At 67.3% G+C, this 56053-nt stretch carries 53 protein-coding genes (2 of these 53 cut by a window edge); 20 read left to right on the top strand and 33 right to left on the bottom strand.

Annotation, left to right across the window (positions count from 1 at the left end):
• Positions 1–2141 carry the 5' portion of a pitrilysin family protein gene (locus FHW78_RS11395; RefSeq protein ID WP_183640298.1) on the bottom strand. The gene continues 739 nt to the left of window position 1, outside the view, so only the first 2141 of its 2880 coding nucleotides appear in the window; its start codon is at positions 2139–2141; the stop codon falls past the left edge of the window.
• A 114-nt stretch (positions 2142–2255) separates the two neighbouring features.
• Here FHW78_RS11395 and FHW78_RS11390 point away from each other — a divergent pair, with 114 nt between their 5' ends.
• The 3 genes from FHW78_RS11390 to trmL all read left to right on the top strand — a co-directional run bounded on the left by FHW78_RS11390 (position 2256) and on the right by trmL (position 4579).
• Positions 2256–2960 carry an SDR family oxidoreductase gene (locus tag FHW78_RS11390; RefSeq protein ID WP_183640296.1) on the top strand — a complete coding sequence of 235 codons (705 nt, stop codon included), beginning with the start codon at positions 2256–2258 and terminating at the stop codon, positions 2958–2960.
• 420 nt (positions 2961–3380) lie between these two features.
• Entirely contained in the window at positions 3381–3773 is a 393-nt protein-coding gene (locus FHW78_RS11385) for a hypothetical protein (protein ID WP_183640293.1), read from the top strand.
• A 329-nt stretch (positions 3774–4102) separates the two neighbouring features.
• Complete coding sequence (gene trmL / locus FHW78_RS11380; protein WP_183640291.1) at positions 4103–4579, top strand: tRNA (uridine(34)/cytosine(34)/5-carboxymethylaminomethyluridine(34)-2'-O)-methyltransferase TrmL; 477 nt, start codon at positions 4103–4105, stop codon at positions 4577–4579.
• A gap of 9 nt (positions 4580–4588) precedes the next feature.
• Here the strand turns inward: trmL and FHW78_RS11375 are convergent, their stop codons facing one another.
• From FHW78_RS11375 to FHW78_RS11355, 5 genes are read right to left on the bottom strand one after another with little or no spacing between them, the layout of a single operon-like run.
• On the bottom strand, positions 4589–5869 hold the full coding sequence (locus FHW78_RS11375; RefSeq protein WP_183640281.1) for an FAD-dependent oxidoreductase: 1281 nt from the start codon (positions 5867–5869) through the stop codon (positions 4589–4591).
• Positions 5866–6576 (bottom strand): M15 family metallopeptidase, encoded by a 711-nt coding sequence (locus tag FHW78_RS11370; RefSeq protein WP_183641369.1) that lies wholly within the window; start codon positions 6574–6576, stop codon positions 5866–5868. The genes FHW78_RS11375 and FHW78_RS11370 overlap by 4 nt, the downstream gene beginning before the upstream one ends.
• A 4-nt stretch (positions 6577–6580) precedes the next feature.
• Positions 6581–8155, bottom strand: a complete 1575-nt coding sequence (locus FHW78_RS11365; RefSeq protein ID WP_183640278.1) for a serine hydrolase — start codon at positions 8153–8155, stop codon at positions 6581–6583.
• Positions 8156–8199: 44 nt separating this feature from the next.
• Complete coding sequence (locus FHW78_RS11360; protein ID WP_183640276.1) at positions 8200–11181, bottom strand: TonB-dependent receptor; 2982 nt, start codon at positions 11179–11181, stop codon at positions 8200–8202.
• 42 nt (positions 11182–11223) lie between these two features.
• Positions 11224–12654: a transglutaminase-like domain-containing protein gene (locus FHW78_RS11355; protein WP_183640274.1), complete on the bottom strand. Its 1431-nt coding sequence runs from the start codon at positions 12652–12654 to the stop codon at positions 11224–11226.
• A gap of 376 nt (positions 12655–13030) precedes the next feature.
• Here FHW78_RS11355 and FHW78_RS11350 point away from each other — a divergent pair, with 376 nt between their 5' ends.
• The 5 genes from FHW78_RS11350 to FHW78_RS11330 are packed head-to-tail and all read left to right on the top strand — an operon-like array spanning position 13031 to position 18547.
• Positions 13031–14425 (top strand): SH3 domain-containing protein, encoded by a 1395-nt coding sequence (locus FHW78_RS11350; protein WP_255443200.1) that lies wholly within the window; start codon positions 13031–13033, stop codon positions 14423–14425.
• A gap of 7 nt (positions 14426–14432) precedes the next feature.
• Positions 14433–15530, top strand: coding sequence for a dipeptide epimerase (locus tag FHW78_RS11345; RefSeq protein ID WP_183640269.1), 1098 nt, complete (start codon positions 14433–14435; stop codon positions 15528–15530).
• Positions 15531–15571: 41 nt separating this feature from the next.
• Positions 15572–16435 carry a MurR/RpiR family transcriptional regulator gene (locus tag FHW78_RS11340; RefSeq protein ID WP_183640259.1) on the top strand — a complete coding sequence of 288 codons (864 nt, stop codon included), beginning with the start codon at positions 15572–15574 and terminating at the stop codon, positions 16433–16435.
• 19 nt (positions 16436–16454) lie between these two features.
• Positions 16455–17255, top strand: coding sequence for a hypothetical protein (locus tag FHW78_RS11335; RefSeq protein ID WP_255443199.1), 801 nt, complete (start codon positions 16455–16457; stop codon positions 17253–17255).
• Positions 17252–18547: an APC family permease gene (locus FHW78_RS11330; RefSeq protein ID WP_183640256.1), complete on the top strand. Its 1296-nt coding sequence runs from the start codon at positions 17252–17254 to the stop codon at positions 18545–18547. The genes FHW78_RS11335 and FHW78_RS11330 overlap by 4 nt, the downstream gene beginning before the upstream one ends.
• Positions 18548–18581: 34 nt before the next feature.
• Here the strand turns inward: FHW78_RS11330 and FHW78_RS11325 are convergent, their stop codons facing one another.
• The gene (locus tag FHW78_RS11325; RefSeq protein ID WP_203322248.1) at positions 18582–19067 is read right to left on the bottom strand and encodes a DUF305 domain-containing protein; all 486 of its coding nucleotides are present in this window, start codon (positions 19065–19067) and stop codon (positions 18582–18584) included.
• A 291-nt stretch (positions 19068–19358) separates the two neighbouring features.
• Here FHW78_RS11325 and FHW78_RS11320 point away from each other — a divergent pair, with 291 nt between their 5' ends.
• Complete coding sequence (locus FHW78_RS11320) at positions 19359–19946, top strand: Ax21 family protein (protein WP_183640254.1); 588 nt, start codon at positions 19359–19361, stop codon at positions 19944–19946.
• Positions 19947–20394: 448 nt separating this feature from the next.
• On the opposite strand, the gene FHW78_RS11315 is transcribed toward FHW78_RS11320, so the two are convergent.
• From FHW78_RS11315 to FHW78_RS11295, 5 genes are all read right to left on the bottom strand, one after another.
• Positions 20395–21417 carry an NAD(P)H-dependent glycerol-3-phosphate dehydrogenase gene (locus tag FHW78_RS11315; protein WP_183640251.1) on the bottom strand — a complete coding sequence of 341 codons (1023 nt, stop codon included), beginning with the start codon at positions 21415–21417 and terminating at the stop codon, positions 20395–20397.
• A gap of 52 nt (positions 21418–21469) precedes the next feature.
• A complete protein-coding gene (gene secB / locus FHW78_RS11310; RefSeq protein WP_183640248.1) occupies positions 21470–21985 on the bottom strand; it encodes a protein-export chaperone SecB in 516 nt (171 codons plus the stop codon).
• 90 nt (positions 21986–22075) lie between these two features.
• Positions 22076–22510 carry a rhodanese-like domain-containing protein gene (locus FHW78_RS11305; RefSeq protein WP_183640245.1) on the bottom strand — a complete coding sequence of 145 codons (435 nt, stop codon included), beginning with the start codon at positions 22508–22510 and terminating at the stop codon, positions 22076–22078.
• A 63-nt stretch (positions 22511–22573) separates the two neighbouring features.
• The gene (locus tag FHW78_RS11300; protein ID WP_183640242.1) at positions 22574–22990 is read right to left on the bottom strand and encodes a hypothetical protein; all 417 of its coding nucleotides are present in this window, start codon (positions 22988–22990) and stop codon (positions 22574–22576) included.
• A 36-nt stretch (positions 22991–23026) separates the two neighbouring features.
• Complete coding sequence (locus FHW78_RS11295) at positions 23027–23485, bottom strand: YiiD C-terminal domain-containing protein (protein ID WP_235996641.1); 459 nt, start codon at positions 23483–23485, stop codon at positions 23027–23029.
• Between the two features lie 16 nt (positions 23486–23501).
• On the opposite strand from FHW78_RS11295, the gene FHW78_RS11290 reads away from it, so the two are divergent.
• The 3 genes from FHW78_RS11290 to FHW78_RS11280 all read left to right on the top strand — a co-directional run bounded on the left by FHW78_RS11290 (position 23502) and on the right by FHW78_RS11280 (position 26626).
• Positions 23502–24278, top strand: coding sequence for a uroporphyrinogen-III synthase (locus tag FHW78_RS11290; protein WP_183640237.1), 777 nt, complete (start codon positions 23502–23504; stop codon positions 24276–24278).
• 108 nt (positions 24279–24386) lie between these two features.
• The gene (locus tag FHW78_RS11285) at positions 24387–25367 is read left to right on the top strand and encodes a uroporphyrinogen-III C-methyltransferase (RefSeq protein ID WP_183641363.1); all 981 of its coding nucleotides are present in this window, start codon (positions 24387–24389) and stop codon (positions 25365–25367) included.
• Positions 25364–26626, top strand: coding sequence for a heme biosynthesis HemY N-terminal domain-containing protein (locus tag FHW78_RS11280; RefSeq protein ID WP_183640235.1), 1263 nt, complete (start codon positions 25364–25366; stop codon positions 26624–26626). The genes FHW78_RS11285 and FHW78_RS11280 overlap by 4 nt, the downstream gene beginning before the upstream one ends.
• 142 nt (positions 26627–26768) lie before the next feature.
• Here FHW78_RS11280 and FHW78_RS11275 read toward each other — a convergent pair whose 3' ends face one another.
• The gene (locus tag FHW78_RS11275; RefSeq protein ID WP_183640232.1) at positions 26769–28049 is read right to left on the bottom strand and encodes an acetyl-CoA C-acetyltransferase; all 1281 of its coding nucleotides are present in this window, start codon (positions 28047–28049) and stop codon (positions 26769–26771) included.
• Between the two features lie 97 nt (positions 28050–28146).
• Between FHW78_RS11275 and FHW78_RS11270 the strand changes: the two genes are divergently transcribed.
• A complete protein-coding gene (locus FHW78_RS11270; protein WP_183640226.1) occupies positions 28147–29034 on the top strand; it encodes a hypothetical protein in 888 nt (295 codons plus the stop codon).
• A 47-nt stretch (positions 29035–29081) separates the two neighbouring features.
• Here the strand turns inward: FHW78_RS11270 and FHW78_RS11265 are convergent, their stop codons facing one another.
• The 6 genes from FHW78_RS11265 to glnA all read right to left on the bottom strand — a co-directional run bounded on the left by FHW78_RS11265 (position 29082) and on the right by glnA (position 35827).
• Positions 29082–29642, bottom strand: a complete 561-nt coding sequence (locus FHW78_RS11265) for a superoxide dismutase family protein (protein ID WP_183640224.1) — start codon at positions 29640–29642, stop codon at positions 29082–29084.
• A 62-nt stretch (positions 29643–29704) separates the two neighbouring features.
• Entirely contained in the window at positions 29705–31144 is a 1440-nt protein-coding gene (gene ntrC / locus FHW78_RS11260; protein WP_183640222.1) for a nitrogen regulation protein NR(I), read from the bottom strand.
• Positions 31134–32186: an ATP-binding protein gene (locus tag FHW78_RS11255; protein ID WP_183640219.1), complete on the bottom strand. Its 1053-nt coding sequence runs from the start codon at positions 32184–32186 to the stop codon at positions 31134–31136. The genes ntrC and FHW78_RS11255 overlap by 11 nt, the downstream gene beginning before the upstream one ends.
• 62 nt (positions 32187–32248) lie before the next feature.
• Complete coding sequence (locus FHW78_RS11250) at positions 32249–33727, bottom strand: ammonium transporter (RefSeq protein ID WP_183640217.1); 1479 nt, start codon at positions 33725–33727, stop codon at positions 32249–32251.
• Positions 33728–33742: 15 nt separating this feature from the next.
• Positions 33743–34081 (bottom strand): P-II family nitrogen regulator, encoded by a 339-nt coding sequence (locus FHW78_RS11245; RefSeq protein ID WP_055941078.1) that lies wholly within the window; start codon positions 34079–34081, stop codon positions 33743–33745.
• Between the two features lie 336 nt (positions 34082–34417).
• Positions 34418–35827, bottom strand: coding sequence for a type I glutamate--ammonia ligase (glnA, locus tag FHW78_RS11240; protein ID WP_141454571.1), 1410 nt, complete (start codon positions 35825–35827; stop codon positions 34418–34420).
• A 212-nt stretch (positions 35828–36039) separates the two neighbouring features.
• Between glnA and FHW78_RS11235 the strand changes: the two genes are divergently transcribed.
• Positions 36040–36834, top strand: a complete 795-nt coding sequence (locus tag FHW78_RS11235; protein WP_183640214.1) for an undecaprenyl-diphosphate phosphatase — start codon at positions 36040–36042, stop codon at positions 36832–36834.
• Between the two features lie 140 nt (positions 36835–36974).
• The gene (locus tag FHW78_RS11230; protein ID WP_183640211.1) at positions 36975–37802 is read left to right on the top strand and encodes an META and DUF4377 domain-containing protein; all 828 of its coding nucleotides are present in this window, start codon (positions 36975–36977) and stop codon (positions 37800–37802) included.
• 63 nt (positions 37803–37865) lie between these two features.
• Here FHW78_RS11230 and FHW78_RS11225 read toward each other — a convergent pair whose 3' ends face one another.
• The 11 genes from FHW78_RS11225 to FHW78_RS11175 all read right to left on the bottom strand — a co-directional run bounded on the left by FHW78_RS11225 (position 37866) and on the right by FHW78_RS11175 (position 48398).
• Positions 37866–38390, bottom strand: coding sequence for an RDD family protein (locus tag FHW78_RS11225; protein WP_183640209.1), 525 nt, complete (start codon positions 38388–38390; stop codon positions 37866–37868).
• Between the two features lie 12 nt (positions 38391–38402).
• Entirely contained in the window at positions 38403–39014 is a 612-nt protein-coding gene (locus FHW78_RS11220) for a YbhB/YbcL family Raf kinase inhibitor-like protein (protein WP_183640206.1), read from the bottom strand.
• A gap of 55 nt (positions 39015–39069) precedes the next feature.
• Positions 39070–40062 (bottom strand): alpha/beta fold hydrolase, encoded by a 993-nt coding sequence (locus FHW78_RS11215; RefSeq protein ID WP_183641361.1) that lies wholly within the window; start codon positions 40060–40062, stop codon positions 39070–39072.
• A gap of 96 nt (positions 40063–40158) precedes the next feature.
• Positions 40159–41049: a hypothetical protein gene (locus FHW78_RS11210; protein ID WP_183640203.1), complete on the bottom strand. Its 891-nt coding sequence runs from the start codon at positions 41047–41049 to the stop codon at positions 40159–40161.
• Positions 41046–43265, bottom strand: coding sequence for a M1 family metallopeptidase (locus tag FHW78_RS11205; protein ID WP_255443197.1), 2220 nt, complete (start codon positions 43263–43265; stop codon positions 41046–41048). The genes FHW78_RS11210 and FHW78_RS11205 overlap by 4 nt, the downstream gene beginning before the upstream one ends.
• 57 nt (positions 43266–43322) lie before the next feature.
• Positions 43323–44114 carry a lysophospholipid acyltransferase family protein gene (locus FHW78_RS11200; RefSeq protein ID WP_183640201.1) on the bottom strand — a complete coding sequence of 264 codons (792 nt, stop codon included), beginning with the start codon at positions 44112–44114 and terminating at the stop codon, positions 43323–43325.
• Positions 44115–44187: 73 nt separating this feature from the next.
• Positions 44188–44622 carry a hotdog fold thioesterase gene (locus FHW78_RS11195; RefSeq protein ID WP_183640198.1) on the bottom strand — a complete coding sequence of 145 codons (435 nt, stop codon included), beginning with the start codon at positions 44620–44622 and terminating at the stop codon, positions 44188–44190.
• Between the two features lie 100 nt (positions 44623–44722).
• On the bottom strand, positions 44723–46687 hold the full coding sequence (locus FHW78_RS11190) for a phospholipase D family protein (protein ID WP_235996647.1): 1965 nt from the start codon (positions 46685–46687) through the stop codon (positions 44723–44725).
• 2 nt (positions 46688–46689) lie between these two features.
• Positions 46690–47271, bottom strand: coding sequence for a YceI family protein (locus FHW78_RS11185; protein ID WP_183640196.1), 582 nt, complete (start codon positions 47269–47271; stop codon positions 46690–46692).
• Positions 47268–47744, bottom strand: a complete 477-nt coding sequence (locus tag FHW78_RS11180) for a histidine phosphatase family protein (protein WP_141454659.1) — start codon at positions 47742–47744, stop codon at positions 47268–47270. The genes FHW78_RS11185 and FHW78_RS11180 overlap by 4 nt, the downstream gene beginning before the upstream one ends.
• Positions 47745–47765: 21 nt before the next feature.
• Positions 47766–48398: a ParA family protein gene (locus FHW78_RS11175; RefSeq protein ID WP_183640194.1), complete on the bottom strand. Its 633-nt coding sequence runs from the start codon at positions 48396–48398 to the stop codon at positions 47766–47768.
• Positions 48399–48524: 126 nt separating this feature from the next.
• Between FHW78_RS11175 and FHW78_RS11170 the strand changes: the two genes are divergently transcribed.
• Positions 48525–50003, top strand: coding sequence for an AAA family ATPase (locus FHW78_RS11170; protein WP_183640191.1), 1479 nt, complete (start codon positions 48525–48527; stop codon positions 50001–50003).
• Positions 50004–50057: 54 nt separating this feature from the next.
• Here the strand turns inward: FHW78_RS11170 and FHW78_RS11165 are convergent, their stop codons facing one another.
• Entirely contained in the window at positions 50058–51248 is a 1191-nt protein-coding gene (locus FHW78_RS11165) for an MFS transporter (RefSeq protein WP_183640189.1), read from the bottom strand.
• 160 nt (positions 51249–51408) lie between these two features.
• Between FHW78_RS11165 and FHW78_RS11160 the strand changes: the two genes are divergently transcribed.
• Together FHW78_RS11160 and zapE are read left to right on the top strand one after the other, a co-directional pair.
• The gene (locus FHW78_RS11160) at positions 51409–52071 is read left to right on the top strand and encodes an alpha/beta fold hydrolase (RefSeq protein ID WP_183640186.1); all 663 of its coding nucleotides are present in this window, start codon (positions 51409–51411) and stop codon (positions 52069–52071) included.
• The gene (zapE, locus tag FHW78_RS11155) at positions 52071–53216 is read left to right on the top strand and encodes a cell division protein ZapE (RefSeq protein WP_183640184.1); all 1146 of its coding nucleotides are present in this window, start codon (positions 52071–52073) and stop codon (positions 53214–53216) included. Before FHW78_RS11160 ends, zapE begins: the two co-directional genes overlap by 1 nt.
• 19 nt (positions 53217–53235) lie before the next feature.
• On the opposite strand, the gene FHW78_RS11150 is transcribed toward zapE, so the two are convergent.
• Both FHW78_RS11150 and FHW78_RS11145 read right to left on the bottom strand, forming a co-directional pair.
• On the bottom strand, positions 53236–54126 hold the full coding sequence (locus tag FHW78_RS11150) for a BPSS1780 family membrane protein (protein WP_183640181.1): 891 nt from the start codon (positions 54124–54126) through the stop codon (positions 53236–53238).
• A gap of 22 nt (positions 54127–54148) precedes the next feature.
• Entirely contained in the window at positions 54149–54874 is a 726-nt protein-coding gene (locus FHW78_RS11145; protein WP_183641354.1) for a glutamine amidotransferase, read from the bottom strand.
• An 84-nt stretch (positions 54875–54958) separates the two neighbouring features.
• Between FHW78_RS11145 and glyQ the strand changes: the two genes are divergently transcribed.
• Together glyQ and glyS are read left to right on the top strand one after the other, a co-directional pair.
• Positions 54959–55873, top strand: coding sequence for a glycine--tRNA ligase subunit alpha (glyQ, locus tag FHW78_RS11140; RefSeq protein ID WP_183640179.1), 915 nt, complete (start codon positions 54959–54961; stop codon positions 55871–55873).
• A gap of 112 nt (positions 55874–55985) precedes the next feature.
• Positions 55986–56053: the beginning of a glycine--tRNA ligase subunit beta gene (gene glyS / locus FHW78_RS11135; protein WP_183640176.1), read on the top strand. Its footprint extends 2008 nt past the window's final position; 68 of the gene's 2076 nt are visible here — the first part of the coding sequence; its start codon is at positions 55986–55988; its stop codon lies beyond the right edge, outside the window.

The raw sequence follows: 56053 nt of genomic DNA, 5'->3' as shown, positions 1-56053 counted from the left end.
ACGATCTGGGCCAGGGTGGTGTCGCCCACCACGATCACGCGGGCCTTGTCCGGCTGCAGCCAGTCGCGCTGGAACGCGACCAGATCATCGCGGGTCAGCGACGCGATCGATGCCTCGGTGCCGCTGCCGGTGAACGGAATCGCGTACGGATGTCCCTGGCCGTACAGCAACGGCGGCATCACCCGCAGCGCGGCGGTCTGCGGACGCGCCTTCTCCTGCTTGATGCCGGCGATCCAGGTCGCGCGCACCCGCTCGAGTTCGCCCGCGTCGAAGGTCGGACGGCGCAGCACGTCGGCCAGCAGATCCAGCGATTCGGGCAGCTTGTCGCTCAGCGCCGACAGGCCGACCGAGGCGCTGTCCAGGCCGGCGCCGGTGGTCAACTCGGCGCCCAGCGCCTCCTTGCGTGCGGCGAACTGCAGCGCGCTGTAGTCGCCCGCCCCCTCGTCCAGCATCTGCATGGTGAAGCTGGCGGTGCCGAGCTTCTTGCCCACGTCCGCGGTGTAGCCGCCGGGGAACTGCACCGACAGTTGCACAACCGGTGTTTCATGGCGCTCGGCCAGCACGACTTCCATGCCGTTGGACAGCTTGGCGCGGTGCAGGGCCGGGAACTTCAGATCCGGGAACGAAGTGGTCTTGGGCACGCCCTGGCTGCGGTCGACGTCGGTCTTGACCGTCTTGAACTTCGGATCCACCGCCGGGATTTCCGCCGGCCGGGTCGCCGGTGCGGCCAGCACGGTTTCCGGCAGCGAGGACAGCGGCTTGTCGCTGGGCTGCACCACCAGCGTGTGCGAACCCGCGCCCAGCCACTTGCGCGCGGCGGCCTGGATGCTGGCCGGGGTGGCCTTCATCAATTCATCGAGTTCGTCGCGGTAGCAATCCGGCTTGCCCTGGTAGACCGTGCAGGAGGCCAGCACGTCGGACTTGCCGCCGAATCCGCCGATGCGCTCGATGCCGCGCACGAAACCGGCGCGGCTGTAGGTGCGCGCCTGCTCGACTTCGGCGGCGGTCGGGCCTTCGCTGATCAGGCGCTGGATTTCCTCGTCCAGCACCTTCTCGACCTTGGCCGGATCCACGCCATCCTTGACGGTGGCGCTGACGATGAAGGTACCGGCAATCTCGCTCATCCACGGCGAGGTGCTGACCTGGTCGGCGATCTTGTCGCCATGCACCAGCCGGGCGTCCAGGCGCGAGGAAGCGCTGCCGCCGAGGATCTGCGAGAACAGCTCCAGCTGGGTCGCGTCCGGCGTGCCCATTTCGGCGACCGGCCAGGCGCGATAGATGCGTACCTGCGGCACGCGATCGGGCACCGTCTCGCGGGTGTCCTGCGCGCGCTTGGGAATGTTGGACTTCATGTCGGCCAGCGTCGCGCTGGCCGGAATGTCGCCAAAGTAGCGGGTGACCTTTTCCTTGGCGGTCTTCAGGTCGATGTCGCCGGCCAGCACCAGCACCGCGTTGTTCGGGCCGTACCAGCTGCGGAACCAGGTCTTCACGTCGTCCAGGGTGGCGGCGTCCAGATCCGCCATCGAGCCGATGGTCTGCCAGCTGTAGGGATGGCCCGGCGGATACAGGGCCTCGAAGATCTTGGTGTAGATGCGGCGACCGTAGGGCTGGTTCTCGCCCTGGCGCTTCTCGTTCTGGACCACGCCCCGCTGCTCGTCCAGCGCCTTCTGGTCGATCGCGCCGAGCAGGTGGCCCATGCGGTCCGATTCCATCCACAGCGCCATGTCGAGCGCGGTGGTCGGCACGTTCTGGAAGTAGTTGGTGCGGTCCTGGTTGGTGGTGCCGTTCTGATCGGTGGCGCCGACCAGCTCGAAGGGCTCGAAGAACTCGCCCTTGTGGTTCTCGCTGCCCTGGAACATCAGGTGTTCGAACAGGTGGGCGAAGCCGGTGCGGCCGGGCTGCTCGTTCTTGCTGCCGACGTGGTACCAGACGTTGACCGCGACGATCGGCGCCTTGCGATCGGTGTGCACGATCACCCGCAGGCCGTTGGGCAGGGTGAACTCCTCGTAGGGGATGACGATGTCGGTGCCGGCCGGTTTGGCCTGGGCCAGGGCGGGGACCGGCGCGTAGGCCAGGCCGCCAAGAGCGGTGCCGAGGGCGACGGCAAGCAGCGCGGCGCGCGGCCGACGGGATGCGATCATCGTGTGACTCCTTGTATACAGGTACGGGATTCCCCAAGAACCCCGGATGCTAACCCGGTCGCGGGGGCCATACACTAGGCCTCATGGCACGTGCCCCTCAAAGCGAGGTGTCTCATGGATCGTCGCCACTGCCTGGTCACCGGCGCCAATCGCGGGCTGGGGCTGGAGTTCGTCCGCCAGTTGCTGGCCCGCGGCGACCATGTCATCGCCGCCTGCCGCCATCCCGGCAAGGCCAATGCGCTCAACCTGCTGGCCGGGGAGCACCCCGGCCGCCTGCAGGTACTGCCGCTGGATCTGGCCGAGCCGCGCACGCATGCCGCACTCGCCAACGAAATCGCCCTGGTGACCGACGAGCAGCCGCTGGATCTGCTGATCAACAATGCCGGCGTCCTGCGTGGCGGCGAGCGCTTCGGCCAGGTCCATGCTTCGGATCTGGAAACCAGCTTCCGCACCAATGCCGCCGGCCCGTTCCTGCTGACCCAGACGTTGGCCCCGCAATTGGCCGACGGCGCGATCGTGGCCAACATTTCCTCGGAAGTCGGTTCCATCGCGCTGCGGCAGGAATTCCGCACGCCCAGCTACGCGATGGGCAAGGCCGCGCAGAACATGGCGACCTCGCTGCTGGCCCAGGCGCTGGCGGCGCGGGGCATCACGGTGGTCGCGCTGCACCCGGGCTGGGTCCGCACCGACATGGGCGGTGCGCAGGCCGCGCTTTCCGCGCAGGAATCGGTCGCCGGCCTGCTGCACGTGATCCATCAACTGTCGCCCGGGCAATCCGGCGGCTTCTTCGACTGGCAGGGCCAGCCGCTGCCCTGGTGAAGGTGCCCTGATGAATGTGCCCGGGTGAACCTGTGCCAACGGAACCGGCCCCAGCGCAACCGTTTCCGCCTAAACGGCATCCAAACCAGCAAGTCCCGGAAATGACCGGATGACGGTGGGAAGGGCGTGTTGGAGGTCACATCCCGCCGCCAGGCACGTCCTGATAACCAGAAAACGGACGGCGCCACCCGGACACTGGCCGGACACGGACACGAAGAAAGAAACGGATTTCCTTTTGAATCAATAATTTGCAGTTGGCACGAGTCCTGCTTTACTTCAACTGCGAACAGCAGCAACCCAAGCAATCCTGACTAAACGCTGAACAAAGGAACGACAAACACAAGTTCCGCTTGATCTGTCTGATTAGGTGTACTACCTTACTACCACACCACCCCACAACATCACTACAGAGGCAAAACAATGAACACCAAGACCCTGCTCCCGCTGACCGCCGCCGCCGTGTTCGCGCTGTGTGCCGGTTCCATGGTCCTGTCGGCCAACAGCTACGCCGACAACAACCTCCAGGCGCAGTCCGCCACTCCGGCCAGCACCCACGTGGTCGACCTGCCGGCCGTGACCGTCAAGCCCGAAGCCGCCGACCTGGCGCACTACCTGACCTACAAGGATGCGAAGGTGGTGAACCTGCCGGCCGTGACCGTGACGCCTGATGCGCGCGACCTGGCGTACTACCTGGCCACCCAGACCGCCAGCATCGTCGACATGCCGACCATCACCGTGCGCCCGTCGGCGGAAGATCTGCAGCAGTTCGCCGTGCAGGCGGGTGTACTGGCCCAGCAGCTGGCCGCGCGCTGATTACCGGATTGATTCACGCAACCGCTTCAAGCTTCCACCTGCCTCATCGCTCCATCCTCCGGTAAAGCGCGTTCCAGCCGCTGCAGTACCCGCACTTCCGCCGCGCACCGTCCCGCGACGCGCGCGCAGGCCGCACCACCGAAGCCGTCGATTCCCGTTGAATCCGGCCACGAAGATTTCCGCGATCCACCGGTCGCCAGGACAAGGAAGCCGCATCCCGCGATGCGGCTTCCCTCCAAAGCATGACAGGCACCCACCGGATCGCGGCCGGCTCCCTTCCGCTCGCCGCATCCATGGGAACCTTCCGGTCCGGCCCGTAGAATCCGCGCATGACTGCGCTTTCCCTCGATGTTCTGCTCTACCAGCCGGAAATTCCTCCCAACACCGGCAATGTCATCCGCCTGTGCGCCAACACCGGTGCGCGACTGCACCTGATCCGGCCGCTGGGTTTCGATCTGGACGATCGGCAGTTGCGCCGCGCCGGCCTGGATTACCACGAATACGCCAACCTGCAGGTCCACGATTCGCTCGACGCCGCATTGGCCGCGCTCGCGCCGGCGCGACTGTTCGCATTGAGCACCCGCGGCACGGTCCGGTTCGACCAGCCCCGCTATCAGCCGGGCGACGCGTTCCTGTTCGGTCCGGAGACCCGCGGACTGCCGCAGGACGTGTTGGACGGGCTACCGGCCGAACACCGCCTGCGCCTGCCGATGCGTCCGGACAACCGCAGCCTGAATCTGTCCAACACGGTCGCGGTAATGGTGTTCGAAGCCTGGCGCCAGCAGGGATTTACGGGCGGTGCCTGATTCGGTGATTCAATGGCGCGCGTACGATCCGAAACGCGCCAGGCGGTAGGGCGCCAGCGCAATCGCATTCGCCTCGCCCGTCATCATCCGCGCCATCAATTGGCCGCTGATCGGTCCCTGGGTCAATCCCAGGTGGCCGTGTCCGGTGGCGATGAAGATGCGCTCGTCATCCACGCGGTCCAGGATGGGCAGCGAATCCGGCGTGCAGGGCCGCAGTCCGGACCAATCCGAGGTGGGTTCTCCGACCAATGCCGGAAACAACCGACGCGCCTGCGGCGCCAGGCCGTGGATCAGGGCCGGGCGAGACGGACGCCCCGGCGCGGTCATCTCCTTGAATCCGGTAACCCGCACGCCAGAGCGCATCGGCGACACCACCATGTAGCGTTCCGCCCACAGCGTGGGGCGGCGCACGCCCCCATCCTGTCGCGGATAGGTGGCGTGGTAACCGCGCGCGGCCGCCAATGGCAGGCGCAAGCCGAACGTCTGCAGCAGCGTCCCGCTCCACGCGCCGGCAGCGACCACGACCTGATCGGCATGGAGGTCACCGCCCGAGGTACGCACGCGGTAGCCCGCGCCTTCCCGCTCGATGGCCCGTGCGCTGGCGATCAGGATGTCGGCACCGCGGGCGCTCAGCCAGTTGAACAATCGGCGACAGAACTCGCCTGGCTCGCGCACGAACAGCGAATCGCGTTGCTGGACACCATGGCGCACGAAATCGGCCAGGCCCGGTTCGAGCGCACGCAGTTGCGCGGCGTCCAGCACATCGAACGCGACACCGTGCCGCTGCATGTGGGCACGCCCGCCGGCGGCGCGCTCGAACGTCGCATCCTCGCTGTAGACATGCAGGTAACCCGTATGGCCGACCAGATCCGTCGCACCGATGGCTTCGGCCAGATCCAGCCACGCGCCACGCGCGCCCTGGTTGAGTGCCTGGGTCGCGTCGATGATCGCCGGCAGTTGTTGCGCGCGGCCCGCCCGCAGGAACCGCCATAGCCAGCCGGCGTAGTGTGGCCACGCACCCGCGTCGAGCTTGAAGGGCGCCAGCGGATCGCCCAGCCCGCGCAGCGCCGGCCCAAGCATGCCGGGCATCGATTGCGGCATCAGGTTGCCGACCGATACCGCACCGGCGTTGCCGTGGGAGGCATCGCCCGCCGGTCCGCGCGGATCGATGAGCAGGCAGGACAGGCCGCGGCGCTGCAACTGGAATGCCACCGACAGGCCAACGATGCCGCACCCGATCACCGCGACGTCGATGACGCGCGGCGGGGGCCGCCAGGAATCGGAACTCATTGCACCGGTATGTCGTAGGCGGTGGTGGGCGTGGGTTCCGGCTGGAAGGTGTAGTGCCACCATTCCAGCGGGTAATTGCGGAAACCGCGCCGCTCCATTGCCGCACGCAGGCGCTGGCGGTTGGCTTTCTGCTCACCATCGATGCGCGGGTCGTCGGTGTTGGCCAGGGTATCGAAGCGATCGAATCCGGTCCCCATGTCCAGCAACTCGCAGCGCGCGCGCTCGCATCTTTCCAGGCCCAGATCCACCGTGGCGCCGCGGCTGTGGCCGGAACTCTCGGCGATGTAGCCATCCAGCAGCTTCGACTTGTCCAGGTTCGGATAGAAGCGCGCCTTGGTGCGCTGATCCGCCGGATCCCGCGCCCAGCGCACGAAATCCTTCACCGCGCGCACCGGCCTGTAGCAATCGAACAGGCGCAGGCGATAGCCGTCGGCGGCCAGATCCGTCGCCACCTGTTGCAGCGCTTCGGCCGCCGGCCGCAGCAGATAGCACTTCGGCGCCTGGTAACCGTCCACGGTCCGGCCAACGAAGTTGTCGTCACCTGCATAGCGGATTTCCAGGGTCGCCAGCGGGATCCGCTCGCCCACGTCGACCAGATCGACCTGGTCGAAGCGCGTCGCCGTCGACACCGTCACCTCGCCGGCCCGGGCGGAAGCCACGCCCGCGATCACCAGCAGGCCCACACACAACGACTTGCCGAGACGCATCATGTCAATCGCATCCGCCGGTCCGCTGGAAATCCAGGTCCGCATAGTCATAGCTGAAATCGGCGTCGGGATCGACGTGGGACAGGGTCATGCGTGGCGGCGTCCCCGCCGTGGCCGGATGAAACGCCAGCCAGGGCTCGGCGTCGACGCTGTCATCGTCCCAGTCCACCAGCCAACGGTCACCGACCTTCATCACCCGGCCCGCCAGCATCGGCGAACGCGCCGACTGGAATCTCACACCGTCGTCCTTCATGCACAGGGCTACTTCGCCGAACCACGGATCACGGTATCGCCCCGTCTGTCCCGCCAGTTCCGTTCCGGTCGCGGGTCGACGCGCGGAGGTGTCCGGTTTGCGTTTCTGCGCCGGTATCGCCGCGTCCTCGCGCGCGATGGCCTCGGCGTAGTGGGCCACCGACACCTTCTGCGTGGGTGCGGTGTAGTGCTTGGTCAATACTTCGCCCAACACGGAGCGGGCGTCCTCGCCTTCGCCATTGATCAGGATGACGATGCCGACTTTCCTGTCCGGCAGCAGGATGACCGAGGAATACATGCCGGCCAGCGTGCCGGTGTGCGCGACCTTCCAGACGCCGTCGACATCGGACAGGCGCCAGCCATAGCCGTAGGCGGAGAAGTGGCTGTTGTCCCACTCGCGCATCCGCGCGGAAACCGGCATCGGCATGTGCGCCGTCCACACCGCGCGGCGCTGTTCGGCGCTGAGCCAAGCCGGTTGTCGTTCCGGCGACAGCCACGTGCGCATCCAGGTCAGCATGTCGTTGAGGCTGCAGCGGATGCCGCCGGCGGCCATCGAGGTGATGTCGGGAACGATGGCGCCGTCTTCGCGAATCGGCACATTGCCCGCGGCGGTGCGCATATGCGGCTGGGCGACGTTGCCAACCTTTTCGCGGTTCCACTCGCCAACCTGGCAGCGGGTCATTCCCAGTGGTTCGAAAAGCTCCTTCCGCACCAGAACGTCATAAGGCGCACCGCCCGCGGCCGCCGCCACCTCGCCAGCGACCACGTACAGCAGGTTGTCGTAGGCATAATGCGAACGGAAGCCGTGGGTCGGCTTGAGATGTTGCAGCCCGGCGATGATGTCCTGGCGGGTGAAGTCATTGGGCTCCGGCCACAGCATCAAATCCCCGGCGCCAAGACCCAGGCCGCTGTTGTGGATCAGCAGATCCCGCACCTGCATGTTCCGCGTCACCCACGGATCGTTCATGCGGAACTGCGGCAGGTACTTGGTGACCGGATCGTTCCATTCCAGCTTTCCCTGATCGACCAGCCGGGCCAGCACGGCGGCGGTCATGGCCTTGCTGTTGGACGCGATCTTGAAGAGGGTGTCGGGGTTGACGTGCTGGCCAGTACCCACGGCCAGTTCGCCTTCGGTGCGCTGGTAGACGACCTCGCCGTCTTCGATTATCGCCACTGCCATGCCAGGCAACGCATAGCGCGCATAGGTGTCCGAAAAGGCATGCTCGAACAGGTCGGAAGCCTTCGTGGTCGAACACAAGAAAAGGCCCGCCAGCACCAGGTAGGGAAGCGAGCGAAGCTTCCGGTTGTGAGATGGGAATATGGCCATCGGGCTGCGGCCGGCCCGCGATCGCGGGCCGGCCGGCTCCTTCGTCAGTAGCTCAGCGAAACGGTCAACTGGCCATAGCGAGGAGATTGCAGGAAGCGTTCCTTGCCGAAGAAAGGATCCCGATCGCCAATGCCGGGTTCGAGCTCTTGGTAGACCCAAATCGGCTGCTGCTTGTTGAATACATTGAAAAACGCCAGCTTAGCCTTGAACTTGGCTGCTCCGAAAGATCGTTCGTAGGCTACGTTTGCTCCCACATCGAATGTCCACGGCATGCGGCCCGCTCCACCACGCGGCGAATACTGGTAGACCCGGTCCTGCGACACCTCCGAATCACAATTCGCCACACAGATGTAGTAGCTGTGATAGGGGGTGGCGTCATACGGATTTCCCACACCGAATGCGGTGATTGGACCACCGGAACGGGCATCCAGAGTAGCGCCTACCTGCCAGTAGTCATTCAATGCGTAGACACCACGCAGTTTGATCTGGTGGCGATGATCATTGGCCAATGGTCCGTAGCCTCCAAAGTTCACCCAGGGATCATCAAAGTTTTCGGTACGACCGGTATCACCGAAGTTGGTGTCTGTGTTGACCGGCCCTTCTGCATTGCCCTGGCTCCAGGACATGGTGTACGACGCATTGAACGCCCACTTGCCATCCCACGCCCGATCGAACTGCAGCTCGAGTGCCTTATAGGTGCGCTTGGGTTCCACCCAGCCGCGCTGGCCGAGGTAGTTGCCATCCGCATCGTACATGGCCCAGCCTTCACGCTTGGTATCCACCGTCACCCAACCATCGGCGTCGCCGTCACAGTTGGTATCTCCCCAGACGGTGACTTCCTTGCCGGGGTTCGCCATTACCCAACCGATGTAGCCATCTCCGCCGCACGCACCCGTCGCGGAGATCTCCATATCGTCGATGGCGTTGTTGAGGCGACGATACACACCGCGCAAGGCCCAGGACCAGGTTTCGCTGATCTGCTGCTGGAAACCCATGATCAGTTCGTCCTGGTACACCTGATCCATGTCACGGTCGACTTCTGCACGGAGATCGCCCACGGTGCCGTTGCCCTGTCCGTCATAGAAGCCAAACTGCGGGCCGAGGATCGGAACCGCGTACTGGCTGCCGCCCTGATCGCGGATTTCCCACCCATCGAAGCCATAATAAGTGCGCGCATCCAGCAATGCTCCCGCCTGCTTGATGTTGATCACATTGGCAACCGGCAGGAAGTAGCGTCCGACATTGCCGAACAACTTGGTCGTCCCATCCCCCTTGACGTCGAACGAGAAGCCGAACCGCGGCGCCCACATGTTGTCCATCTTAATGTAACTGCGCCCTTCCGCGTCCTTGTTGTCGAAGGCTTCATTGCGGATTCCGAGATTCAGCATCAGGCGATCAGTGACCTGCCAGTTGTCCTCCAGATAGAACGCGGTATTGATGGTCTCGAAATTACCGGACACCGAATACTGGCGCGTGCGGACGTAGGCTGTATAGCCTGGCGGAACGACACCACCACCAGAGTTCGGAATGGTTGCCCCCGGCGTGGTGGTGTAGACGTTGTATTGAAGCCCACCGGGGCCGGGATAGTACTGATCGAGTTCGGAAACATTCTCCTCCCGGTCATATCCGAAGCGCAGCAGGTGATCACCCAGTTGCCATTCGAAGTCGGCGCGCATCTGCTTGCGGGTATCTTCGCGGTCATAGACCGAGGAGTTGGTGGTACACCCCACCGGCACGCCTGGATTCGGCACCCCTCCCGCCCGGGTCACGTAATTGCACGAGGCATCCAATGGCGACCCCTGCTTGCTTTGCCGCTCATTGCGGCCATACATCAGCTTCATCGAGAGGTCGTCTGTCAGGGAGGAAGACCAGGTCGCGGCCCAGTTGCGGCCACCGGTCTCCTCATAGATCTCGTTTATCTTTTCTCCCTTTCCATTCCCGTCGAAGTCGTAGTCATAGACCTCGCTGTCGACCCGATTCTGGTTGGAGAATGCCATCAGACTCAGTCGGTTCCGGTCGGTGATCTGCCAGTCGATGGTCGTACCCCAGAAACCGTCGTTGCCATCGCCTTCCGTGAGAGTGGCGCCGGCATCATCCGTGTTGACGGGTTCCTGCTTGCGGCCCTCGTACATGGCGAAGAAGAACAGGCGATCTTGGATGATGGGTCCCGATGCCCACACGTTGAGCTTGGTGGAATCAGACTTGTCGCGGCTGCGTGTCAGGTAGCGTTCGCCGTCAAAGTAACTGTCGCGTGCCGACGCCTGCCACTGTTCCGGCGTCCATACCAATTCCGCTCCATAATGGAACTCGTTGCCGCCAGACTTGGCTACCGCATTGACGACACCACCGGTGGTCCGGCCGAACTCTACGGAATAGCCCCCCGTCTTGACCTCGAACTGGTCGTAGAACGAGAACGGCGCTTCGGAGAATCCCACGCGATTGTAGAAATCGGTGACGTTCAGGCCGTTGACGTAGAAGGCGTTCTCCGCGACCGAGGACCCGCCGAATGAAATACCGCCAAAACCGGCATTGCCCTTGCCCACGCCCGGCGCGAGCAATGCCACCGACGCAACATCGCGGTCCACTGGCAGGCGGGACAACTCCTCCGCGCTGATATTCAGTGCGGACTCGGTCGATCGGACGTCCACGGGCGTGATGATGCGCGATCCAACCACCTGCACGGCAGCCATGTCGATGGCGCCTTCGTTATTCAGGTTGATGGTCGTCGCACTGCCCAGGTTGACGGAGATTTGCACGGGCTCCCCAACCGGCCGCCCGCCGCGGACGACCTGCAGAGAGTAATTTCCCACCGGCAATTGGGCGAGGCGATATTCACCGTTTTCGCCTGCAGTGACCGTTCGTGTCAGGCCGGTCGCGGTGTTGGTCACCGTGATCTGATCCCCGGCCGTGGTGCGGCCCACCACCGAACCATTCACGGCCTGCGCCATCACCATCGGCGCCATCGACGCGATGCACGTGCCCAGCGCGATACACAGCGCTGCTTTCTTCAAGGTCTTGCCATTCATCCCCGCTCTCTCCTGCTAGGTGTTGAAGTGATCCCGCCCGGTTTACTGGTCACTGCCCGCGATGGGCAGCATGGTCCATTCGAACTGGTAGTCCCATTGATCGAAATAGAGGTTGCCTCCGCGCCACTCGGCCTCGCCACGCTGCGAATCCACCGTTTCCGAGCGGAAATGCTGCTTGGCTGGCACCAGCGGCTGCGAGAAGTCGTTGTTGAAGCTGATGCGGTAAGCGTCCAGGCCGCCGAAGTAGAAGTCGCGCAGACCCGCGTCGTCGCTCTGCAACGCGCCGGTGGTGACGTCCATCGGTACCCAGCCATAGGGCGCCAGGTACATCCAGCCCCAGTCATGCATGTTGTCGTAGCCGACCTCCTCGTCCGAGTAGGTCCAGCCCGACTGCCAGCGCGCGGGGATGCCGTTGTAGCGCAGCAGCGTCATCAGCAGCAGGGTCTGCTGGCCGCAGTCGGCGTGATCCGAATGCAGGGCGTAGTCGCTGATGTTGGAAATGGTCGAGTATTCGCGCGCGCCACCCCAGGGAATCCGGTCCACCGCGTCGAACAGCTTCCTGGCGATGCGGTAGGGGTTCTTCTCGTCGCCCACCACCTGCGCCGAGAAGCGCTTGATGTCGTCCGTGAATACGATGTGCGGCCCGCGCTCGCCCAGGTAGGGCGCGAGTTCCGGTGTCGCGGCGGTCGCCACGACCTTTTCCGGATCGAGATCGAAGTGGCGCGCGTGGATGGTCAGTTCATAGCTGATGGAGAACCGCGTCGGCTGCCCGGCCCGTGCGGTCTGCTCCATATAGACGGAACGTTGCGGCGTGCCTTCGGGCGCGATCCGCGATTTCTCCGGCGTGCTGCCGATGAAACGGATGTGTTCCTGCTGTCCCGCAATCGCCTGCGGATAAGGAATCCAGGCGCGCACCGTTTCGCCGGCCGGAACGGCATCCGGTTTCACCACCAGTGATTGGGTGACCCGCAAGCGGCGCGGCGCGATGCTGTTGGCACCGGTGGCGCGTGCCTGTTCCAGCGCCTCGCGATGATGCGGGTGCAGGCGTTCGAAGGGGCCCTCGGAGAACGGCTTGACCGGCGGCGCGCGACGCGCGGCGACGTCCGGATACAGGCGGAACAGGTTCGACACCGAGCGGCTGAAGTAGCGCTTCTCGCCGTCGATGGTGAGCCGCTCGATCCGGTTGGCCTGATCCCAGTTGGCGAATTCCTCCGGCTTCAGATCCGGAATCTGCTTGCGCAGCTGTGCCAGTACATCCGCTTCGGTGAGCCGGAAATCCAGCCGGATCCGGCGCATGCGCTCGCGTTCGTATTGCAGCGCGTCACGCTGTTCATCGTCCAGGCCGGGCTGGGCGAGCGCACGCGCGATGGCCTGTTCGGCCTCGGCGAAACGGCCCGCATCCACCTGGGCGACGATGGCCGGTGGCGCCGGCGGCGGCAATTCGCCGGCAACGCTGGACGCGACGAGGGCCATCAGGAGTAATATCGGCCATGCAGTCGCACGCACGCGCACGGAACGCCCGGCACTCCGGTGCTCCCTTCGAATGGAACGGTTTCGCTGGCCCCCGCTGGCGTCCACGTCGATCACTTGCCCCTCAGCCGACTGGTCACCGTTGTGTAACACGACCGGAGAACCCGGTCAATAATTTATTCTTGAATCTTTCAGAAAAAGAAGTAAATATTCCTCGGAATCGACCCGGTCGTTTGCCGTCCGTGCAACACCAGGCCGTCGCATCCGTTCCGAGGGGAGGCAAATGAAACAAGACACCGGTGGTCCGGCCCGGCGACATGCCGCGCCAACATTCGCCTCGCGGGTTGCGCACCCGGCCTCCGGAATGCGGGGCCGTCGCATGCCTGGCCTGCTCCTTTCCGCCCTGTTGGTCCTGCCGACGGGCGGATTGCTGGCCCGCGAACCGGCACCCGCGCTGCCGGTCCCCTCGCACGCCGTCATTGGAGTGGAGGACCGGCACCTGGATCCGGAGTACTGGATCGACAAGCTCGCGCAGCCGGATCGCGTCGTCCTGGAGCCGCGGGCGATCGCCGCCCAGAACGAGCGCCTGCACGAGCTGGACCGCTCGGTCCACGACATCGAGGGATTGCCGGCGCATCTCAGCGCCGAGGAATTGCGCGAATGGGTGGGCAAGCTGTCCAGCCCGCCCACCCGAACGCTGTATGACGCGAAGGGACAGCCGGTCGACAAGGCCGCGCTTGACGCCATCGTCGCCAATGCCGCGCTCGACTCGGTGCCGGCGCGGACCGACGTGCGCTACGCGCTGGTGGTCAGGCGCGCCGACCTGCGTACCTTCCCGACCCGGCTGCGGGTCTTCCGCGAGCCGGGCGACACGGACATCGATCGCTTCCAGGAAAGCGCGCTGTTCCCGGGCACGCCGGTGGTGGTCCTGCACGAAAGCCGCGATCGCCAGTGGTCGTTCGTGATCAGCCCGCTGTATGCGGCCTGGATTGAAAACGCCTACCTGGCCGAAGGCGCGCGCGAACAGGTGTTCGGCTACGCCCATCGCACGCCGACGCTGATCGTCACCGGTCCGACGGTGCATACGGTGCATACGCCGGAACAACCCGGCGTGTCCGAACTGCAACTGGACATGGGCGTGCGCGTGCCGCTGTTGAGCGACTGGCCGGCCGACAAGCCGGTGAATGGCCAGCATCCGTACACGTCCTGGGTCATCCAGCTGCCGGTGCGCGGCACGGACGGCAGACTGGAGCTGGTCCCGGCGCTGCTGCCGAAGAACGCCGACGTCGGCACCGAGTACCTTCCACTTACCCCGGCGCGACTGTTGCGGCAGGGTTTCAAGTTCCTCGGCGAACGCTACGGCTGGGGCCACTCCTACAACACCCGCGACTGCAGCGGCTTCGTGTCCGAGGTCTACCGCAGCTTCGGGGTGGAACTGCCGCGCAACACCAGCGACCAGGGCGTGAGCCCGGCGCTCAACCGCATCGCCTTCACCGACAAGGATGATCGCGAAGCACGCATGAAGGTCATCCGCGATCTGCAGGTGGGCGATCTGATCTACATCCCCGGCCACGTGATGATGGTGATCGGCAAGGAGAACGGCCAGACCTACCTGATCCACGACACCACCGGCATCACCTACAAGGATGGCCGCGGCCAGCTGGTCCGCGCCTCGCTCAACGCCGTGTCGGTGACTCCGCTGGAGCCACTGCTGGCCGGTGGTGACAAGACCTTCATCGATCGCATCTACAGCATCCAGAGAATCCGCCCCTAAGGCCCCCATGAAAATCACCGACATCCAGTTCGGCATGCTGCGCGTGCCGCTGAAAACCGCCTTCAAGACGGCCCTGCGCACGGTCGATACGGTGGAGGACATCGTGGTCATCGTGCGCACCGATACCGGCCATGTCGGCTACGGCGAAGCGCCGGCCACCGCGGTGATCACCGGCGATACCCATGGTTCGATCATCGAGGCCATCGCGCGTTTCATCAAACCGCGCCTGATCGGCCAGGAAATCGCCAACCTCAACCACATCACCCACCTCATCCAGACCGCGCTGGAGCGCAACACCAGCGCCAAGGCCGCGGTCGAAATCGCCGTCTACGATCTGTTCGGCCAGCTGTATGGCGCGCCGCTCTACAAGATACTCGGCGGTGGCGATCCGGTGATCACCACGGACATCACCATCAGCGTCGACTACATCGACAAGATGGTGGCCGACTCGATCAACGCGGTCGAGCGTGGTTTCGAATCGCTGAAGATCAAGGTGGGCAAGGACATCGGCCTGGACATCGAGCGGGTCAAGGCAATCTATTCGGCGGTGGAAGGACGCGCGCTGCTGCGTCTGGACGCCAACCAGGGCTGGACCGCCAAGCAGGCGGTCTTCGCCATGCACAACCTGGAAGACGCCGGCGTGGTGCTCGAACTGCTGGAACAGCCGGTCAAGGCGCAGGACATCGATGGCCTGAAGTACGTCACCGACCGGGTACATACACCGGTGATGGCCGACGAGAGCGTGTTCGGCCCCACCGAGGTCATCGACCTGATCAAGATGCGCGCGGCCGACATCATCAACATCAAGCTGATGAAGACCGGCGGCATTTCCAACGCGGTGCGCATCGCCGACATCGCCTCGCTGTACGGCGTGGAATGCATGATCGGCTGCATGCTGGAAACCAGCATCAGCGTTGCCGCGGCGGTGCACCTGGCGGTCGCCAAATCGCAATCGATCACCAAAGTGGACCTGGACGGCCCCTCGCTGTGCCAGTTCAACCCGGTGGAGGGCGGGGTCATCTTCAACGAATCGGAGATCTCCATCACCGACGCGCCGGGGCTGGGCATCCAGACCATCCATGGCCTGGAACTGATTTCGGTCTGACCCCTGGACCGACCCGACACAGGATGGGATAAAGAGCGCACATGCCGCCCCTGGTCAAAATCCGATCCGAACGCGACCACATGTCGGCGATCGAACGCCGCATCGCCGACTTCATCCTCGAGAACGCCCACCTGCTGCGCGACTACTCCTCGCAGCAACTGGCCAGCGCGCTGGGCATCAGCCAGTCCAGCGTGGTGAAGTTCGCGCAGAAGTTCGGCTTCAAGGGTTACCCGGATCTCAAGTTCTCCATCGGCGAGGCCGTGGCCCGCAATGGCGGCGCGCCGCAGCCGCGGCAGGCCGAAGACGCGGGCGACGCGGAAGGCGAAAACAGCGCCTACCAGCGCCTTGAGGCCGGCCTGCGCCGTGGCAAGGCCGCCGCCGAGGAAGAAACCCGGCTGCTCAATCCGCCAGCCAACATCGAACACATCGCCGGCCTGATCCATGGCGCGGGCAAGGTGTTCGTCTATGGCCTGGGCGACGATGGCCTGTTCGCGCGCGAGTTCGCGATGCGCCTGTCGCTGCTGGGCGTGCTGACCGTGCACCATGCCGATCCCATCCTGATGATGGCCAACCTGTCGGCGGCCCGTCCCGGCGATGTGCTGCTGGTGTTCTCCGAGTTCGGCAAACTGCCCACGCTCTCGCAGATCAGCCGGCAGTTCCAGGACGCCGAAGGCAAGGTGGTGTCGATCACCCGGCATACGTCCAACCCGCTGCGGGCGCATGCCGACACATCGCTGGTGGTATCGGCGCATGATTCCGCCCCGCACGTCGAAGCGCTGCTCTATCGTTCCTCGCTGCAGTACCTGCTGGACGTGTTGTTCGTCCTGCTGTGCCACAACCACGACGACCGCCATCGGCAGTTGAACATCAATCTGGAAAGGATCCAGCACCTGCTGGATTCCTGATCCCCGTCCCGGAGCCGCCATGGCCTCTGTGTTCCGCTTCGCGCTGTCGAACCTCGTGCTGGCCACCGCCCTGGCGGCCAGCCTTCCGGCCCATGCGGCGTCCTCCCCGGCGACGGCGCAGGTGGCATCGGCCTGGCGGCAGGCGCAACAACTGATCCTGGTCGTAACGCCAGGCTGGGACGCCAGTGGCGGGAGGATGCAGACGTTCGAACGCCTCGGCGAGGGCTGGCGTGCCACGGAATCGCCGGTACCGGTCACCATCGGCCGCAGCGGTGCCGCGTGGGGACGCGGCCTGCATCCCGCGCAGGCGGACGGTCCGCAGAAACGGGAAGGCGACGGCAGGGCGCCGGCCGGCGTGTTCACCCTGGGCGAAGCCTTCGGCTATGCCGCCCAGCGCGACACCGGATTGACCTACGCGCCGATGCAGGCGTCGCATTACTGCATCGACGTGCCCGCCTCCCCGCTCTACAACCGCATCGTCGACAGCGAGCGGGTCGGCGCGGCCGCGGTCGAAGGCTCGACCGAACCGATGCGCCGCGACCTGCATGCCGATGGCGATGTCCGCTACAAGGAAGGCTTCGTGATCCAGCACAATCCCGACAACGTCAGTGGCGCCGGCAGTTGCATCTTCGCCCATCTGTGGAAGGCGCCCGGCGAACCGACCGCGGGCTGCACCGCCATGGCCGAGCCGATGATGGATCGCCTGCTCGCCTGGCTGGATGACAAGCGGCATCCGGTGTTCGTGTTGCTGCCCGAGGCCGAGTACCGGCGCCTGCGCGCCGACTGGCAATTGCCCGCGATCACGGAGGCCGCCCCATGAGCGACGCCCCCCCCAATCCCGGCTTCGTGCGCGCGGTCAGCCGCTGGCAGATCGTCGGACTGTCCATCAATGACGTCATCGGCAGCGGCATCTATCTGCTGCCGGCCGCCACGGCGGTGCTGCTGGGTCCGGCCAGTGTATGGGCGGTGCTGCTGGCGGGCCTCGCGGTTGCCCTGCTCGTGCTGTGCTACGCGCAGGCAGCCAGCTATTTCGATCAGCCCGGCGGCAGCTATCTGTATGCGCGGGAAGCGTTCGGCCCGTTCGTCGGCTTCGAGATCGGCTGGATGGTCTGGCTGACCCGCATCGCCTCGGCCGCTGCGCTCAGCAACGGCCTGGCGGATGCGACCGCGCGTTTCTGGGCGCCAGCCGCGTCCGGTGGCGGACGCCTGGCGGTCGTGGTGGGCTCGCTGGGCCTGCTGACCCTGATCAACGTCATCGGCGTGAAGTCGGCCGCACGCACCGGCGTGGCGCTGGTCATCGGCAAGCTGCTCCCGCTGGCGCTGTTCATCCTCATCGGCGTGTTCTACGTCGATATCGATCTGCTTCGCAGCGGGGAACTGCCGCCGATGCGCAATCTGGGCGAGGCGGCATTGCTGTTGCTGTTCGCCTATGCCGGTTTCGAGAACATCCCCGCAGCGGCCGGCGAGTTCAAGAATCCGCGGCGCGATGTACCGTTCGCGCTGCTCACGATGATCGCCACCGTCACCCTGATCTATGCGGCGGTGCAACTGGTCGCGCAAGGCACCCTGGCGGGATTGGCCCTGTCGAAGACACCGCTGGCGGATGCCGCCGCCAGTTTCAGCGGCAAGGGCCTGGCCCTGATCCTGACCGTCGGTGCGACCATTTCCATCCTCGGCACGAACAGCAACACCATGCTGTTCGGTCCCCGCGTGCTGTACTCGCTGGCGGAAGACGGCTTCGGCCCGCGCGCGCTCGCCAGCATCCACCCACGCTTCCATACCCCCGCGGTGGCGATCGTGACCCAGGGCGTGCTCGCTCTGGCCCTGGCGCTGTCCGGCTCTTTCGTGCAGCTCGCGCTGCTGTCGGTGGTGGCACGCCTGTGTGCCTACATCGGCACCACCCTGTCGGTGCTCGTGCTGCAGCGCCGCTACGCCGACCATCCAGGCGCGCTGAAGTTGCCCGGTGGCCCGCTGATTCCGCTGGCCGCGCTGATCCTGTCGCTCGGCCTGCTCGCCAGCGCCAACATCGGCAACCTGCTTGCCGCCGCGGTCGCATTGGTGATCGGTGCGGTGCTGTATCTGTTCCGGCGCAGGATGCCGGCGAACGCCTGACGCGGTTCCGGCACAAGCAGGGTCGCCGACGCCCTCATTCCAGCCGGGATTTCATCTGCGTGATCTCGGCTTCCTGGCCGCGGATGATGCCGTCGCACAGGCGGCGCAGATCCGGCGCGTCCAGTTCCGCCTTCCGGCACATCAGGACGGCGCCCGCATGGTGGGGAATCATCGAGCGCAGGAACTGCTGGTCACCGATGGCCCACTGTCCGCGGATTCCCAGCCAGCACACCAGTGCGACGACAAGTGCGCAAAAAGCCAACAGCAGGTTGAGCCGGCGATCCGGATACATGCTCCGCATCAGCAGAACCTCGATCAGCAGCATCGGCGCCGCCATCAAGCCGGCCATGTAGATCTGGTTGAGATTGTGGAAGACGTTGCCGGGACGATCGACCATCGCATACATCAACAGGTACATGACCGCGAAGGACAGCGCGATCATCACCAGCAGGCGCCGGTAGTGCCCCGATGCCCGATGATTGCCGTCGTGCGCTTTTTCGTGCGGGGATGATGCGGCCATGACCTGCTCCTCGTTTCCTTTCCTCGACACCCGCAACGCTAGGTCGTCGCCGGTGTGGGATGCGTGCAGGAATCCCGCACGTGATGAAAGGCTGACTTTGCGCGTCGGCCTGCGTTTTTCGGCCGCCTGCTCATGTGCCGAAAGTTCCGCAAATCACTCTTCAATTTATGTACTGCTCAGTTTGATATTCAGGGCACATTGAGGGCGCTAACGGATAATTCACATCACCAGCAGCGAACGGATCACCTCCTCAGCGCTGGATACCAACTAAAAAAATAGAGGTTTGAGCGTATGAAGAAGTCCTTGCTTGCCCTGACCCTGCTGGCCGCCCTGCCGTTCGCCGCCTCCGCGGCCGATGGCGTCTCCTACAACTACGTGGAAGGCGGTTACACCAAGACGAACATCGATGGTCCGGATTCCGACGGCTGGGCGCTGAAGGGCTCGGTGGCCATCCACCCGAACTTCCACCTGTTCGCTGATTACAGCCAGCAGGAAGTGGACGACGTGAAGGTCGACTTCGACCAGTGGCGCGTCGGCGTCGGCTACAACCATGAGCTGTCCAAGCGCGTGGACCTGCTGACCCGCGTGGCCTACGAGAAGGTCAAGACCGATCGCTTCACCACCCCGTCCGGCATCCGCGTCCCCGGTTTCAGCGCCGATGGCTACAGCGTCGAAGTCGGCGTGAACAGCGCACTGACCAACCGCCTGAACGGCTATGCCCTGGCCGGTTACGAAGACGGCGACGACTATGACGGTGACTTCTACGGCCGCCTCGGCGCGCAGGTGAAGTTCACCCCGAACTGGAGCGCCTCGGCCGACGTGAAGGTCGTCGACGGTGGTGATACCCAATGGTTCGTCGGTCCGCGCTTCAGCTGGTAATCCAGGAAGCCACACCGCCTCCCGCGACGTGTCTCTCTCTCCCCGCGTCGCGACCCGAAGCCCGGCCACAAGCCGGGCTTCTCTTTTCTGGTCCAAGCGGCGCGAATGCCGTTTCTCCGGCCTCGAAGATGGAGATGGCCCGCCATCCGGTGGTTGAGGGGTGGCTACATTTCGCGCCAAGAGCAAATCCCCCTCGGTCCCCCTTCTTCGAAGGGGAGGCGAAGCGGGTTTCCCTACGCGGTCGAGTCGTTGATAGCCCCCTTGATCAGTCATTCGGCTGTTGAAAGCGAAAAAGGGGGCGGGCACCTGCGCAGCAGGTGAAGGAGGATTTGCTCTTGGTAGAAGAGCAAATGCTCCTCAACCACCGAATGGCGAGTCCACTTCCCGGCAACCATAAAAAAGCCCGGCCAATGACCGGGCTTTCTGCATCCTCGATCCGCTCGACGGCTTACTTGAACAGCGTCTCCGGATATTCCGGTTTCTGTTCGCGCGCCAGCAGTTGCTGCAGGCCCAGCGTGGGCGTTATCTCGCCATGCAACACGGCACGGACCGCGCTGGAGATCGGCAGGTCGATGCCGTGCCGCTCCGCCTGGCGCATCACTTCGTCGGCGGCCTGCATGGATTCGACCACCTGGCCGATTTCGCGGATCGCTTCCTGGATCGGCTGGCCACGCCCCAGCGCCAGGCCCAGCCGCCGGTTGCGCGAGAGATCGCCGGTGGCGGTGAGCACCAGATCGCCCAGGCCAGCCAGGCCCATCAGGGTTTCCGGCTTGCCGCCGATTGCCGCGGCCAGTCGCAACATCTCGTTGAGGCCGCGGGTAATCAGGCCGGCGCGCGCATTCAGTCCCAACTGCATGCCATCGGCGACGCCGGTGGCCACGGCCAGCACGTTCTTCATCGCGCCGCCCAGTTCGGCGCCGACCATGTCGTCGCCGGTGTAGGCGCGGAACGCCGGGCCATGCAGCACTTCGGCCATCAACTGGGCGAAGCCGGCGTCATGGCCATGCACGGTGACCGCGGTCGGCAGGCCGAGTGCGACTTCCTTGGCGAAGGACGGGCCGGTGACGACGGCCAGCGGCACGTCCGCGCCCAGGATTTCCTCGGCGACCTCATGCAGGAAGCGTCCCGAACCGGGCTCGAAGCCCTTGGTGGCCCAGGCGACGCCGGCGCCGGCCGGCCGCAGCGGGGCGACCAGCTTCAGCGTTTCGGTGAACGCATGCGACGGCACCACCACCAGCACCAGTTCGGCGCCTTGCATGGCGGTGGCGAGATCGGTGGTGGCGCGCAGGCTTTCCGGCAACGCGATGCCCGGCAGGTAGCGCGGGTTCTCGTGCTGCGCATCGATCGCGGCCGCGACTTTTTCGTCGCGGCCCCACAGCACGACCTGATGGCCGTTGCGGGCCATCAGGGTCGCCAGCGCGGTGCCCCAGGAGCCCGCGCCTAGGACGGCGATCCTCAACGAATCAGCCATGCGTCACCCCCATCGGCGCGGTTCGCGCCACGACGGGATTGTGCCTCATGAATCAGGCGTTGCCCGCCGGTTCCGTGTTGGCCAGTTCGCCGTCGCCACCCTGCTGCGCGGCGCGCTGGCGCAGGGTTTCGGCGTACAGGGCGTCGAAGTTGATCGGCTGCAGGAAGAACGGCGGGAAGCCGCCGGACTGGACCAGGTCGCTGACCAGCTGGCGCACGTACGGGAACAGGATGTTCGGGCACTGGGTGCCGAGCAGCACGTCGACCGCCTGCGGCTCCAGGCCGACCAGGCCGAAGATGCCGGCCTGCTGGACTTCGGCCACGTACGCGGTCTTGTCGCCGGCCTTGCAGGTCAGGGTGACGCCGAGCACGACTTCGAACGCGTTCTCGTTCAGGCGCTGCACGCGCTGGTTGAGGTTGAGCTGCAGGTCCGGCTGCACGTTCTCGGTGAAGATGGCCGGCGCACCCGGGACTTCGAACGAAACGTCCTTGACGTAGATCTTCTCGACGGTGAACGCGGCGCCAGCTTCGGCCGGCGCGACGGCGCCGTTGTTGGTTTCTTCGGACATTTCGAAACTCCGGGAATTCGGTTGAACGGAAAGTAAAGAGGGTGATTATGGCATGTCTTGGCGACGCGCCCGCCCGGAATCAAGGGCGGCTCAGCGGCCCTTGATCAGCGGCAGGTCGGCCTGCTGCCAGGCGGCGATACCGCCATCCAGCCAATACACCTGGGTGAAGCCGGCCTTCTTCAGGCGCTTGGCCGCGTCCGCGGACGCCTGGCCATTGCGGCACACCATCACCACCGGCAGCGCCTTGGCCGGGGACAGCAGCTTGCTCTCCGGGTCGAACTGGCTGGGCGCGACGTTGCGGCTGCCGGCGATGTGCCCCTTCTCGAAATCGCCGGTGGCCGACAGATCCACCACCAACGCGTTCTCACGGTTGATGAGACCAGTGAGCTCGGCCGGGCGCAGGGCCTTGTAGCCGCGGAACAGGCGGGCGATTTCGGTGTAGATGATCACCGCGGTCAGGCCGACGAGCAGCAGCGACAGGACCGGGCTATGGGCGACGAACGCCTGCAGTTTTTCGAAACTCACGGGAATACGCGGGTCTGGGCAAACCGCGATTGTCGCATAGCGGCGCGGACTGCGGCGGGGGCGCTATTCGCCTTCCCAGAAGTCCGGCAGGCCACCGACCAGCCACCAGCGCTTGCCCTCGGCGTCCCAGCGCCAGCGCTCGCGGTAGCGCAGGGTTCGCTCGGCCTGGGTATGGCGGTTGATCACCCGGACCTCGATCAGGCGCACGACCACCTCGTCCGGTTCCACCAGGCTGGACAGGTCGCGATAGCCGGATACCTGGACCTGCTCGTAGCGCCGCAGCTCGAATTCGCCCATCGGGTGCGCCGCGGCGTAGGCGGGCTCGACGAAGGTCCATGCGCCTTCGAAATCGCCCCAGCGAATCGCCGCCGCGTAGGCGTTCTGGGCCTGTTCCAGCTTGGCCCGCTGCCGCCCTCCCGCGGCCTGCACACCGAACGCGGCGATCGCCAGGACCACCAGCAGTACCCAGCGCAGGCTCATCGGCATCGGTTCCCCTCCCCCACAGGTACCTCCATCCTACCGCCTCGCGATGGCAACGAAACGACCGCTCAAGGTGGTGGCCGCGCCGCCATCGGGCAGGTACACCACCGCCTCGACCTGGATCCGCGCCCGCCCGCGCTGGCGCAGGGTGGCCAGGAAGGTCTCCCAGGATTCGCCCGGCGCCAGCCGGGCTTCTGCCTGCAGATCCGAACGCAGCGGCGCGAGATAGCGGATGTTGCTGTCCGCTACATACACTTCGGCGGATTCGCCGGCCAGATCCAGGCCGAGCGTGACCCGTCCCCAGCCGGCCACCGTCATCAGCGAAGTCAGGCTGCCGCCGAACGCAGTGCCCTTGTCATTGACGTTCCGCGCCAGCGGAGCCGTCAGGCGCAATACGCCATCCGCATAGCCGGCAACCTCCACCTGCATGGCGGCGACCGGCGGCATCCCGCGACAATACGCACGCAGGCGATCCAGCGCGGCTTCGGCATTCATCACGGATAATCCGCCCATGGCTTCGGATAAAGACGCAGGATGGTACGTGATCTCGCTGCGGCCGCAGGGCGGGCATGAGGCGCTACGCCGCGCGGCGGCGCGGCGCGGCGCCGGGCTGCTGGCGTTGTCGCCGTGGCGGATCGCCGTGCGCGGGGACGAAGCCGCGCGCGCAGCGCTGGCGCGTGCCCTGCAAGGCGACCTCGTGCTGTTCACCAGCCCGGCGGCCGTTGCCGCCGCCGCGAGCCTGCAGCATCTGCAGGCCGCGCCGGGACAGACATGGCTCGCCGTGGGCAGTGGCACCGCGCACGCGCTGCGTCGCCAGGGCATCGCTCGGGTCTCGGCGCCTGCGCAGATGGACAGCGAAGGCCTGCTGGCCCTGCCCGAACTGCAAGCGATCGCGGGCAAACGGATCGGCTTCGTGACCGCGCCGGCCGGCCGCAACCTGCTGGCGCCCGGCCTGGCGGAGCGCGGTGCCCGCCTGGAACGCGCCGACGTTTATGAACGAACGGACGTGGCCGTGTCGGCGCGCAGCCTGCGTGCGCTGGAACAGTTGCGCGCGCCGGCCTGCGTGTTGATCAGCAGCGGCGGTGCGCTCGAACGGCTGGTGGCGCAACTGCCGTCGACCGCACTCGAAACGCTGCGGCGCCTGCCGGCGATCGCCGCCAGCGAACGACTCGCGACGCAGGCATCGCAAACCGGTTTCGCGCGCGTGCTGCAGGCCGCCGGACCTCGCAACGCGCACATGCTGGACGCCGCGGAAACCGCCCTGTCGCGGCCCGATCCGCTAGCATGAGCCCACGACGCCCGCCAGAACGACAACAAGGACGGTCGAGTGAACGACGAAAACCCTTCCCCTTCTCCTTCCGGTAACCGGGATCGCCGCGGCGGCCGCGGTGCGTTCATCTGGCTGCTGGCGCTGATCGCGCTGGCCGCCGTCGCTGCGCTGGGCTGGCGCGGCTGGAAGGCGCGCGACGCGCAGGCACAGGCGCAAGCCGCCGATGCCGCGCAGCGCCTGGGCGCCATCGAACAGCGGCTGGAATCGGTGCGTCGCGATCAACGCACGCTGACCCAGCGTGTCCAGGACGCGGCCGCGACCAACCGCGTGTTGCGCGATGAAGTGCTGGGCCTGGGCCAGCGCGGCGCCCTGCTCGAGGAAAGCGTCGCCAAGCTGTCCGACCCGAGCCGCCACGGCGCGCAGGCCCTGCGCCTGGACGAAGTGGAGATGCTGCTGTCGCTGGCCGGGCAGCGGCTGAGCGTGGCCGATGATCGCGACGGTGCCCGTCATGCCTACGCATTGGCTGCCGGCGCGCTGGAAGGCATCGACGATCATCGTCTGCTCAATCTGAAGCAGACCCTCGCGCAGGAGCGCCAGGCATTGGAGGCGCAGGGTGCGGGACCACGCGCGCGCCTGAGCCGGCAGTTGGACGCTTTCGCCGCGGGCCTGGCGGGGTTGCCGCAGCGCACGGCAGCGGCGTCGGCGGTGACCGAGCAACGCCGCTGGCAGCGCTGGCTGGCGCCGCTGGTGGATGTGCGGCCGAGCCGCCAGGCGGCGTTCGTCGCTCCCTCCGATCGCAATGCCGGCGAAGCCGCGCTGCGCATCGAGATCAGCCTGGCGCACGCGGCACTGGAACGCGGCGACGCGGCCGGCTTCCTGGCCTCGCTGAACCGCATCGATCAATGGATCACCCGGTTGTGGCCGGATTCACCGGCACTGCGTCAGGGTCGCCAGCAGTTGGCGGCGATGCGCCGGCTGCCGCTGCGCGACGACGTGCTGCTGCTGGGCAGTACCCTGGAACAGCTGCGCAGCCTGCGCTCCGCGGGTTTCACCGCGCCGCCTCCCGCTGCCACGGCGACCCGACTGGAGGAGGAGACCGTGCCATGAAGGTGTTCCGCACCACCGTCATCCTGCTGATCCTGCTGGCCGTCGGCGTGTTCGCCGCGCAATGGTTGGCGCAGGAACACACTCGTGATTTTGGCCGGGTATTCGTGGAGTTCGGCGGCAACGACTGGGAAACCGACGTGCCGCGCGCGCTGCTGTCGCTGCTGCTGGTCGCCGGCGTCATCTGGCTGCTGCTCAAACTGCTGACCCTGCCGTTCCGCGCCTGGGCTCGGCATCGCCGGAAGCAGGCGCGCGCGCGCCTGATCGAGGGCCTGGACAACCTGCATGGCGGCCACTGGAACCGTGCGGAAAAGTTGCTGGAACGCGCCGCCGAGGATGATGAAGTGGGCGCAATCGCGCGGATCGCCGCAGTGCGCGCGGCCGATGCCCGCGAGGACGAGGCCGCCGCCCGCCGCCATCTGGAAGCGCTCGCGCAGCGCAGCGCGGCGGCCCATGCGTTGACCACCGCCGATCGCGCGCTGGCCCGCCAATCCCCGATCGAAGCGCTGACCGCGCTGGAATCCCCTGCCGCGCAGCCGCTGCCGCCGCGCGGACTGTCGCTGCGCGCGCAGGCGCTCGCCCAGCTCAATCGCAGTGGCGAAGCCTATGGCCTGCTGGGCGCGATGAAGCAACAACAGTCACTGTCGGGCGGTCGGCTCGATACGCTGGAAAAGGAACTGGCTGCCCGCGCGGTGCGCGAGGCCGGCGACGCCAACGTGCTGGCGGAGCGCTGGGAAACCCTGTCCAAGCCGCTGCGCAACGATCCCGCGGTGGTCGCCGCCTATGCCGAGCGCGCGGCCGCGATGCGCTGGGAAGATGCCGCCATTCGCAGCCTGGAGTCGGCCATCGACGTACGTTGGGACGAATCCCTGGTCGCGCTGTATGGACGGCTGCCGGTGGGCAAGGCCGATTCGCGCCGGGCGAGCGCGCAGCGCTGGCTGCAGGCGCACCCGGCCAGTCCCGCGCTGCTGGTCACGCTGGCGCGGCTTGCCCGCCAGCAGGGACAGTGGCCGCAGGCGCAGGAATTCCTGCACCGCGCGCTGGCGCAGGGAGCCGGGGCGGACGCATGGGAAGAACTGGGTGAAGGTTTCGCCGCCGTTGGCGACGAAGCCAGCGCGCGGCGCAGTTTCGCCAACGCGTTGCGTGCGCTGCGCGGCGAGCCGGCGATCGAACTGCCGGGGCGCGACATGAAGCAGAAGATTTTCGATGCGGCGGTGGTCGAGGAACGCGACGAACACGGCCTGCCGCGCCTGCGCGGCTGACAAACCGCGCATCCCGCATACAATCGGTAGGAGCGGCCTCCGGCCGCGAGCTGTTCCGCGGGCTCGTCCCCGATTGCCTCGCGCGTCCACGAGAAGGAGCTCGCGCCGGGACGGCGCTCCTACCCGGTCGTGTATGTGCGAATCAGCGCTCGATGATCGCGACCACGCCCATGCCGCCGGCGGTGCAGATCGACACCAGGCAACGGCCGCCACCACGCTGCTTCAGTTCCTTGGCGGCGGTGGCGACGATGCGCGCACCGGTCGCGGCGAACGGATGGCCGGTGGCGAGCGAGGAACCATTCGGGTTCATCTTCTCCGGATCGATCCGGCCCAGCGGCGCGTCCAGGCCCAGCCGGTTGCGGCAGTAGTCCTCGCTTTCCCACGCGCGCAGCGTGCACAGCACCTGCGCGGCGAAGGCTTCGTGGATTTCATAGAAATCGAAATCCTGCAGCGTCAGGCCGTGGCGCTTGAGCATTTCCGGCACCGCGACGGTCGGCGCCATCAGCAGGCCCTCGCCGTGCACGAAGTCGACCGCCGCCACCTGCGCGTCGCGCAGGTAGGCCAGCGGTTCGTGCCCGTGCGTGCGTGCCCATTCCTCGCTGGACAGCAGCACCGCGGCCGCGCCGTCGGTCAGCGGCGTGGAGTTGGCCGCGGTCAAGGTGCCGCGCCCGGAAGTCTTGTCGAACGCCGGCTTGAGCGTGGCGAGCTTTTCCAGCGAGGTGTCCGGACGCAGGATGTTGTCGCGCTCCAGTCCGCGGAACGGCGCGATCAGATCACTGAAGAAACCGCGCTCGTAGGCCGCCGCCAGCTTCTTGTGCGAGGCCACCGCCAGTTCGTCCTGCGAATCGCGGGAAATGTTCCATTCCTTGGCCATGTCCTCGCAATGATCGCCCATGCTCTTGCCGGTGCGCGGCTCGGCCACGCCGGGAAACTCGGGCTTGAGCTCGCTGAACTTGAAGCCCTTCACCAGCGTCTTGATCTTGTCCTGCGTGGTCTTGGCGCGATTGGCGGCGAGGATGCGCGCGCGCAGCTTCCTGCCGTAGACGATCGGCACGTCGGAGGTGGTGTCCGAACCGCCGCCGATGCCCGATTCGATCTGTCCCAGCGAAATCTTGTTGGCGACGGTGATGATGCTGTCCAGGCTGGTACCGCAGGCGCGCTGCAGGGTGATGCCCGGCGTCAGCGGCGAAAGTCCGGAGGACAGCGTGGCTTCACGGCCCAGGTTCCAGTCGCTGGAATGCTTGATCACCGCGCCCATCGCCACTTCGCCGAGTTGCTGGCCATGCAGGCCGAAGCGCTCGACCAGCGCGCCGAGCGTGCGCACCGACATGCCCAGGTTGCCCACATCCGCATAGGCGGTGTTCTGCCGGCAGAACGGAATGCGGACGCCACCGAGGATGGCGACGGGACGGGCGGCTGGCATGGAGGACCTCATCACGGTGCGGTGGTTCGGAAGCCGCGGCGGCGGCAGGCATAATGCGAGAGTGTAATGCCCCCCTCCATCGCCGCCAAACCTTGATATGACCGCATCCGCAACGACCGCCGACGTGAAGGGATTCCTGGCGCTGGAACTCTCCGCCGGAAACGCCCCTGCGCAGGCCGCGCTGCGGCCCGCCGACGCCGCCATGCTGGTGGAGCGGATTGGCCGCGACCTGGCTGCGCTGGTGCCCGCCATCCGCGATCTGGATCTGACCCTGGCCGCGGCGCATTTCGACCCCGCCGAGGCGCTGCGCCCGGGCTGGCCGCTGCATCGTCGCCTGCAGGAGCTGCAGCAGCGCGCGCCCGGCCGCAACAGCGGTCCGCGGATGATCGCCTTCGGCGCGGATGAGCACGGGGAAGTCCCGCTGCCATTCGCCGCCGAGAACGATCTGGCGGGCGGGCCGCTGCGCGTGCTGCCGTTCCTGCTCAGCGGCGAGAACCATACGGTTTCCGAAGTTGCCGAACGGTTGGAAGCGATCCTGCTGGAGACCGGCATGGCCCAGGCCGATACCGCGCTGCTCGCGCAGCAGGCCTTCGGCGCGCAGATCGAACACGCGCGCTACCTGACCCTGCATGATCTCGCCGCCATGACCGCGATGCAGTATGGCCACGGCGGTCTCGATTCGCTCTGGCCGATCATCGAGACCGCGCTGCTCGCGCCGGATCGGGAAGAATGGCTGGACGCATCGCCGGAGCCGCTGCTGCGCTACCTGGACGGCGAAGTACGCATCGCGCTGTTCGAGCCTTCCGCCTGGCGTGCGCGCTACGCGCCGCAGGAAGCCACCGAAGAACGGCTGGAGCGCGCCTACAACCATTTCCTCGCCCGCCAGCAGCAATTCGCCGCGGTACTGGAAGCGCACGGCATTCCGGTGCTGTTCGCGCACTGCGCCGGCTATGCGGATCCGCGCGACGCCCTGGGCCAACCCTGAGCCGGGCGATAGCGGGAACGACGCGTTGCGCCGTTCCCGCGTGACCGTCACTGGGTGACGGTGATGATCCCGCAGGCCACGCGCGCGCCGGCGTTGCCGGCGGGCTGGCTGGTGTAGTCGTCCGGCGAGCCGTGCACGATCAGCGCCCGCCCGGCGATGTCGTTGGGCGCGCCGCCGCCGAGAGTCACGCCGGTCAGGTGCACGTTGATGCGGGCCACGCCTTCGGCGTTGGCGGTGACATTGTCCATGTCGCCGGCATGGTGCGCGCCACCGCCGGCCTTGCCGTGGGTGGTCGCGGTCGGATTGAAGTGCGGGCCGGCGCTGCTGGCGTCCACCGCGCTGCAATCGCCTTTCTCGTGCACGTGGAATCCATGCGCGCTGTTGGCCGGCAGTCCGCCGACTTCGCCGGTCAGGTGCACGCCATCGGCCATCGGCACCAGCGTGATCTTGCCGCTGACCAGGCTTCCCGACGCCGAGGCGAGGTTCGCGATGCCCTGCTTGGCGGTGCTGGTGGCGGCCGGGGCGGCGGGCTGTTCCGCCGGCTTCGGGTTGCTGCCGCAGGCGGCAAGCGCGACGGCGGTGACGGTGGCGAGCAGTGCGGTACGCATGGCGATCTCCTGGAAGCGTGAGCACGCAAACGTAACCTCAGCTTCATTCAGGTGCAATGAATTCAGCGCCGCTTGCGTCCCGGGCCCAGCTTGCGCGTCACCGTGTTGCGCCCCACGCCCAGCCGCGACGCGGCCTCGGCGCGTCGGCCCTGGGTGAATTCAAGGGCCACTTCCAGCAGGGTCCGATCGAAGCGTTCGCGCGCCTCGGCGTGCAGGCCATCGGCGCCTTCGACCAGGCGCGCGCGGGCCCAGCCGGCCAAGGCTTCGTCCCACTCGCCCGCGGAGGTGGCCGGCGGATTGCGGATTCCACCACGCGGCAACACCGCTTCCAGATCGGCGCCGCTGATGACATCGCCCGGCGCGAGCGCCGCCAATCGCCAGCACACGTTTTCCAGTTCGCGGACGTTGCCGGGCCAGGCATACGACTGCAACTGCACCTGCGCCGCGTGCGAGAAGCGCTTGGGCGCGATGTCCAGCTTGCGGGTGGCGGCGGCCAGGAAGTTGTCGGCCAGCTGCGGCACGTCGGCCAGGCGTTCGCGCAATGGTGGCAACTGCAGGCGCACCACGTCGAGGCGGTGCAGCAGGTCGGCACGGAAACGGCCTTCGGCGACCAGCGTTTCCAGATGCTGATGGGTCGCGGCGATCACCCGCACATCGACCCGGATGAGCTCACGCCCGCCCACGCGGAAGAATTCACCCTCGGCGAGCACGCGCAGCAAGCGGGTCTGCAGGGGCAGCGGCATGTCGCCGATTTCGTCCAGGAACAAGGTGCCGCCGTCGGCCTGCTCGAAGCGGCCGATGTGGCGTTTCTGCGCGCCGGTGAAGGCGCCGGCCTCGTGGCCGAACAATTCGCTCTCCAGCAGTTCGGCGGGAATCGCGGCGGTGTTGAGCGCGACGAACGGCTTGCGCGCACGCGGCGATTCCTGGTGCAGCGCGCGCGCGACCAGTTCCTTGCCGGTACCGGTTTCGCCATTGATCAGCACCGACAGCGGCGCCTGCGCCAGCCGCCCGATCGCGCGGAACAGCGCGCGCATCGCCGGGGTGTCGCCAATCAGGCGGGGCGGGCCCGGCACGGAACCGGCCGGTTCCATGGCCGCGGAGACATCCTGCTCGGCATCCGGCAGCGCGCGCGCAGCCAGGGCGACGGCATCGTCGAGATCGAAGGGCTTGGACAGGAACTCGTGCGCGCCGCCGCGGAACGCGCCGGCAGTGCTGGCGACGTCGGTGTAGGCCGACATCACGATTACCGGCAATTGCGGATGCGTGGCCTTGAGCTTGTCCAGCAGCACCAGCCCATCGTCGCCGGGCATGCGCACATCGGTGAACAGCAGGTCCGGTGCGCCACGCGCACCCAATGCCTGCAACGCCGCGGCGGCGCTGTCGAAACCATCCACGTCGTAGCCCGCGTCGCGTAGCGCGGTGGCAAGGACGAAGCGCACCGAGCGGTCGTCGTCGACCACCCAGATGCGTTGCAGATGGGGCGTGGCGCTGTCAGTGGACATGGCGTTCCTCTTCCTCGTCGCTCCCCGGCGGCAACAGCAGGGTGAAAACGGTATGGCCGGGACGCGAACGGTAGGTCAGGGTGCCGCGATGTTCGCGCGCCACCTGCTGGGCCAGCGCCAGGCCCAGCCCGCTGCCTTCGGCGCGCCCGCTGACCAGCGGCAGGAACAGGTGTTCGGCCAGTTCCTCGGGCACGCCACGGCCGTCATCGATGATTTCCACGCGCAGCGCCATCGTGTGCAGGTGATCGTGGATGCGCAGGCCATGTTCCACCCGCGTGCGCAGCACGACGCTGGCGGCGCCGGCCTGGATCGCGTTGCGCACCAGGTTCCAGACTGCCTGGGTCAGCCGGTCCGCATCGCCGGGCAGTTCCGGCAGGCTGGGGTCGTAGTCGCGTTGCAGGCGCACCGACCAGCCGCCCTCGGTTTCGGCCAGACGCAACACGCGCTCCAGCACCGCATGGATGTTCAGCGGCGCATGCGGCCGCTGCGGCGCCGGCGACAGCAACTGATCCAGCAGGGTGTTGAGGCGACCGATTTCCGATTCGATCAGGTCGATCAGTTCGCGCTCGTCCTCATTGTCGGTGCGCTGCCCGGCCCGCCGCGCCAGCAGTTGCGCGGCGCCCTTCAGGCCGGCGAGCGGGTTGCGCAGTTCATGTGCCAGCCCCTTGAGCGCGGCGCCCAGGGCGCTCGGCAGCACCTGGGTCGGATCCGGGGCCGGGAATTCGTCCACCGGGTGCGCCTCCAGCAGCCAGCCGCCGCCGTCCAGCCGCGACAGCCAGCCCTCGGCGAAGCGCGGCGCCTCGCCGCCCGGCATGCCCAGCGCCATGCGGTGCAGGCGCAGCACGTCATGATCGGTGTTTTCCAGGAAACGCGCCATCGCGTCACCCTCCATTTCCAGTGCCGCCAGTGGCTGTCCCTGCAGGCGCCGGGCGCTGACGCCCAGCCAGCGGGCGAACGCCGCGTTGACCCCGGCGATGTGGCCGCCGGCATCGGCCCAGGCCACCGGCGTGCTGAGCGCATCGGGAGCGGGTGCGGGAAACATGGGGAAAGTCACCGGGGCCGGCATTGCACCAGTTTAGTGCAAAGCCGGCCCGGTGGCGGGAATCAGGCCTCGTAGGCCGATTCGCCGTGGGACGTGATATCCAGGCCCTCGCGCTCGGCTTCCTCGGCCACCCGCAGGCCGAACACCAGCTTGGCGATCAGGAACGAGACCACCGACACCACGCCAATCCAGACGATGGTGATGCCGACGCCCAACGCCTGGATGCCGACCTGGCTGGCGATGTCGTAACCCTCGCCCTTCACCCCGCCCAGCGAGGCGGCGCTGAACACGCCGGTGAGGATCGCGCCGACGATGCCGCCCAGGCCATGCACGCCAAACACGTCCAGGCTGTCGTCCGCGCCCAGCAGGCGCTTGAGGCCATTCACGCCCCACACGCAGATCACGCCGGCGGCCAGGCCGATGACGATCGCGCCGAACGGTCCGACCGTGCCGCACGCCGGGGTAATACCGACCAGGCCGGCGACCGCGCCGGACGCCACGCCCAGCGCCGAGGACTTGCCCTTGGTGAACTTCTCGGTCGCCGCCCAGCCCAGAATCGCCGCGGCGGTGGCTAGCAGGGTGTTGAGGAAGGCCAGCGCCGCGCCGGCATTGGCTTCCAGGTTGGAACCGGCGTTGAAGCCGAACCAGCCCACCCACAGCAGCGAGGCGCCGACGAACGTGAAGGTCACGTTGTGTGGCTTCAGCGCCTCACGCCCGAAGCCCACGCGACGGCCGACGAAGTAGGCACCGACCAGGCCGGCGATGCCCGCATTGATGTGCACCACGGTGCCGCCGGCGAAATCCAGCGCGCCCTTCTCGAACAGGAATCCGCCCGCGGCCCACACCATGTGCGCCAGCGGCAGGTAGCCGAAGGTGAACCACAGCACCGAGAACAGCACGACCGCGGCGAACTTGGCCCGTTCGGCAAACGCACCGACGATCAGCGCGCCGGTGATGCCGGCGAAGGTCGCCTGGAATGCGACGAACACGTACTCCGGCAGGCTCACGCCGGCACTGAAGGTCGCCGCCAGCGATTCCAGCGTCACGCCTTTCAGCAACGCCTTGTCGAGATTGCCGATCCACGGTCCCTCGCCCGAGAACGCCAGGCTGTAACCGTAGAACACCCACAGGATTACCAGCAGCGAGAACACGGTGGCTACCTGGATCAGCACCGACAGCACGTTCTTCGAACGCACCATGCCGCCGTAGAACAGCGCCAGGCCCGGCACCACCATCAGCAGCACCAGCAGGGTGGAGGTGAGCATCCAGGCGACGTCGCCCTTTTCCACCACCGGTGCGGCTTCGGCGGCCGGAGCGGCTTCGGCGGACGCGGTGGCTGCGGGCGTGGTTTCGGCGACCGGCGCCACAACTTCGGTGGCGGCCGGTGCCGCGGTTTCCTGCGCCGATGCGGATGCCGGCGCGGGCGCCGGATCCTGGGCCGAAACGCCGGCCGCGAACCCCATCGTCATCACGCCGCATACGGCGGCCAGGCACAACGCTTGCGCACGGGCTTTCCACCCGTCGAACAGTCGAGTCTTCATGTGGGGCTCCGAGTGTTAGAGCGCGTCCGCGCCGACTTCGCCGGTGCGGATGCGGATGACCTGGTCGATGGTGGTCACGAAGATCTTGCCGTCGCCGATCTTGCCGGTGCCGGCGGCCTGCTGGATGGCCTCGATGACCGCTTCCAGGCGTTCGTCGGTGACGACGGTTTCGATCTTGATCTTGGGCAGGAAATCGACGACGTACTCGGCGCCGCGATACAGCTCGGTGTGGCCCTTCTGCCGGCCGAAGCCTTTCACTTCGGTGACGGTGATGCCGGACACGCCCGCCTGCGACAAGGACTCTCGGACCTCGTCGAGTTTGAACGGCCGGATGATGGCGGTGATCAGTTTCATGCGCATACCCCGATGGTGGATGGAACCGGCCGGCCGCAGCCGGCCGGTGGTTTCAGGACACCCGTGCGCGCAGCCCCCTGGCGGCGGACACGTTCTCGGTGCGGAACAACCCATGAGCCGCACAAACCGTCGCCGCGATGCATCGCGGTGACGGTAGGTGACGTGGGAGGGAGTGGCGGCTCATGGTTCTCTCCTGTGTTGCTCTGTGTTGCGTTCCCCTGTGTTGCCGGTGTTGCGATCTCCTTGAAGCGGTGCGGCTCCCCGGCTCCCCAGCCGGGTCGAGGTGCGGCGATGGCGACGGGTGGGAGGGGATTCCGTCGCCATCGCCGCGGTTGCTCAGTTGCCGTAGTACAGCTGGTATTCCAGCGGGTGCGTGGCCGCGCGGAACTTGGTCACTTCCTGCATCTTCAGCGCGATGTAGCCATCGATGAAGTCGTCGCTGAACACGCCGCCGGCCTTGAGGAAGTCGCGGTCCTTGTCCAGCGCTTCCAGCGCCTGGTCGAGGCTGGAGCAGACCTGCGGGATGTTCTTCTCTTCTTCCGGCGGCAGGTCGTACAGGTCCTTGTCGCTGGGCGCGCCCGGATCGATCTGGTTCCTGATGCCGTCCAGGCCGGCCATCATCAGCGCGGCGAAGGTCAGGTAGCCGGTCTGCAGCGGATCCGGGAAACGGATCTCGATGCGGCGCGCCTTCGGGTTGGACACCCACGGAATGCGGCAGGAAGCCGAACGGTTGCGGGCCGAATAAGCCAGCATCACCGGCGCCTCGAAGCCCGGCACCAGGCGCTTGTAGCTGTTGGTGCCCGAGTTGGTGAAGGCGTTGATCGCGCGGGCGTGCTTGAAGATGCCGCCGATGTACCACAGCGCCATCTGCGACAGGCCGCCGTAGCCGTCGCCGGAGAACAGGTTGGTGCCGCCCTTGGCCAGCGACTGGTGCACGTGCATGCCGCTGCCGTTGTCGCCGACGATCGGCTTGGGCATGAAGGTGGCGGTCTTGCCGTTGCGGAAGGCCACGTTCTTGATGATGTACTTCATCGTCAGCAGCTCGTCGGCCTTCTTGACCAGCGAGTTGAACTTGGTGCCGATTTCGCATTGGCCGGCGGTGGCGACTTCGTGGTGGTGCACTTCGACTTCGATGCCGACCTGCTCCAGGGTCTTGCACATTTCGGCGCGGATGTCGTGCAGGGTGTCGGCCGGGGCGACCGGGAAGTAGCCACCCTTCACGCCCGGACGATAGCCACTGTTGCCGCCCTCGTACTTGGTGCCGCTGTTCCAGGCCGCTTCCTCGGAATCGATCTTGAAGAAGGTGTGGCCCATTTCATTGGCGTAGCGCACGGAGTCGAAGATGAAGAATTCCGGTTCCGGGCCGAAGAACGCCTGGTCGGCGATGCCGCTGGACTTCAGGTAGGCCTCGGCGCGCTTGGCGACGCCGCGCGGGCAGCGCGAATAACCCTGCATGGTGGCCGGATCCAGCACGTCGCAGGTCAGCACGATGGTCGGATCGGCGGTGAACGGGTCCAGGAAGGCGGTGCTGGCGTCGGGCAGCAGCACCATGTCGGATTCGTTGATGCCCTTCCAGCCGGCGATCGAGCTGCCGTCGAACATCTTGCCGTCCTCGAACAGCGAGGGCTCCACGATGTTGACCGGGAAGGTGACGTGATGCTGCACGCCGCGGACGTCCGCGAAACGCAGGTCGACGAACTCGACCTTGTTGTCCTTGATCAGCTTTTCAACATTGTCCGCAGACATCTTGGAACCTCGGGTTGGTAGGAACGTGCCTTCTCTTCAGCAAACAGTGTGCCAACCCAGGGAATCCGATAAGCGATTGTTTTTAAAGGACTGAAATTCACCTCGCATTGGCGGAATGCACCTTTGTGGTGCCAACTTAGCAAGCAACGCACCAATATGTGACATCGGGAATCCTCTATCCTTGTCGCTTCCCGCCCACCTGTCCGCGTCCCATGACCGACCTGCTCGCCGCGCTCCTGCTCGGCATCATCGAAGGCATCACCGAATTCCTGCCCATCTCCAGCACCGGTCACCTGCTCATCGCCGAGCGCTGGCTCGGCCATCGCTCCGACTTCTTCAACATCGTCATCCAGGCCGGCGCCATCCTCGCCATCACCCTGGTGTTCCGCGATCGCCTGTGGGAACTGGCCCGCGGCTGGCGCGAACCGGCCAACCGCGACTACATCGCCAAGATCATCACCGCCTTCCTGGTCACCGCCCTGGTCGGCCTGCCGGTGCGGCTGGCCGGCTGGGAACTGCCCGAAACCCTGACCCCGATCGCCTGGGCGCTGATCATCGGCGGCGTGTGGATGCTGGTGGCCGAGCATTTCGCCGGCAAGCGCGGCGACCAGCCCAACATCACATGGAAGGTGGCGGTGCTGGTGGGCCTGGCGCAAGTCGTGGCGGGCGTGTTTCCCGGCACCTCTCGTTCGGCCGCGGCCATTTTCATGGCGATGCTGGCCGGCACCAGCCGGCGTTCGTCGGCCACCGAGTTCGTGTTCCTGGTGGGCATCCCCACCATGTTTGCGGCCAGCAGCTACGCGTTCCTGGAACTGGTCAAGGACGGCGCCATCGGCAGCGAGAACTGGGGCGAGGTCGGCCTGGCCTTCGCCGCCGCCACGATGACCGGTTTCATCGTCGTCAAATGGTTGCTGGGCTATATCAAGTCCCACCGCTACACCGGCTTCGCTTTCTACCGCATCGTTTTCGGCGCGCTCCTGCTGCTGTTGATGCCCGCCGGAAGCTGAGCCATACCAGCGCCCTGCGGTGACCCGGGGATCGGCGCTTCCCCGAACGGTTCCTGAGCGGTACCGCCCGGCGTCGCGCCGGTTTCACCCCGTTCCAGGCGTCCACGCGTTTGCACTGGTCACCCTTCAAGGAGAACCCCATGAAACGACTCATCCTGCTTGCCCTGCCGATCGCCCTGGCCGCCTGCGCCAAGCCGACCCCGGATGCGGCGCCTCCGGCCGGCACCGAACCGCCCGCCGCGACCACTCCGGCCGCCGCCACGCCGGCCGCACCCACCGGTGCCGCCGCGCTCGGTGCGTACCACTGGCGCCTGCAGGACGCCAAGGACGCGCAGGGCAAGCGCATCGATGCGCTGTTCGCCCGCGCCGATCATCCGCTCACCCTCGACTTCGCCGAAGGACGCCTGGGCGTCAGCAACGCCTGCAACCGGATGGGCGGCGGCTACACCCTGGAAGGCGACAAGCTGACGGTGTCTCCGATGGTAGCGACCCAGATGGCCTGCGCCGACAGCAAGCTGATGGCGCTGGAAGGTGAAGCCGGCAAGCGCCTGGAAGGCAGTTCCACCGTCGTGGTGCAGGGCGGCGACGAAGCCCGCCTGACCCTCACCTCCGCCGGTGGCGACGTGTTGACCTTCGCCGGCGAAGCCACCGCCGAAACCCGTTACGGCGGCCCCGGCGAGCAGGCCTTCCTGGAAGTCGCGGCCGAAACCAAGCCGTGCAGCCACCCGCTGATCCCGAACAAGCAGTGCCTGCAGGTGCGCGAGATCCGCTACGACGACAAGGGCGTGAAATCGTCCGAAGGCGAATGGCAGAACTTCTACGAGGACATCGAGGGCTATACCCACGAAGCCGGCATCCGCAACGTGGTGCGGGTGAAGCGCTTCAAGCGCAACCCGGTGCCGGCCGACGCGTCCGACACCGCCTACGTGCTGGACATGGTGGTCGAGTCGGAGAACGTGAAGAAGTAAGCCGCGCGGCAAAGCGTGGAAAACAAAAGGCCGGATCCGTCGGGATCCGGCCTTTTTGTTGCCTCATTCGGCGACGGCCACCGGCGGCAATGGTGGCCGCGATCGGCGCATCACCACCCGCGTGCGCGGGAGCGAGTCGTGCCAGCCACGCGGATTGGCGTCGTCGCTGACCAGCAGCGAGAAGATCTCGAAGGGAATCAGCCGGCACAGGCTGCGCAGCAACGCGCGCGGGAACGCCACGCGCTGGCCATGTTCGTCGACCACCCGGGTGCCGGTGATCAGCTTGCCGACGGTGACGCCGAACAGGCCTTCCATCAGCGTGTAGTAGATCAGGACCAGTACACAACCAAACACATAATCCGCCCACCAGGGTGCGGTCATCAACCACGCCATCCACGTGTCATCCACGAAAGTGGCATTGAGGATGCCCACGAGCATGGCCAGGCCCCAGATCATCACCTTGTCGATGAGCCAGTTGAAAAACCGCCGTACCTTCGCCGCCGGTTCACCGAGGGCCTCCGGGGAAATCACAACTTCGGTGGCAGCGATGGGCGCGCGATAGGGATCCTGCGTGTCGTGACCTTCCATGGCCCGCCTCCTTCAGCGCAGTCGCGGGTTGAGTGTGTAGGTTCCTTGCACCGCGGCCTCGGCCAGCGCATGCCCCTGCACCGCGCGCTGCACATCCGCGGCGGTGAAGCGATCCGGCAGGTCCAGCGAAGCCACGTCCAGCGCGTAAAGGCGGAAGAAATAGCGGTGCACGCGCGCATCGTTGAACGGCGGATACGGACCGTCGTAGCCCAGGTAGTCGCCACCCATCTGCGCGTCACCGGCGAACCAGCCGGTATAGTCGTTCAAGCCCTGGCGTGCTCCGGCAGGCCCTTGTGGCGACACCTTTCCATGCGCGGTGACGCCGTCACTGCAACTGCCGGCGGCGATTTCGCGCACATCCGCCGGGATGTCGATCATTGTCCAGTGGACGAAATCGGCGCGCGGCTGGTCGTGCGGAATCTCCATGTCCTCGCGGCCCACCGTCTCGGCGACCGTCGGCGCGTCGGGATCGATGCACAGCAGCGCGAACGAGCGCGCGCCGGCCGGCACGTCGTCCCAGGCCAGGTGCGGATTGCGGTTGCCGGCGAATCCATCCGGCTGGCCCATGGCGAATTCGGCGGGAATGGCTTGCCCGGGTTCGAAACTCCGGCTCCAGATGCGCATGCGCGGGACTCCTTGGATGACGTTGGATTCAGCCGCCATGGTAACCGCGCGGCACTCAGGCGTCGGCCAGCGCGGCTTCCAGCCGATCGGCGACCCAGCGCTCGGCGAACCCGTCGCAGGCGGCGTTTTCGATGAACCCGCAATGCCCGCCCCAGGGCGCGATTTCCAGATGCGCGGTGGCCGGCAGGTGCCAGTGCTCGAAGTCCTCGAACGGGATGACCGGATCGTCCTGCGCCATCAGGATGTCCGACGGCACCTGCAGTCCGGCCAGGCGTTCGCCGGCGATCGAGTAGCCATCGAAATAGGCTTCCAGGGTGCCGAAACCGGTGTGGCGCTCGGCCACCCAGCGCATCAGCCCGCGCATGTCCTGCGCCAGCACGGCGTCATCGTAGGCGTGGCGTTCCGGAAACAACTGGCGCTTGCGCAGCAGCGAGCTGCGCCACTTGCGACGGAAGTACCAGTCGTAGATCTGCAGCCCGTTCTCGATGTAGTCCATGGTCCGGTGCGGATCCAGCAACGGGCAGACCGCGGCCACCCGTCGCAGCGGCAGGCCGGCCTGCTGCGCGCGCAGGGCCACCCGCAGGGCGAAGTTTCCGCCCAGCGAATAGCCCGCCAGCACCATCGGCCGGGGCGGGAAGCGGGCCGCGACATCGCCGACCGCATGGACGACCTCGTCGATGCGGTTGGAATGGAACAGTTCCTCGTTGAGGTGATGGGTATCGCCGTGATCGCGGAAGTTCAGCCGGAACACGTCGAAACCGCGCAGCAGCAGTTCGGCCGCGGTCATCCGCATGTAGCTGGAGTCGGCGCTGCCTTCCCAGCCATGCAGGAGCACCGCCAGCGCGCGCGGCGCGCGTCCCGGCACCTGGCTGTGGAAACCCTGCAGGCGCACCCCGTCGCCGCCATCGACGATGACCTCGGCGTTCGTCGCGCCGACGCGCTGCAGCGCGTGCACGCCACGCCTGCGGCGGATCAGGCTGGAACCCAGCACCGATTGCAGGTGCGGATTGCGCAGCCAGCGGGGAGGTCGGTAGTCAGCAGCGGTCAACATCGACGGCAAGCCATGCCCGTGGGAGGGGATGGCGGCATTGTCGCTCCAAAACCGCCGCCGCGCGGCCCCCGCGCGGCGGCATGCAGCGTTCCGTCAGGCGGCCCGGCGCGCCGCATCGTCCTCGACCAAGGCGGCCAGCGCGCGCAGGCGCGCCAGCCGGACCCAGGCCAGCGCCGCGACCACCAGTTGCGCGCAGAACACCGCCAGCACGAACGCGCCCCAGCCAATGCCGGCCACGCGGCTGCGCAGCCACGCCAGCGCCAGCGCCACCGCCAAGCCGATCACGCAGACCAGCAGGTACAGGCCCAGTACGGCGAAGGGGCGGCGCAGGAACAGCTTGAAGCTGCGCCACCATGCCCGGAGCACCGAGCGGGTGTCGTCCAGCACCGCGATGCGCGCCCGGGTCAGTTCGATACCGGCGTGTGCGAGGATGAACACCAGCACCGCGCCGACCAGCGCCAACCGGTCGCCATTGCGGGCGCTGGAAGCCAGCACCGCTTCCTCGGCATGGGTGGCGGCGATGTCCATCCACCACGACCCCAGGCCGATCGCGATGCCCAGCGGCAGCAGCGACCAGATCATCAGGCGCAACTGGCGTCCGTACTCGCGCATGCCTTCGCCGGCGAGCACGCCCAACCGTCCCGCGCGACCGTAGCGGATGCCGGCGAGCATCACCCCGGTCAGCCAGGGCGACAGCAGCAGGCTCAACACCAGGCTGACCAGCACGCCGAAGCCCACGCTGGTGTCCTTGTCGAAGACCCGGGTGAGATCCGCCAGTGCCAGCGCGTCCAGACCGAACGCGTGACGGGCGGCGTCGATGGTGTGGCCGAGCGCGCCGTCCAGCGCGCGCCAGACCGGGAACGCCGCGATCAACGCGACCACGCCGAGCGCGATCATCCACAGCACCAGCACGCGCCACTGCAGGGCGCCGCCGAACGCGCCGAACAACTGGCGCCAGAAACCGAAACGGGAATGGGTGCTCATAGGCTCACCAGGAAGGTCTGCAGGGCTTGGAACAACGCCGCGAAATCGGCGCTCCAACGGCGGGCGGCGCTGCCATCGCTTTCCAGCGTGCGGCTGTCGTCCAGCTTGTTGGCGTCGAGGTAATGCAGCTTCTGCGGATCCAGTTGCACCGACACCGCCTTGCTCGGCCCCTCCCACACGAACCGCTTCCAGGCCGCGTCGTCATCCCATTGCACCGTCTTGCGACTGCCGTCGGCGAAGGTGACCACCAGTGTCTGCGGCACCGCCGCGCCGTCGCGGCGCACCAGCACCGTGGTCCGCCACGGGAACGGCCCGCTGCCGGGCCTGGCCTTGGGATTGGCCTTGTCCCACGCCTCGCGCTGCCGGCTGATCCGCTTGTCGCGTTCGGCCTCGCTCACGTCCACGCGCTTGCCCTTTTCCATCTGGAACCCGGCCAGCGGCAACACCTCGGTGCTGGTGAAACGCTCGATGCGATCATCGACCTTGCGGGTGGCATACACCTGCTGGGCGAACACCCGCTCGACGACGTCGCGGCGGCCGGTCGAGACCGCCAGCGATTCGCGCAGATCCGCGATGCTGGGATGCCTGAACTTCCAGGTGGCGTAATAATCCTTGAACGCCTTTTCGATGGCCGGCGTGCCCAGTTGCGCTTCCAGGTCCCGCATCACCGTGGCCGTGCGCGAATACACCGCGCCATAGCTGCTGCTCGACAGCCGGCCCCAGGAATTGGCGCCGGTGCCGTCGGCCGGATCATCCAGCCGCGCGCCCAGCCGCTCCAGCTCGAACTCGCCCAGGTGCGGCCGCACGCCCAGCCGGCGCAGCCACTCGGGCGCGACGATGTAGCGGTTGCCGGCCTCGCGCAGCATGCGCTGGTCCCAGTATTCGTTGAGGCCTTCGTCCAGCATCGGCTCCTCGAATTCGTTGGAAGCGAGGATGCCGTAGAAATAGCCGTGGCCGAACTCGTGGATGGTGACGAAATCCAGCGCCAGCGCGTTCAGGCCCAGCGCCGGCACCTGTTCGAACGAATCGGCGGTGAAGAAGGTCGGGTACTCCATGCCACCGGCTTCAGTCGCGTTGTGGGCCGGAATCACCACCGTCACGGTGCGGTACGGATACGGCCCCAGCGTGCGCGAGAAATAGGTCAGCGAATCCTGCGTCGCCTTCAGCGCGGGCGCGGCGCTGGCCTTGAATTCCGGCGGATACAGCACGCGGATCTTGACCGGAGGGCTGCCCGGACCCGTCCAGTCGCCCAGCAGCGGTTCGGCATAGTTCTTGTCCGCCGTCCAGGCGAAGTCGTGCACATCATGCTGGACGTAGCGATGCCGGGTGCGTCCGTTGGCGGTCGTGGGCGTACCCTGCAGCTCGCCGGTCGCGCCCACGCGATACTCGCTGGGCACGTCCAGGGTCACATCGTAGCTGCCGAAGTCGGCGTAGAACTCGCTGTGCAGGTGGAACTCGTGCACGTTCCAGCGCGGCGCGGTGGCGCCCCGCTCGCCCGGCAGTTCCAGCACGCCGATCTTCGGGAACCACTGCGCGATCAGGTGGAAACTGCCGAAGTAGCCGGTGCGCGCGATCACGCGCGGCAACTGCGCGTCGAAATCGATGTCCAGCGTGGTGCTGACGCCGGGCGCGACGGCCTGCGGCAGATCCAGCCGCACCACCGTCATGTCGGTGGACGGACCGTTGTCCGGCTGCACGAAGGTCTGCGGCACCGGGGCGCCAGCCTGCATGACCCGGGTCATGTCGATCCAGCCCCACTCGCCATCCTTCATCGGCACGTCGGAACGGAAATCGAAACCCAGGTTGCGCTTCTCGCTGAAGAAGGTGCTGCCCTCGTTGCGGAACGCATTGAGGTAGAGGTGCAGGTAAACCGAACGCACCGGTCGATCGCTGCGGTTGCGCCAGGTCAGCTGCTGCTTGCCCTTGAGCGTGTGCTTGTCCGGATCCAGGCTGACCTGGATCCTGTAGTCGACCACGCGATCGGAAAGCGTCGGTTCCTGCCCGGTGCGCGGCCCGCCCCAGGCCTGCGGCGAACTCGGCACGCTGACCGCCGCCGCATCGGCGGCGGCGAATGGAATGTCGTCCTCGGGAGCGCTCGCGGCGGCAAGCGGTGGAGACGCGGGCATTGCCCTGGGTGGTCCGTCCGCCATCGCGAGCGCGGTCATCGCCGCGCCGACAAGCACCAGACCCGTTGCCTTCCACCAACGTGCTGCCATGGTCTCCCCTTCGAGTTGTCGTGGGCGGGCCCCTCACCCGCGCCGAAGCGACCGAGCTTACCGCATCGCCGCGATGATGCGCTCGCGGGCAAGATCGGCGATGCGCCGGCGTCCTTCGACGTCGCTCACCCGAATCGGCTCGAGGAAACAGATCGCCGCTTCGCGCGACGGTTCGCCCAGCAGGCGCAGGAAATTGGCGAAGAAGCTCTCGCGGGGGGCGAACGCCACCACCGTCTGCGCGCTCGCATGCGGGCCGTAGCGCAACGCCACCGGCTGCACCGGCACCTCGGCTTCGACCGCGGCCAGGAAAATGCGCGCATGGAACGGACCGACTTCCTGCCCGTCGCGCGTGCGTCCCTCGGGAAACACGCCCACCGAACGCCCGGCGCGCAGTCGCAGCAGCATTTCGTGCAGCACGCCGCCGAGTGATTCCTGGCTGCCACGCTGATGGAAAATGGTCTCGCCACGCTCGGCCAGCCAACCCACCACCGGCCAGCCGCGGATTTCGCGCTTGGCGACGAAACCCATCATCCGCTGGCTGTGCAGCATCTCGATGTCCACCCAACTGACGTGGTTGGCGACGAACAGGGTCGCGCCCGCCAGCGGCGCGCCTTCGCGGTGCAGGCGGAAACCGAAGATCCACATCAGCCCCGCCGACCAGGCGCGAACGACGCGATGCTCCAGCCGCTCGCCGCCCACGTCCAGGCCGGCCCAGAGCGGCACCATCGACAGCAGGGTCAGCGGCAGGAGGACCAGCAGGTGGATCAGCAGCAGCGGCACGCGGTACAGGTAGCGGAACGCACGCGCCACACCGCCGCGTCCCGCGGCAGGAGTGGGGGTCAGGCTCATCCGCCCACGATACCGGATGCCCGCGTTCAGCGAAACGGAGACGGCGCGCGGCGACGCCGGAACCGGGGCGAGGTCAGGCGCCCGGCCCGCCCACCGGCACCACCGCCAGGGTGATGCGGGAGACGCAGACCAGCTTGCCGGCCTCGTTCTCGATGCGGATTTCCCACACCTGGGTGCTGCGGCCGACATGCAGCGCGCGCGCGGTGCCGGTCACCGTGCCCTCGCGTACGGCGCGCACATGGTTGGCGTTGATCTCCAGACCGACCACCATTTCCCGGCTGGTATCCACGGTGAGGTTGCCGGCCATGCTGCCCAGGGTCTCGGCCAGCGCGACCGAAGCGCCGCCATGCAGGATGCCGAACGGCTGGTGGGTGCGCGCATCCACCGGCATGGTGCCGCGCAGCCAGTCCGCGCCGGCCTCGGTCAGCACGATGCCCAGATGGCCGACCAGGCTGTTGCGGGCGTGGGCGTTGATGGCGTCGAGATCGACGGGCTGGCGAAAGGCCATGGGCGATGTCCTGTTGATTGGGGGAGCGCGAGAAGGCCAGTTTAGGCCAGCGTCGCCGTCGTGGCCTTGCGCGGATGCGGTCGCCGCTGGAAGGGCGCCGCTACAGGATCGGCACCAGGCCGGCGCCGAAGGCGGTCAGGATGCGCGTGTACAGCCACTTCGGACCGATGTTCACTTCCGGGAAATCGCCCACCGAGCGATAGCACTGGTGGAAGCGTGGATCTCCCGGCGGCAACGGTTCCGGGCAATCGGGCCCCGGCACGTATTCGTAGCTGGTGGCATAGCGCCAGGGCCACAGGTCGAACAGCGGCAAGGCTTCCGACACCTTGCCCAGGCTGTAGTCCAGCCCGGAGAACACCGGCGGCTTGACCTTGCGCGCCACCAGCCAGGAATTCTCCGGCTTCATGTCGCGGCGGATGCTGTCGGCAAGCGCCTGTGCGAACGCCTCGTCCTCGATGATCACCACGCTCTCGGTATTGTAGGTCTCCGAGCGCGGATCGAAGTTGTGCGTGCCGATCACGCCGATGCGCCCGTCGATGACCATCGATTTGGCATGCAGGCCCATGCGCACGCCGGCGCGCTTGAGCGGCACCGGCCCGGTCGCCGCGCCGCTGCTGAGGAACGACGGCCGCGCCTCGGTGCGCTGCAGCTTGCGGGTGGTCTCGCCCGCCGATTCGCGCCGCTCCCCGGACGACGACGACGGTCCGATCGAGCCCGACGGTCCGCGCGGACGACTGCGCGAGGAAGGATCGGCGGGCGCCACCGGCGGCCCCTCCGGCATCAGCGTGGCGTAGTCGACCGGCGCGTCCTCGGGAAACGGCTTGTACTCGTGGATCTCGAAGCCGAACTCGCGCAGGTAGCGGCGCTTGTACTTGAACGACATCGAGTAGACGACCGGGTTGTCGGTCGCCGCCAGGCTGTTGGTGGACACGATCACCTTCGGCGGCGGCTGGCGCTTGCGCATGTCGCGGAAGATCTCCTGCGCCTGCTTGGACATCACCAGGTAGGGCGTCTGCAGCAGCACTTCCTGGCTGGCATTGCCGATCAGGGTTTCCAGCTCCGGTGCGGAAGGCGCCGCATCGCTGCCATGCTCGCGGCGATGCTTCTGCGGCAGATCGGCCACGTACTTGACCTCGCCGACCGGCAGCACCGATTCCACCAGCCGCTCCTGGATCACCGCCGGATCGGCGGCGTCCTGCGCCATCGCCGCCACCCGTTCCGGTCGCAGGAAGCGCGCCGGCGGCATCTCCGGCACGCCTCCGCGCAGCAGGGTCCGGCCAACGTCGTTCAGCCGCTCGGCCGGGATGCTCCTGCGCGCATCCCAGAACGCCTGGAAATTGACCGCCATGTCGCGTGCGGCCGGCCCGGCCACCAGCACGTCGCGATCGCGGAAGTTGTACTCCGCGTCCCAGTCGTAATAATCGTCCTGGTAGTTGCGCCCGCCGGTGATGCCGATTTCCCCGTCCACCAGCAGCAGCTTGGTGTGCATGCGCTGGTTGAAGCGGCGGAAGCAGCACAGCACGCTGCCGGCGTAGTCGAAGTAGTTGAGCTTGGCCTTGCCGAAACTGGGGTTGTAGATGCGGATGGCGAAGTTCTGGTGCGCGCCGGCCAGGGCGCCGAGGATCTGCAGATCGGCAATCGCCGAGAGCTGATCGATCAGCAGCCGCACCTTGACCCCGCGCCGGGCCGCGGCCAGCAGTTCGTCGATGACCAGCCGCGCGCTGTCGTCCTTGTCGAAGATGTAGGTCTGCAAGTCGATGTTGCGGCGGGCGCTGCGGATCAGGTTGAGCCGCGCCAGCAGCGAGTCCTCGCCGCGATCCAGGATCAGCGCGTAGTGCCGCGGCGACTGCGGTGTGGACGCCGACAGCGCGCGCGGTCCCAGATCATGCAGCGGCGAAGGCAGCGCGCAGGCATCGGGCTGGCGGCAGTCCACGATCTCCGATCGCGCGGCGGCGGCGATTCCCGCCGCGCGATCGCGCTGGGCATCGCTCAGGCCGGCGCAGGCGGTGCACGCCAGCGACAGCAGAATCGCCGCGCAGCGCGCGGCGTCGCGTAGCAGGGACAGGTTCACTGCGGGGCCCCGTCCCTGACCCGGGCGCGCAGCACGAACACCACGCGGTCATTCACGGCCAGCTTCCAGTCGTCCATGTCGTAGTCGCTGCGACGCACCGCGCCAGTGGCGACCACGTCGCAGTCCACCGCCGGGCGCGCGCAGGTGGCCGGTTCCACCGTCAGGCTGCGCGGGCGGCTGATGCCGCGGATGCTCAGGTCGCCTTCCAGCAGGCCGCCGTCGCGCAGCAGTTGCGGCACATAGGGCTTGGAGATGAAGGTCACCACGGGATAACGGTCGGCCTCGAAGAACTTCTCGCTGCGCGCCCACTGGGTGTAGCGCGGGTAGCCGACAATCTCGACGTTGCGGGTATACATGCGCAGGTGGACCTGCTGGCGACCATCCGCCAGCACCCGCACCTGTCCTTCGTATTGCGGAAACAGTCCGTCCAGCCGCTGTCCCCAGCGCGTGCGCAGTTCGAAACCCAGCCGCGTGTGCGCCGGGTCGAAATTCTTGTCTCCGCCCGCCCAGACCGGCCAGGCGCACAACAGGCCGAGTCCACAGACACCCAGCCAACTCTTTCCGGACAGCAGCGTCATGGCCACCAGAACGAGGACAGGGTGGCGACACCGGGTTCGATGGTGGCGTCGACGGGCAGGCTCAGCACCACCACTGCCGAGGTGGGCATGCCGCGATAGTCGCCGGACTGGCCGCTGTGCATCAGCGCCGCCAGCCGCTCGAAGCCGGGGTTGTGCCCGACCAGCATCAGGCGCTCGACCTCGCGGTGGCCGTCGGCCACTTCGGCCAGCGTGCCGGCGGTCGCCTCGTAGATGGCGTCCTCAAGACGCTGCTCGACGTAGCCGATGGCTTCCAGCACCGCTTCGAGGGTTTCGCGTGCGCGGCGCGCGGGCGAGCACAGCACCCGGTCCGGCACCAGCCCGTGCTCGGCCAGCCAGCGACCGGCGGCCTCCGCCTCGGCCAGGCCTTGCGGGGACAACGGCCGATCGAAGTCGGACTGCCCGGCGATGGCGGGCTCGGCATGCGCGTGGCGCAGCAGGATCAGTTGACGCATCGGGCAGGGACTCCTTCCTGGTCAGGCTTTCTTGATCCACTTCAGCAGCGGATCCCAATCGGACTGATGATCGCGGACCTGTGCCGAACGGTAGTCGAACAGGCTGCGCCCCAGTCCCGCCAGCACCACATAGGCCTGGGTGTCGCGCAGCTGCGCCACCACCGGATAGGGCCAGGTGGACAGCATTTCGACCGCCTGCTGCGAGGCGTTGGTCCAGGGTTTGCTGCGGTTGACCACCAGTCCCACCGGCAGTTTGCGCTTGTGCACGCGCGGCACCTTGGCCAAGGTGTTGAGGAAGCCGACCGTGGCCTCGATGTCCATCGCCGACGGCAGCACCGGCACCACCACCGCGTCGGCCTTGTCCAGGAACGATTCCAGATCCGCCGCCATCGCGCCGGCGGCCGCGTCGATGACCACCCGGTCGGCGTCGTCGGGCACCGCGTCGCGCCATGCGCGCCGCCCGGTGCCGTCCACCGGCAGCACCGCGCTCTCCAGCTCCGCGCGGCGTTCGGCCCAGCGGGTCGAGGACCCCTGCGGGTCGGCGTCCACCAGCACCGTGCGCTTGCCGTCGAGGGCGAAGGTCGCCGCCAGGTTCGTGGCGATGGTGCTCTTGCCTGCGCCGCCCTTGGAGCTGGCGACCAGAATCGTCTTCATGCGCTCACCTCGTTGCCCGGGAAGCCGCAGGGTACACCGGCGGCCGGCGGGCGGGAATCGCCGGGCTTGTCCACGCGGCGTGAATCGCTTTGTTATCTTTCGTCCCCCGAGGGAACGACCGCTTTCATGAACGAACTCCAGGATTTGACCGCGCTGATCCGGGCCAACACCCCGCTGATCGTGATCGAGACCCAGGACGAAGCCCGCGCGGTCGACCTGTTCCGGCAGACCCTCTCCCAGGTCTGGCGGGCCCTGTACCGATGGACGATCACCGAGGGCCTGCGCCGCATCGACATGGACCGCGAGGACGAGCCGGAAGGGCCGCCCGACGCCAGCGCCGCGTTGCAGGCCATGCGCCAGGCCAGCCAGCGTGGCGTCTACCTGCTGCTGGATTTCCATCCCTACCTGGGCTACGCCAGCAGCCAGCGCGCGCTGCGCGACCTGATCCAGCGCCGCCACTGCCTGCCGCACGTGATCGTGCTGATCGGCCACAAGATCGAGCTGCCGCCGGAACTGGAATCGATGGCGGTGCGGTTCAGCCCGCGCCTGCCCGATGCCACCGCCCTGCAGAAGATGCTGGGCGAGGAAGCCGATGGATACGCCCGCGAGAACGGCGGCCGCCGGGTCGAGGTGGACGGCGACGCGGCCCGCCAGGTCCTGCGCAACCTGCAGGGACTGAGCCTGTCCGACGCCCGCCGCATCGCCCGCCAGCTGATTCATGCCGACGGCGCCCTCAACGCCGACGACCTGCCGCAACTGACCCGGCTCAAGTTCGAACTGCTCAACCGCAGCGGCCACCTGCACTACGAATACGACACCGCGCGCTTCGCCGACGTGGCCGGGGCGCGCCGGCTCAAGCGCTGGATCGAGCAGCGCCGGGCCGCCTTCACCGGCAATGTCCCGCCCGGGCTGGATCCGCCGCGCGGCGTGCTGCTGCTGGGCGTGCAGGGCTGCGGCAAGTCGATGCTGGCCAAGGCCACCGCCGCCGGCTTCGGCGTGCCGCTGCTGCGGCTGGATTTCGGCACCCTGTACGACAAGTACCACGGGGAGACCGAGAAGAACCTGCGCGCCGCGCTCGCCTCGGCCGAGCAATTGGCGCCCTGCGTGCTGTGGATCGACGAGGTCGAGAAGGGCCTGGCCAGCGGCGGCGAGGACGGCGGCGTCTCGCGGCGGGTGCTGGGCTACCTGCTGACCTGGATGGCCGAACGCAAGGCGCCGGTGTTCCTGGTCGCCACCGCCAACCAGGTCCAGGATTTGCCGGCAGAACTGCTGCGCAAGGGCCGCTTCGACGAAATCTTCTTCGTCGACCTGCCCGACGCCGATACCCGCGTGGAGATCCTGCGCGTGCACCTGCAGCGCCGCCAGCTGCCGCTGGACGAGTTGCAATTGCCGGCGCTGGCGGCGGCGGCGAACGGCTTCTCCGGCGCCGAACTGGAGCAGGTCATCGTCTCCGCGCTGTACACGGCGCACGGCGACCAGCGCATGCTGGACACCGAACTGCTGATGGACGAGATCCGCAACACCCGCCCGCTGTCGGTGCTGATGGCCGAACAGGTCGGCGCGCTGCGCGAGTGGGCGCGCGAGCGGACCGTGCCGGCCGATTGATGCCTCGGACAGGCGGCATCCGCAAGGCGCCCCACGGCGCCCGGCGCCATCGCCTCACATGCCGCTGTCGCCGCACTCGCAGGCCGCCAGCGCCGGACGCAAGGCGCGCTGTTCCAGCGCCGCGCTGAGCGCGGTCAGGCCCAGCCCCACCGCGGTCACCATCGCCGCGGCCACGCCCAGCCACGGATAGGCGGCGCCGTTCGCCAGCAGGCTGGCGCCAATCCAGGCGCCACCGGCGTTGCCGAGGTTGAATGCGCTCTGGTTGAGCGTGGACGCCAGCAGCGGCGCGTCCTTCGCCTGTTGCACCGAGCGCGCCTGCAGGCCGGGACCACCAATGAAGCCGATGAAGCCGATCAGGAACACGCCGGCGATCGCGAACGGCTTGAGGTGCATGGTCGCGGCGAACAGCAGGAAGAACACGCACAGCGTCGACAGGGCGATCATCAGCGCGCGCATCAATTTCCAGTCGGCCAGGCGCCCGCCCAGCAGCGTACCCAGGGTCGCGCCCAGGCCGAACAGCACCAGCACCGCGCCCACCGAATGGCTGGCGACACCGGCTTCGTCGGTGAGGATCGGCACGATGTAGGTGAACACCGCGAACACGCCGCCGAATCCGAACACCGTCATGCCCAGCGCCAGCAGCACCTGCGGCTCGCGCAGCACCCGCAGTTCGCGACCCAGTCGCGGCGGCGCCAGATCATGCAGCGCGGGGACGTAGCGGGCGATGGCGATCAGGGCCGCCGCGCCCAGCGCCACCACCGCCCAGAAGGTGGCCCGCCAGCCCAGCGCCTGCCCCAGCCAGGTCCCCGCGGGCACGCCGAGGATGTTGGCGACGGTCAGGCCGGTGAACATCAGCGCGATGGCCTGCGCGCGCTTGCCCGGCGGGGCGATGTGGCCGGCCACCACCGCGCCGGCGCCGAAGAAGGAGCCATGCGCGAGCGCGGCGATCACCCGCGCCGCCATCAGGGTCGGATAGTTGGGCGCCAGCGCGCACAGCAGGTTGCCGAGCACGAACACGCCCATCAGCACCAGCAGCACCGCCTTGCGCGGCAGCCGCGCGGTCGCCATCGCCAGCAACGGTCCGCCGAACACCACGCCCAGCGCGTAGCCGGACACCAGCATGCCGGCGGAGGGAATCGAGACATCGAGGTCCCGCGCCATCTGCGGCAACAGGCCCATCACCACGAATTCGGTGGTGCCGATGGCGAAGGCGCTCACGGCGAGCGCAACGAGGGGAAGGCGCATGCGGGCGGAAATCCCGGCAAAACCGGGCATCGCGGGCGGGAGGGACCAGCGATTGTGCGCCGCAACAATGACGACCGCAAGACGGAATCATCGAACGCAGCGTCGCACGCGCGCCCGCATGCGGACCGGCGCGGACGGGGCGAAGCCTTATCATGTAGCCATGTCGACACCCGATTTCCCCCGCCAGACCGCCAATCTCGAACTGCCCGGCCCGGTCGGTCCGCTGGAGGTCGCCGTCGAGTGGCCGGACGACGACGTCACCGCGCTGCCGCTGACCGCGATCGTCTGCCATCCGCTGCCCACCGAGGGCGGCACCATGCACAACAAGGTGGTGGTGATGACCGCTCGCAGCCTGCGCGAGCTGGGCGCGGTGACGGTGCGTTTCAACTTCCGCGGCACCGGCGGCTCGGCCGGCAACTTCGACCATGGCGATGGCGAGTCCGAGGATCTGCAGGCGGTGGTCGAATGGGTGCGCGCGCATCGACCGGGGACGCGGCTGTGGCTGGCCGGTTTCAGCTTTGGCGCGTATGTCTCGCTGCGCAGCGCGGAAGCGCTCAAGCCCGACGCGCTGATTTCGATCGCGCCACCGGCGGGCCGCTGGGATTTCGCCGCCATCGAACCACCGTCCTGTCCGTGGCTGGTGATCCAGGGCGAGCAGGACGAGATCGTCGAGCCGCAAGCGGTCTACGACTGGATCGACAAGCTCCGGAATCCGCCGGAGCTGATCCGCATGCCCGAGACCAGCCATTTCTTCCACCGCAAGCTGATGGACCTGCGCGGGGCGATCAAGCACGCGATGAAGGCCTGGCTGCCGGAGGCGTGATGGCGGACGGCGATACCCCGGTGCCCCCGACGCCGTCGCAGGCCTATGCGCGCGGCGTCGCCGAAGGCCGCTGGCGCGACGATCCGGCGCAGTACGACGCGTTGCGCGAACTGGATCGGATCCACCTGGCCCTGCTCGAAGATGCGCAGGATGGCTGGCTGGATCGCCTGTCCTCGTTCTGGAAGAAACCCGAGCCGGTGCGCGGCCTGTACCTGTGGGGCGGCGTCGGCCGCGGCAAGACCTTCCTGATCGACCTGTTCTACGACGGCCTGCCGCTGGAACCGTTCCATCCGGATTCGGCGCGCGCGGAAGGCGGCAAGTACCGCACCCACTTCCACCGCTTCATGCGCGGCGTGCACGAACGCCTGCGCGAACACGCCGGGCAGAGCGACCCGCTGGCGAAGATCGCGCAGGAATGGCGGGATCGCCTGCGCGTGCTGGTGCTGGACGAGTTCTTCGTCACCGACATCGGCGACGCGATGCTGCTGGGACGCCTGCTGGAACGCCTGATCGCCGAGGGCGTGACCCTGGTGACCAGTTCCAACACCGCACCCGCGAATCTCTACAAGGATGGCCTGCAGCGCGACAGCTTCCTGCCGGCAATCGCCCTCCTGCAGAAGTACTGCGTGGAAGTGCATGCCATCGGCGCGGAGGACTATCGCCTGCGCGCGCTGACCCGCTCGCCGGTCTACCGCGCCCCGCTGGACGCGCAGTCGGATGCCTGGCTGTGCGAACGCTGGAAGGAACTGAGCGCCGGCAGCGCGACCCGCGACGGCAACATCGTCATCGACGATCGCCGGATTCCGGTGCGCGGGCGCGGCAAGGGCATCGTCTGGTTCGACTTCGCCGCGATCTGCGAAGGCCCGCGCGGCACCACCGACTACATCGAGGTGGCGCGCGAGTTCCACACCGTGCTGCTGGGCGGGATCCCGCGCTTTGATCGGCTCAACGAGGACGCCGCGCGCCGTTTCGTCAACCTGATCGACGAACTCTACGACCGCCAGGTCAACCTGGTCTGCACCGCCGACGCCGTGCCGACCGATCTATATACGGGCGAGCGCCTGCAGGGTGCGTTCGAGCGCACCGCCTCGCGCCTGATCGAAATGCAGAGCGCCGAATACCTGGGAACCGGGCACCGCGCCTGATGGCGCGGTCTACCCGGAATCAGACTTCGATGTGCGTGGTGGCGGGGGCCGTGGAGGGTGCGGCCGAACCCGCCGTGGTCATCATCTGCCGCCACGCCGTGTACATGGCACCAGCCAGCACCGGGGTCAGCACCGCCAGCAGCACCAGTTGCCACAGCAACGCGGCGATGATCGGACCCGCCACCAACTGGAGTATCACCAGCAACAGCATCGAACCGAAAGTGATCGCGAAAATCGCGATGCCGGCCAGCAGGTAGAACACCAGCATCGCGGTCCAGTTGTGCACGCAGGCACGCAGGCTGTTGCGCATCGCCGTGATGGCATCGGCGCGGGTGAACAGGATCTGCGGTGCGGCGATGAACGTCATCCACTTGATGCCCACGAAAGTGATCGCGACCAGCAGCAGCCACAGCAGTAGGCGACCGGCCGGCAGGTCCTTCACCAGTGACGGATCCGGCTGACCGCCCTCGGCGGCGACGGTCTGCATCTGCACCCACACCTCGCCCAGGTGCTTGAGCTGATCCGGGCCGATCATCGCCAGCAACAGCAGGCCGAGCGCGAACGAGGCGAGCAATTGCGGCAACAGGGTGATCAACAGCGCCAGACCATGCCCGTCGCGGATGGGTTGCAGGAGGTGGGCGGGCTGGGCCGGGCGGCCCTGGTCCACTTCCCGCGCCGCCCAGATCATCGCGCCGAAGAACAACGGACCGGCGAGGATCAACAGGAACTGCGCGGCGTACAGCAACACGGTCAGGCCGGTCGCGCCCGCCAGCGCCATCAGCACCGTGGAGCCCAGGCCCCACAGGATCGCGAGGGTGCCCAGTGCGACCGGCGCCCGGCGCAGCAGCGCGAATCCACCCAGCAGCCATTCCGCGCCGGCGCTGGCCGGCACCTTGTTGATCGTGCTCATCGGTAATCCGTGGAAGGGAAGCTCAGCGGGCGTGCAGCCCGCGCGCGTGCGCGACGAAGCGCCGCAATAGTTTGCGGGCTTGCGGCGCCGCCGTCACGCCGCGGGCGATGCTGCCGGGGCAGCGGCCCTCGTTGCGCAGGTGTTCGGCGCGCGCGTGGACGTAGCCGCGCATGTGGTGGGTGGCGAATTCGGGGTGGAACTGCACGCCCCAGGCCCGGTCCCGCCAGCGAAAGGCATGACATTGGTCCTGCTCGGAGCGGGCCAGCACGGTGGCGCCGTCCGGCGCCCGCAGCACCGTCTGAACATGGGTCGCGTGGGCGGCGAAGCTGGCCGGCAGCCCGGCGAACAGCGGATCGGCGTCGGCGTGCGGATGCAGATCGATGGTCACCGTGCCGGACTCGCGCCCGGCCGGGTTGTAGGCGACCTCGCCGCCCAGCGCGTGCGCCAGCAGCTGGTGGCCGTAGCAGATCCCCAGCACCGGCACGCCTTCGTGGGCGGCCTCGCGCAGCCAGTCGGCGCTGCGCTCGCTCCATTCGGCGCGGTCGGTGACCATCGCCGCCGAGCCACTGACGATGACCCCGGCGAAACCCTCGCGGCGCGGCAGCGCATCGCCACGCTCGACGTTGCTCACCACCGCCTCGTCCGCCTCCAGTCCGGCCGCCACCCGGATCCAGTGCGGAAAGCCGCCATAGCGTCGCATCGACGGCACCGGCTGGCCGGTTTCGACGATGAGGAAAGGCGCTTTCAGGGGAACGTCCACGGCGGGCAAACGAAGGTGGGGCGGGGGTTCCCCCGTATACTAGCCCGCTTTTCCGCAGTGCACGATAAGCCGATGGCCGCCACTTCAACCCCCGCCGTCACCTTCCAGGGCCTCATCCAGACCCTGAACCAGTACTGGGCCGCGCAGGGCTGCGTGCTGATCCAGCCGCTGGACCTGGAGGTCGGCGCCGGCACCTTCCATCCCGCCACTTTCCTGCGCGCGCTCGGCCCGGAGCCGTGGAACGCCGCCTACGTGCAGCCCAGCCGCCGTCCCACCGACGGCCGCTACGGCGAGAACCCCAACCGCCTGCAGCGTTACTACCAGTACCAGGTGGTGATGAAGCCCAATCCGGACAACATCCAGGAGTTGTACCTGGAGTCGCTGAAGGCGCTGGGCATCGACCCGCGCGTGCACGATCTGCGCTTCGTCGAGGACAACTGGGAGTCGCCGACCCTCGGCGCCTGGGGTCTGGGCTGGGAAGTCTGGCTCAATGGCATGGAGGTCACCCAGTTCACCTACTTCCAGCAGGCCGGCGGCCTGGAATGCCGGCCGGTGCTGGGCGAGATCACCTACGGCCTGGAGCGGTTGTGCATGTACCTGCAGAACTGCGACAACGTGTACGACCTGGTGTGGACCGAGGGACCGCAGGGCATCGTCACCTACGGCGACGTCTACCACCAGAACGAAGTCGAGCAGAGCACCTACAACTTCGAGTACGCCGACGTCGCCGAGCTGTTCCACCGCTTCGACGCCTGCGAGGCCGAGGCGATGAAGCTGGTCGAGGCGGGCCTGCCGCTGCCGGCCTACGAACAGGTCTGCAAGGCCTCGCACAGCTTCAACCTGCTGGACGCCCGCCGCGCGATCTCGGTGACCGAACGCCAGCGCTACATCCTGCGCGTGCGCAAGCTGGCCCAGGCGGTCGCCGAGGCCTACCACGCGCAACGCGAGAAACTGGGCTTTCCCGGACTGAAAAACCGGACTCCATGACACACGTCCTTCCCCGCCCGCGGGGGAAGGTGCCCGAAGGGCGGATGGGGGCAAGCCCCGTGCCCTACCCACCGCTTCGAAGCGGGACAGGCAAGACACCAGGTTGCACAACATGAGCGAACAAAAATCCCTGCTGATCGAACTCGGTACCGAGGAACTGCCGGTCAAGGCGCTGCCCGG

This window comes from Pseudoxanthomonas sp. OG2, assembly GCF_014192765.1.
Classification (GTDB): Bacteria; Pseudomonadota; Gammaproteobacteria; order Xanthomonadales; family Xanthomonadaceae; genus Pseudoxanthomonas_A; species Pseudoxanthomonas_A beigongshangi.
This window is presented reverse-complemented; position numbering and strand designations above follow the sequence as displayed.

Excerpts from the sequence above, each read along its gene's own strand:
- FHW78_RS11390 (WP_183640296.1), top strand. The coding sequence starts at position 2,256 with ATGGATCGTCGCCACTGCCTGGTCACCGGCGCCAATCGCGGGCTGGGG.
- FHW78_RS11385 (WP_183640293.1), top strand. The coding sequence starts at position 3,381 with ATGAACACCAAGACCCTGCTCCCGCTGACCGCCGCCGCCGTGTTCGCG.
- trmL (WP_183640291.1), top strand. The coding sequence starts at position 4,103 with ATGACTGCGCTTTCCCTCGATGTTCTGCTCTACCAGCCGGAAATTCCT.
- FHW78_RS11375 (WP_183640281.1), bottom strand. The coding sequence starts at position 5,869 with ATGAGTTCCGATTCCTGGCGGCCCCCGCCGCGCGTCATCGACGTCGCG.
- FHW78_RS11370 (WP_183641369.1), bottom strand. The coding sequence starts at position 6,576 with ATGCGTCTCGGCAAGTCGTTGTGTGTGGGCCTGCTGGTGATCGCGGGC.
- FHW78_RS11365 (WP_183640278.1), bottom strand. The coding sequence starts at position 8,155 with ATGGCCATATTCCCATCTCACAACCGGAAGCTTCGCTCGCTTCCCTAC.
- FHW78_RS11360 (WP_183640276.1), bottom strand. The coding sequence starts at position 11,181 with ATGAATGGCAAGACCTTGAAGAAAGCAGCGCTGTGTATCGCGCTGGGC.
- FHW78_RS11355 (WP_183640274.1), bottom strand. The coding sequence starts at position 12,654 with ATGGCCCTCGTCGCGTCCAGCGTTGCCGGCGAATTGCCGCCGCCGGCG.
- FHW78_RS11350 (WP_255443200.1), top strand. The coding sequence starts at position 13,031 with ATGCCTGGCCTGCTCCTTTCCGCCCTGTTGGTCCTGCCGACGGGCGGA.
- FHW78_RS11345 (WP_183640269.1), top strand. The coding sequence starts at position 14,433 with ATGAAAATCACCGACATCCAGTTCGGCATGCTGCGCGTGCCGCTGAAA.
- FHW78_RS11340 (WP_183640259.1), top strand. The coding sequence starts at position 15,572 with ATGCCGCCCCTGGTCAAAATCCGATCCGAACGCGACCACATGTCGGCG.
- FHW78_RS11335 (WP_255443199.1), top strand. The coding sequence starts at position 16,455 with ATGGCCTCTGTGTTCCGCTTCGCGCTGTCGAACCTCGTGCTGGCCACC.
- FHW78_RS11330 (WP_183640256.1), top strand. The coding sequence starts at position 17,252 with ATGAGCGACGCCCCCCCCAATCCCGGCTTCGTGCGCGCGGTCAGCCGC.
- FHW78_RS11325 (WP_203322248.1), bottom strand. The coding sequence starts at position 19,067 with ATGGCCGCATCATCCCCGCACGAAAAAGCGCACGACGGCAATCATCGG.
- FHW78_RS11320 (WP_183640254.1), top strand. The coding sequence starts at position 19,359 with ATGAAGAAGTCCTTGCTTGCCCTGACCCTGCTGGCCGCCCTGCCGTTC.
- FHW78_RS11315 (WP_183640251.1), bottom strand. The coding sequence starts at position 21,417 with ATGGCTGATTCGTTGAGGATCGCCGTCCTAGGCGCGGGCTCCTGGGGC.
- secB (WP_183640248.1), bottom strand. The coding sequence starts at position 21,985 with ATGTCCGAAGAAACCAACAACGGCGCCGTCGCGCCGGCCGAAGCTGGC.
- FHW78_RS11300 (WP_183640242.1), bottom strand. The coding sequence starts at position 22,990 with ATGAGCCTGCGCTGGGTACTGCTGGTGGTCCTGGCGATCGCCGCGTTC.
- FHW78_RS11295 (WP_235996641.1), bottom strand. The coding sequence starts at position 23,485 with ATGAATGCCGAAGCCGCGCTGGATCGCCTGCGTGCGTATTGTCGCGGG.
- FHW78_RS11290 (WP_183640237.1), top strand. The coding sequence starts at position 23,502 with ATGGCTTCGGATAAAGACGCAGGATGGTACGTGATCTCGCTGCGGCCG.
- FHW78_RS11280 (WP_183640235.1), top strand. The coding sequence starts at position 25,364 with ATGAAGGTGTTCCGCACCACCGTCATCCTGCTGATCCTGCTGGCCGTC.
- FHW78_RS11275 (WP_183640232.1), bottom strand. The coding sequence starts at position 28,049 with ATGCCAGCCGCCCGTCCCGTCGCCATCCTCGGTGGCGTCCGCATTCCG.
- FHW78_RS11270 (WP_183640226.1), top strand. The coding sequence starts at position 28,147 with ATGACCGCATCCGCAACGACCGCCGACGTGAAGGGATTCCTGGCGCTG.
- FHW78_RS11265 (WP_183640224.1), bottom strand. The coding sequence starts at position 29,642 with ATGCGTACCGCACTGCTCGCCACCGTCACCGCCGTCGCGCTTGCCGCC.
- ntrC (WP_183640222.1), bottom strand. The coding sequence starts at position 31,144 with ATGTCCACTGACAGCGCCACGCCCCATCTGCAACGCATCTGGGTGGTC.
- FHW78_RS11255 (WP_183640219.1), bottom strand. The coding sequence starts at position 32,186 with ATGTTTCCCGCACCCGCTCCCGATGCGCTCAGCACGCCGGTGGCCTGG.
- FHW78_RS11250 (WP_183640217.1), bottom strand. The coding sequence starts at position 33,727 with ATGAAGACTCGACTGTTCGACGGGTGGAAAGCCCGTGCGCAAGCGTTG.
- FHW78_RS11245 (WP_055941078.1), bottom strand. The coding sequence starts at position 34,081 with ATGAAACTGATCACCGCCATCATCCGGCCGTTCAAACTCGACGAGGTC.
- glnA (WP_141454571.1), bottom strand. The coding sequence starts at position 35,827 with ATGTCTGCGGACAATGTTGAAAAGCTGATCAAGGACAACAAGGTCGAG.
- FHW78_RS11235 (WP_183640214.1), top strand. The coding sequence starts at position 36,040 with ATGACCGACCTGCTCGCCGCGCTCCTGCTCGGCATCATCGAAGGCATC.
- FHW78_RS11230 (WP_183640211.1), top strand. The coding sequence starts at position 36,975 with ATGAAACGACTCATCCTGCTTGCCCTGCCGATCGCCCTGGCCGCCTGC.
- FHW78_RS11225 (WP_183640209.1), bottom strand. The coding sequence starts at position 38,390 with ATGGAAGGTCACGACACGCAGGATCCCTATCGCGCGCCCATCGCTGCC.
- FHW78_RS11220 (WP_183640206.1), bottom strand. The coding sequence starts at position 39,014 with ATGCGCATCTGGAGCCGGAGTTTCGAACCCGGGCAAGCCATTCCCGCC.
- FHW78_RS11210 (WP_183640203.1), bottom strand. The coding sequence starts at position 41,049 with ATGAGCACCCATTCCCGTTTCGGTTTCTGGCGCCAGTTGTTCGGCGCG.
- FHW78_RS11205 (WP_255443197.1), bottom strand. The coding sequence starts at position 43,265 with ATGGCAGCACGTTGGTGGAAGGCAACGGGTCTGGTGCTTGTCGGCGCG.
- FHW78_RS11200 (WP_183640201.1), bottom strand. The coding sequence starts at position 44,114 with ATGAGCCTGACCCCCACTCCTGCCGCGGGACGCGGCGGTGTGGCGCGT.
- FHW78_RS11195 (WP_183640198.1), bottom strand. The coding sequence starts at position 44,622 with ATGGCCTTTCGCCAGCCCGTCGATCTCGACGCCATCAACGCCCACGCC.
- FHW78_RS11185 (WP_183640196.1), bottom strand. The coding sequence starts at position 47,271 with ATGACGCTGCTGTCCGGAAAGAGTTGGCTGGGTGTCTGTGGACTCGGC.
- FHW78_RS11180 (WP_141454659.1), bottom strand. The coding sequence starts at position 47,744 with ATGCGTCAACTGATCCTGCTGCGCCACGCGCATGCCGAGCCCGCCATC.
- FHW78_RS11175 (WP_183640194.1), bottom strand. The coding sequence starts at position 48,398 with ATGAAGACGATTCTGGTCGCCAGCTCCAAGGGCGGCGCAGGCAAGAGC.
- FHW78_RS11170 (WP_183640191.1), top strand. The coding sequence starts at position 48,525 with ATGAACGAACTCCAGGATTTGACCGCGCTGATCCGGGCCAACACCCCG.
- FHW78_RS11165 (WP_183640189.1), bottom strand. The coding sequence starts at position 51,248 with ATGCGCCTTCCCCTCGTTGCGCTCGCCGTGAGCGCCTTCGCCATCGGC.
- FHW78_RS11160 (WP_183640186.1), top strand. The coding sequence starts at position 51,409 with ATGTCGACACCCGATTTCCCCCGCCAGACCGCCAATCTCGAACTGCCC.
- zapE (WP_183640184.1), top strand. The coding sequence starts at position 52,071 with ATGGCGGACGGCGATACCCCGGTGCCCCCGACGCCGTCGCAGGCCTAT.
- FHW78_RS11150 (WP_183640181.1), bottom strand. The coding sequence starts at position 54,126 with ATGAGCACGATCAACAAGGTGCCGGCCAGCGCCGGCGCGGAATGGCTG.
- glyQ (WP_183640179.1), top strand. The coding sequence starts at position 54,959 with ATGGCCGCCACTTCAACCCCCGCCGTCACCTTCCAGGGCCTCATCCAG.